We start from the raw sequence: 57,671 nt of genomic DNA, 5'->3' as shown, positions 1-57,671 counted from the left end.
CTGTTTGATTTCCGGCACCCAATAGCGAACAAATGCGCCATCAGAGTCAAATTTCTCACCCTGACTGATTGGATTAAAAATGCGGAAGTAAGGCTGCCCATCACATCCGGTAGACGCCGACCATTGCCAACCACCGTTGTTCGCAGCGAAGTCTCCATCCACCAGCTTGCTCATAAAGTACGCCTCACCCCAACGCCAGTCGATGTGTAGGTCTTTGGTTAAGAAGCTTGCCACTATCATGCGTAGGCGGTTGTGCATCCAACCCGTCGTGTTTAGTTGGCGCATCGCAGCATCGACAATTGGGTACCCTGTTGTTCCAGTTTTCCAACGCTCGAACGCCGCCTCATCATAAGACCATTCAATCTTATCTTCCCAAGGAATGAAGCCTTTACCTTTCACCAGTTTTGGTTCAAACACTAATAAGTGTTGGTAAAATTCGCGCCAGATGATTTCACTTAGCCACGTCGCTTTCCCGTCCGTAAGGTCAGTATGCGGGTTCTCTGCATAAAGACGAGCAATACACTGTCTTGGCGATAATGCGCCAATGGCAAGATATGGAGACAACTGACTCGTACCATCAAAAGAAGGAAGGTCTCTTTTCTCTTGATAAGCATCGCTGCGCTCTCGAGCGAATTCTCGCAAGTGATGCACAATATCACTTGTTGAAACGAACCATTGGTCACTGGATTCACGCGGGTAAGTGAAAGGTACGTCTGCATGGTAGCGATCGGCTTCAAGCGGCTGGATCAATTCTTGAGGAATCTCAGCTTGTGGTTTTGGTTTCGACACCATTGGCATTTGGAATTTCAACAACCAAGCGCGTTTGAATGGCGTGAATACCTTGAAATATTCACCTTGCTTGTTTAACACCGTGCTAGGCGCATGAACACATTTGTCGTGGAAAGCTTCAAACGTGACTTGGCTTTTAGCTAAAACATCCGCTACTTCCCTGTCTAACGCTTGTTCGTTGACCTCATAATGGATGTTTGCCATCACGCTTTTCGCGTTTAACGATAATGCCCAATCTTTGATGACCCCTGTGACGTCAGAAAATTTGGGCGCTTCTTTATACAGAAGCGGTATGTTGAGGTCTGCGAGTTCTTCATCGAGATGCACCAAGCGTCGCGCGATCAGGTCTGCCTGCATTGGCGACATATTATGCTCTTGCCATTGTTCCGGTGTCGAAACAAAAGCAGCCACAACAGGTTGCCCCGTATCCAAGGCAGCCTTTAACGCTGTGTGGTCTAACGTTCTCAGATCACGTCGAAACCAAACCAGAATCATGTCCTCTCCTTACCTATTATTGGGCTAGTTAGCGAAATGAAGTTTCTCGATGACTTCAGAAAATTGAACTTGCTCAGGTGCTCGAGTTTGCAATGCGGTTAAAGCTTCCACCTGTTTGATCGGCAGAGCTTTGTTCGAGAAGAAATGCACTTGCTGATAACGAGCAAGTACATCATGCCCAATCAAACCAGACACATCTTCGACCTTGTCGATTAAGGTGATGTGGTAGCCTTGTTCACACAGTTTTGCGGCTTGAATCCAGCTCTCTGAGTCACGGGCTTGCTCGAAGCTCACCAGCAGACATTTCCCTTTAGACGCGGCTTTATTCTCTGAGTCCACCACTAGGGCGAGGCGAGTGATTAGACACGTTTGGAACAAACCAAGTTGCAATGAACGCAGCGAGACTTTCACTAGATCTAATGCTTCAAACACCGGATTGATCAGCTGTTCAATCACAATATTAAGTGGGTATTCTTTTAATACGTTAGACAGGAGCGTTTCCGTTTTGCCACGATTAAGCTCCGACAACGCTTTCAACATCACTTCAACTTCCTCCAAACGCTGGTTGTCTGTTGACACATCAACGTCTGAGTCTTGTCCTAGCAGTCCCTTCACTTTGCCGATAGCAACGCCCTTAGCCAACCAACCTTGAATCTCTCGTATTGTGTCCAAATCTTGCTGACGATATAGGCGATGCCCTTTTTCAGTTCTTTGCGGTTGAATCAAGTTATAGCGTCTTTGCCAAGCCCTCAGGGTGACGGGTTTTACGCCCGTCAACTCTGATATATCTCTAATTGCGTATAGTTTTTCTTCTTGGCTACAATCCATAACGAAGTCTCATCTCCTGCGGGTATGGTTCTAGATATTTCTGTTTTTGTAAGTACGCATCTGGGTACGCGTTGAGATAGTGCTTAATTAACGTTAGCGGCGCAAGCAGTGGTAATAACCCTGTGCGGTAGTCACTAATCACGGTCGCAAGTTCTGCTTTCTCGTCAGAAGTTAATGAGCGTTTGAAGTAGCCTTGTAAGTGCATCAACACATTGGTGTTATTTTTACGGCTGGCACGGTTTTGTAGTGCTTGCATCAAACCCAAGCGGTATTGGCTGTAAAACTCATCGATTTCATAGTTCGCTACATCAGCCACCAATCGACCAAGAGAACGGTACGACTCTGGGTGGTGCGCCATTAGCGTCAGCTTGTAGCGCGAGTGAAACTCGACAATCTTACCGCGGGTTGGCTCTCCACCCATTGACTCATAAAAGTCATTCAAACAATAAATACGCGTAATGAAGTTCTCTTTTAATACCGGATCGTTCAGGCGACCGTCTTCTTCTACTGGTAACCACGGCATTTTTTCCATTAACGTTTTGGTGTACAAACCAACACCTTCTTTTGCCGCATTGTTTTTGCTGTACACCTTTACACGTTCCATACCGCAAGTCGGCGACTTAGCGCAAACGATGTAACCGCACAATTGCTCGCCTTGTAGTTCGTTCACTTTATTTTCGGAATAAGCGAGCATGTTGTCTGTGTGGTCGTTGTCAGGATTTTTTGTCTCGACCAATGCAATACGTTCTTCATTGCTGACTAGGCGGATAGTCGGACGCGGCACAGACATGCCTACACCAACTTCAGGGCAAACTGGCACAAAGCTGAAGTAGCCGTCTAATTCCTTCGTTACGAAGTTGCTGATTTTATGTCCCGAATCGAAACGTACTCGTTCTCCAAGTACACAAGAGCTGATACCGACTTTGATTGAAGATTCCATAACGAAGCATCCTATACAAAATTTTTTGCTGTATAACTTATAGCAAGTCAATTAACATTGTACAAGAAAATAAACTGTACAATTTAATCGTTCTACTCATTCATATAGGATTTAGATCAGACGATTTGAAGAAAAAAATTTGAGGGCGATATAGGGGTTTTGTGCACGCAATCGACAAACTGCTCAAAAGCAAATCGATTGCCTTTTTGATTTCAACAGATTTGGTTATCAACAGATTATTTAAACACTAGAACCGACCATTTTGTGACTTAACTCTCAAGTCCCCTTGCCCTGTACCGATACTATGGCCTCAACGAAAACGAACAAGTTCAACAGGATTGGTAATAGCATCTATAATTGATGCGTTTTACCTGAACAAAACTTTGGAGAGCACTTATGGCAACCCCACACATTAACGCACAACCAGGTGATTTCGCTGAAACAGTTCTAATGCCAGGCGACCCGTTGCGCGCTAAATACATCGCAGAAACGTTTCTAGAAGATGTGACACAAGTTTGTGACGTTCGCAACATGTTCGGCTTTACTGGCACTTACAAAGGCAAAAAAGTTTCTGTAATGGGCCACGGTATGGGTATCCCATCTTGCTGTATCTACGTACACGAACTAATCGCTGAATACGGCGTGAAAAACGTTATCCGTGTAGGTAGCTGTGGTGCAGTACGTGACGACGTGAAACTAATGGACGTTGTTATTGGCATGGGTGCATCTACAGACTCAAAAGTTAACCGTATCCGTTTCAACAACCACGACTTCGCAGCAATCGCTGACTACGGTCTTCTAGAAGAAGCGGTAAACCAAGCGCGAGCTCAAGAAGTTCCAGTAAAAGTTGGTAACGTATTCTCTGCAGACCTATTCTACACACCAGAAGCAGACATCTTCGAGAAGATGGAAAAACTAGGCATCCTAGGTGTAGACATGGAAGCGGCTGGTATCTACGGCGTAGCTGCAGACCTAGGCGCGAAAGCACTAACTATCCTAACGGTTTCTGACCACATCATCCGTGGTGAAAAACTAAGCTCAGAAGAGCGTCAAAAGTCGTTCAACGACATGATGAAAGTTGCACTAGAAACAGCAATCAAAATCTAAGAAACACCTAAGTAGTAAATTGCAGCCGGAGCCTGACCGGCTGCACGAATTATCCCGAGGGGGCGATTGTGTCTAACGGCGAACTGCCAAGGGACGCAGATGGGTTACAACTCAACTTTTGTAAAACATTGGCGTGTGACAACTTTGGATTGAGTGATGCGAAGCGGTACGTTTTGCAGCATGCTAACCCTAAACGTCCGGCGATGGTATGCCGTGAATGTGGAGCTTTCCCCCCCTTACTTAATAACCGCGATGTAGTGAACGAACTTCATCGTCTGCGTCACGTTCATAGTGACGGGTTACCTGCTTGTCGTAATGATGATTGCGACAACTTCGGACTTTCTGTCCACACGCACAAACACCTCTATCACGCTTTCGGTTACAGTGGCGATCGCCAACGTTACCGCTGTAAAGTGTGTCAAAGTACCTTTGTTGATAAATGGTCTGGTGCCAACAAAAAGTTTCAATTCCAAGAGAATTTGATGGGCTTATTGTTTACTGGTTATTCCGTTCGAGAAATCTGCCGTAAACTCAGCATCAACCCAAAAACCTTTTACGATCATGTTGATCATATCGCGAGCCGTTGCCGCCGTAAATTGGCGACGATAGATGCTCGTTGGGTTAACCATGCAAAGCATTATGAACTGGCATCAAACTACGTCGCTCTGCAACCAAACAGCAACAATGGCGTTTATTGGATTGCTTCGGGTGAAGCGCATTCAGGCTACATTCTGTGTCAGCATGTGAACTACTCTTCTGATGATGAGCCAATCGCTGCTCTGGATCATAACCCATACGATGAGGTGTCTCGTTTCGTTTCGCAAGAATACACTGCAGAAGCAAGCGAACCGCCACCAACGCCATCTAAGAAGCTGCGTGAACGCATCGATCAGAAGTACCAAACTATCTTGGCCCGTGGCAACGTAGAAGACCCACTGGGGAACCTTTCTGTCTTCCACTACCCATCAAAAGGCGCATTGATTCGTCCGCCTTACACCTCTTACGCACACTACCTCCATGTGTTGGATATGTGTTGCCCTGAAAAGCGTGTTTCTATCTACATGCCTCAAGATCCCCTGCTCCGCTCTGCTGCGTTGAGCGTTTGTTTATCTCGCATTAAAGAGAAAAGCGTCGATCTGATGTATGTCGAAGAAGACGCGATTTGGGACATGAACGCGCCATTTGGCAAAGTGGATATTGCCTACATGAGTTGGTGGCGTGACCGCTGGGCGATCTCCAGCCAATACGAGTGCAACAAGGGTATCTGTTATTTAGCTGGCGACAGAAATGAGCCGGAATCATGGTTCAATGTGGCCACAACTCGCCATATCCAATTCTATCAAAATCGTTTTCAACTGCTGTTTGAAAGCTTTATCAACGAGCCACGTCGCAAATTGCGTCCTGCAGGCATATTGCCTCTTTTAGATATATTCAGAGCTTGGCATAATTTGTGCTATCAGGATAAGCAAGGACTTACTGCTGCTCAAAGGCTCAAAGTCACCGACGCACCACTCACGATCAAACAATTGTTATCATGATTATTTAACAGTTTACTCATTTAGAAGTGGTAAATAAGCGCGGAGCGCGGTATACATTACGGAATCCGATACCTTATTGGTGTGGCTGTTTTCTACACCGCAATGATATACGCATCTAACCACTTGTTTTTAGGTGTAAATTCCAGTTCGATAGTCATGGATGTGAACGTTGGATAAAAGCCAAATTCAGCTCGAAGCCGAGCTCAACGCCCTTGAAGGCCAGATAAAATCTGATCCTGAGCGAGCATTTCGAATCGCGGAGCAATGCCGTATTCGTTCAGAGCAAATTCTATTTATAGATGGTGAGATTCGAGCGCTTATCGCGATGTCTAATGCTTGCTGGTGTAGCATGGATTATCGACATGGCTTAAAGCTGATCAAAGATGCTTACAACCTCCAAATTCAACTTGATACTGACGATCACCTTCCAAAGATCCTTCATTTATTTGCCTTGCAGTATTGGGGCCAAGCCAAATATTACTCTGCACAACAATACTGGATTAATGCCCTAGAGCAATCGGCTTTGGTCGACGATATCGAGATCCAAATCGAAGCATTAATTGGCTTAGGCAATGTTTGGCGAATCACCAACGAACACAAGCTTGCCGCTTCTACGCATGAACTCGCAGTGAAAGTGGCAAACAATGTCCGTATTGCTTGGCTAGAAGGCAAAGCCCGAATACTGCTCGCATGGGATTACTACTTGCTGAACAATTTCGTTGAGATGTTGAGTGTGCTTGATGGTGCGACAGAAGTACTCAGAGATCACGACGACAGCACTTGGCAAGCAGAGATCTGGGATTTCAAAGGCCTTGCCCTGCTGGGATTAGAGCGACTTGATGCGGCAGAAGAAGCCACACAAAAAGCTCACCAGCTTGCGATAGAACAAGACCTGACGTGGATGAAAGCGCATTCCTTCATCAGCCGTGCAAGACTGGAATTACTGCGTAAAAACACAGAGAGTGCAGCAAGGTTGCTGCAATTAGCCGAGCAATCAGCACTCGCGTTCGATAATGGCGAACTGCTCAGCCAAATTTGTTTCCAACAATCCCGTGTAGCCGAAGAGCAAGGCGATTACGAGCTTGCTTTTCAAGCGTTCCAAAAATACCGTCGACACGCACTTAAGATGCTTAAAGAGCAAACTCATCGTGTCAGTATGGACAAAGCGCGAGGATCTAAACGACAACTCGAACAACGCGCGCGAAAACTCATTAACCGTATTCGTGCCCAACATGAATACGATCCAGAGAAACAGTTCTCAAACGTGGTGTCAGAGACTTACTGGTGGGAGCAACTGGTTCTATTCAAGACCGAGCTAAAACACTCCAACCATGCTGTGATCATGATCCGTCACTCAGATCCGGCCTTCCTAGACATCTGTACTGAGTTGGTTCATTCGCTCACTACATCTAGCGATCTTATCTCTCGCTTAAGCAGCGACCGCTTGGCGATGTTGATTGCAGAAAAGGACCAAGCAGCCGAAGAGCTCTACCGCACCGTTTGCGCTATGTTAGACATCTATCCATGGAAACGCCGTGGTTTAACTGGCCCTAAGCCAACACTTTATCTACAGGACATCCTAACCTTCCCGTTCACCTTAGAGCAGTTGGAAGAGAGCCACATTGAGGTAATGAAGAATGGAACAACTGCTTAGTAAGGTGACGGATGCTGGCATGGATCCCTCTTCCGTTGCCGGTGAAGAAGCGCTAATCCTATGGGAACACATCCGTCTGCATATCGCCTCGACCAATCAAGAGAAGGCGCACTGCTACATCATCAGCGCGGAATATCGAAGTAAAATTAAACAGCTACAAGAGAGCATTGAAGAACTACGTCATGCACTCGATTTACTTAAACTGCCAGAAGACGTTGAGGATATCCTCTCTGTCAAATCCAGCTTGAGTGACCGTCTGGTAGAAAAAGGCGATTATAACTCTGCACTCACCGAATACATTGCTTCCACCAACATTGCCGTCGAATACGGTTATATCGATGAGTATGTTCTGGCAATCATCGGCATGGGCAACCTTTGTGACGCGTATGGCGACCACAACCGCGCTCTTCGTTACTACCAAAAAATCGATGCGATTGACCATGCCATTGGCAGCCGTTCATTGAGATTACGCTATAAGCTGTACATGCTAGCTTGTTATATCAGTTTGCAACGTATAGGCGCGGCGACGGACCTCTTAAGCGAGTGCGAAGAGCTCAGTATCCTCGTCAGCGATAAAAATCTGACAGGACAAATTCACTTATACCGAGCTAAGTTGCTTCGACTGCAAAAAGAGTGCAACAAAGCACTACTTGCTATCTCTCAGATTCAATACGCAACAGGCAAGCAACATACTGTTTGGCTCTCGACCATGGTAAAGATCGAGACGGCTTACTGTTTGAATGAAGTTGGTCATCAATCATTATCAAATCTATTGTTAGCTTCTACGGGGAAGCGCATCAACGAGCAAGCATCGCCTTTGATCGCGAATCGTTTTTATAACGCGATGAGCCAAGTGTGTGCTTCTCAAGGCTTGTTCAAAGAAGCACTTAACTACGAGAAAAAAGCTTTCCGAGTCGAATCTGATTTAGTGAAACATATTCCGATCAGTGAACTTGGCCCAGCTCAGCTGCGTCGCTTGGGTCGATTTGAATTACAGCTCAAGTTGATCCTTTCAGAGATTGAGAACAAAGAGCTCAAAGAAACCACTAAACAACACAAAAACACCGTTGCTCAGCTTCAACAAGATGTCTTTACCGACCCGTTAACGTCACTCCACAACCGTCGTTGGCTAGAAGTGAAGCTGAAAGACTTGTTGCTGCACGATACGCCATTTGCCCTAATGGTGATCGACATTGACCACTTTAAATCCATCAATGATGAGCTTAGCCACTTAGTGGGCGACAAAGCCATTGTGAACGTCTCCAAGGAGCTTTCTGGGTACTTCAAGTTCCGTGGTTCATCGTGTGTACGTTTCGGTGGTGAAGAGTTCTTGGTGATTCTAGAAAACACCGAGGTTGCAAAGGCAGAAATGCACGCCGAAAACTACCGCGAGCGCATTTACCAGTTTGGTTGGCATGAAATCTTAGGCGAGCGTGGCTTGACCGTCTCCATCGGCATTACCTTACATCGGGAGGGTGAGAATACTCAGCGCACCTTCTACCGTGCCGACAAAGCTCTATACCGCGCGAAAGCCAATGGTCGAAACCAAGTTTGTACTGAGCTATAAGCCAGATTTTCAATCTATAAAAAACGCCCCAGCTCAAACTGGGGCGTTTTTGTATATTGCTTCAACTAACTAAGAGAATGCTTTAAAGAAAGAACAGCGAAATGCCACCGAGCGCGACCAATGTTCCAATCACGCTCTTCGCTCCTACCTTTTCACCTTTCATAGCGTAAATCACCAAGATAAACAGCGGGCTAGTGGCGATTAAGGTTTGTGCTATCGCTGGGTTGGCGTATTTCAAAGCGATTTGTTGTAGCCAAAGCGCGAGGAAAGTACCGACGAAAATCGCTAATAACAGCCATCCCATCGCCTTATTACCCATCTCTTGAATGTGCTGTTTGATGCCTTTGAACGGCGCGGGCTCAACAACTTTAATGACCAAACAAACCGCAACCACACCAATGCTGAGTCTGATTAATGCCCCTAACAAAGGTGGAAGATCCCCTGCCACCAATGCATAGTGAGAAATCACCACACCCGTTGCTTGGCATACACTCGCCAACAGACCAAATCCGATACCACTCCAATTGGTTTCTTCACCTGTTGAAGAGGGCTGAAAGACAACAAAAGTGACTGCAGCGGTCGTCACTACCACACCAAGCCAACTTTGTAGCGTCAGCTCCGAGCCAAGAAACACCAACGCAAGCACGCCTGATAACGGTGGAGCAAGAGATTCCAACAATAACGTTTTATTTGGTCCGATACGTTTTAGCGCGGAAAAGTAAGCGCTATCACCAATGGCAATACCAATGACACCGGACACTGCTAATACAGCAAGGTGAATAGGTTCGATTTGGCTTGGCAGACCTTGGGGGAGAAAAGGAATCACGACCAACATCATCATCGAGGCGATCACCCCTTTGACAATGTTAAGTTGCATAGCAGAAAAACGATGGCTGAATTGACTGTATATCCAAGTCGCACATGCCCAAACAATTGCAGCGCTGATCGCGGCAATCTCACCAGAATATAGCACTGTTTACTCCTTCGTATTCCATGCCGTATCTCTCAATAACTGTGAATTGAGCTATAAATAACTTGATTCACTTATTGTTCTATCAAATACTTAAACAGTTAATTTACGTAAGTTTTTCTATTTAGCAACAAGCACAGGGAAGTAAGATGTTTCTAGACTATTTTGCACTTGGGTTACTCATTTTCGTTGCTTTGGTTATCTTCTACGGAATTATCGTGATTCACGATATTCCTTATGAAATAGCAAAAGAGCGCGAGCACCCTCACCAAGACGCAATACACTACGCAGGCTGGGTTAGCCTTTTCACACTTCATGCACTTTGGCCATTCCTATGGATCTGGGCAACGTTGTGGCGCAAAGAGCGAGGCTGGGGCTTCAAGCAACTCGAACAAGAAACACATGATATCCATCATCGCCTTGAAGAGCTAATTGATGAAGTCAATGAATTGAAAAAAGAAGTCTCTACGCTGAAAGGCGAAAAGGCAGCATCGAGCACTCCAGCACAAAAAGAACAAGGTAAGGAGGAACAATAATGGATTTACTACTGGTTCTGACTTACGCCGCGCTATGTATCGCGATTTTCAAAATCTTTAATATCCCACTGAACAAGTGGACAGTGCCAACAGCCGTACTCGGTGGTGTAGTGTTGGTCGGTACACTTATCTTATTGATGAACTACAACCACCCGTTTACTCAAATTGGTAACCAAGTGTTCTCAACCACCCCTGTTGTTTCAGGCGTTCGTGGTCGAGTCATTGAAGTTCCGGTTCAACCAAACCAACCGCTACAAAAAGGTGATGTACTCTTCCGTATCGATCCGATTCCATTCCAAGCGGAAGTAGACAAGCTAAGAGCGAAAGTAAAAGAAGCTAGCCAAGGCGCACTTGGTCTTGAGTCTAGCGTTCAAGAAGCAGAAGCAGCGGTCATCAAAGCGCTTGCAGAACGTGATAAAGCGCAACGCGAATTTGATCGTTACCAACGTGGTTTCGATCGTGGCGCCTTCACCGAGCAACAATTAGATACCCGTCGCCAAGCGTTCAAGGCCGCGCAAGCAGCACTAGAAGTGGCGCAATCAAAGCAAGAACAGGCGCAAATCGCACTCGACTCTGAAGTTGGTGGCGAAAATACTCAAGTGGCATCTTTACTCGCGGAGTTACGCCAAGCAGAGTTCAACCTAGAGCAAACCGTCGTAACCGCACCAACGGATGGCTATGTAACGCAATTGGCACTGCGTCCAGGTGTGATGGCGGTACCTTTACCGCTCGCACCAGTAATGACCTTCGTCCATACCGAAGACAAGCTTTATACGGCAGCGTTTCGTCAGAACTCATTGCAACGTCTAGAGCCTGGTTTTGAAGCAGAGTTTATGTTCCGTGCATTACCGGGCAAGGTGTTTAAAGGTCAAGTGGTCGACGTGCTGCCAGCCATTGGTGAGAGCCAATTCCAAGCGCGAGGCTCACTGCTTGGAACAGAAGCTCTGCGCACCAGCGGTCGCGTGTTCGTGACATTAAAAATCACGGATGACCTAGAAGAGTATCATCTGCCGATGGGTACAGCGGTTGAAGTCGCCGTTTACTCCGATAGCTTTACCCACGTATCTATCATGCGCAAAGTCCTTATTCGTATGAAGAGCTGGCAAAACTACCTATACCTAGACCATTAATTTATAGGTGAAAAAACCATCACAAGGTGTAATCAGGGGCTGACAGTCAGCCCCTGTTTTCATTCTAGCCATCCAGACAGATAGCATTCCCACTTTTATCAATATTCTGTATAATGCGCGCCTTATTTTTGATGCTTGCTGAAAAACTAAGCCAGTCAATGAGGTGCGTGAATTCAGTCACACATTTCTTGAAGAAAAATAGAGCAAACAATAAGCAGCTTGGTTGTTTCCAAACTTTGTTACACAATCAGCGCTGCAAAACAAAGCAAGTGAACGTTCTTTAAAATCGACAATTGAACTGAGGTTATCTATGAATCTTTCTGCTAAAACCGTGGTGGTTATTGCAATCGGTGCTGCACTATACGGCATCGGCGGTTTGCCAATGTTTGGCATCCCTGTGTTTGCAAACACGACGCTGAAACCAGCAATGGCGGTATTGGCATTGTTCTCAGTATTATTCGGCCCTCTGGTAGGCTTCTTGGTTGGCTTTATCGGCCACTGGGTTACCGACCTATTTGCAGGTTGGGGCGTATGGCTCACTTGGGTACTTGGTTCAGGTATTGTTGGTTTAATTATCGGTCTTTTCCCTTCTCTGACTCGCAACCGTTTAGAGAAAGGTGACTTCAATATGAAAGACTTCGCGTTGTTCGTGGTGCTTGCTCTGTTGGGCAACGTATTCGGTTATGGCTGTTCAGCCTTCCTAGACACCATTTTGTACGCAGAACCGTTCACTAAGATATTCACACAGCTGTCGATCATCGCGCTGGGTAACACTATTCTTATTGCTATTGTGGGCTTCTTCATTCTTAAGTCTGTCGCAAAACGTAACAAGCAAAGCCGCAACTTAACAGAGGCTTAATGTCGAATGACAATCGAATTTTCTAACTTCTCTTTTAGATATGAGTCGCTGGACAAACCGACGCTAAAAAATATCAATCTAAGGATAGAGAAAGGAGAGAAAATCGTCATTATCGGTCCAAGTGGTAGTGGTAAATCTACCCTTGGCCAATGCCTTAACGGACTGATCCCACACGCTATCAAAGGGGAAACCAGTGGCCAGCTGACCATCAATGGTCAAGACACCGCCCCTTTTGACATGCACCAATTCACCGAACAAGTTGGTACCGTACTGCAAGATACGGACAGCCAATTTGTTGGGTTGAGCATTGGTGAAGACATCGCATTCGCGTTGGAAAACCAATTGATGTCTAACATCGACATGTACCCTTTGGTCAAAGCTACAGCCAAAATGGTCGATTTGGAACAGATGTTAGATCGCTCTCCTCACGATTTATCAGGCGGTCAAAAGCAGCGCGTTTCTTTGGCGGGTATTTTAGTCGACGACGTCGACATCTTACTGTTTGACGAACCCCTTGCTGCCCTCGATCCAAAGACGGGCAAAAAGACCATCGAGATTATCGATGAGCTGCACCGTGAAACGGGTAAAACCATCATCATTATCGAGCACCGTCTTGAGGATGTTCTGCACCGCTCTGTTGACCGCATCATTCTAATGGAAAGCGGTGAAATCATCGCAGATACCACACCGGATGAGATATTGGCATCCCCTCTTCTCGAGGAATACGGTATTCGTGAGCCACTTTACCTTTCCGCGTTGAAAGAAGCAGGCTGCGCGATTGAAGGCGATGCAAAACCATCAAGCTTAAACACATTGCCATTGGCGCAATACCAAACCGCCGTCAGCACATGGTTTGAAGCCTCAAAAGCGACCAACGTTGAAAAGCAAGCCGAGACTCTTTTGGCTGTTCGTAACCTTACCTATTCCTACGATGGTGAGAAAAACGCGCTTGAAGACGTTAGCTTCGATGTAAAACGCGGCGAGTTCGTTTCGGTTTTGGGTAAAAACGGTTCCGGCAAATCCACCATCACTAAGCTTGTGATGGGTGTGATTGAACCAGACCAAGGTTCGATGATGTTGAACGGCCAAGACTTAAACGAGCTAACCATTTTCGAGCGCAGCCAAAAGGTTGGCGTGGTAATGCAAAACCCAAATCATATGATTTCGCATCACATGATTTTCGACGAAGTGGCTTTCGGTCTGCGTAACCGTGGCGTTGAAGAGAACCAAATCGAAGCGAAGGTATTGGAAGTCCTTGAGCTGTGTGGTTTGAGCAAGTACCGCCATTGGCCAATTGAGGCCTTAAGCTACGGTCAGAAAAAGCGTGTGACGATTGCATCGATTCTTGCCTTAGAGCCTGAGCTTTTGATTCTGGACGAGCCTACTGCTGGTCAGGATTATCGTAACTACACATCAATGCTGAGCTTTATCGAGAAGCTTAATCGTGAACTTGGCATTACGGTGATGATCATCTCTCATGACATGCACTTGGTCTTGGAGTACACCACTCGTTCCATCGTGATTGCCGACAGCAAGTTGATTGCTGACGCGCCAATGACTGAGGTGTTTAGTTCCCCAGCACTGTTAGACCAAGCGAACTTGGCGACAACTAGCTTGTATGAACTGGCTACTGAGTTAGGCATTGAGAACACGAACGACTTTATGCAGCACTTTATTGACGTTGAAAAAGCACGTCGAGAGCGTGAAAACAAAGCCGATGTACAAACTTCAGAAGCTCAAGATTCACAAAATAATGATGCTAAAAACATTGAGAAAGTAGTGGCATGAAAGACAACAAGATGAAGTTTGGTATCAACTACATCGATACCCAATCGCCACTGCACAAACTCAATGGCATCACCAAGTTTTTGATGTTCATTGCCTGGGTAACGGTGGTACTTACGACCTTTGATTTGCGCATCATTGCTCTATTGATCGTTGTAGGTCTTGGTTTGTTAAAAATGACCAAAGTACCTTTCCATGTATACAAGACTTTACTGATCGGTACAGGCAGCGTTTTGTTGATTAATGCGCTGTTTATGTTCGCATTAGCCCCGCAGCAAGGCAGTGAATACATGGGCTCGACAACAGTATTGTTGGCGTTACCGGGTAATTACTCACTCACCCAAGAGACCCTATTCTATCTGGTTACCGTGACATTGAAGTACTTCAGCATGTTCCCAATCGCTTTGGTGTTTGTGTTTACCACGCACCCTACTGAATTTGCAGCTAGTTTGAACCGTCTTGGTGTGCCTTACAAAATTGCTTATGCAGTCAGTTTAACCTTGCGTTACTTGCCAGAAGTGAAGAAAGACTTCGTAAACATCATGCATGCTCAACAAGCTCGCGGTGTCGAACTGAGTAAGAAAGCGCCGTTGTTTACCCGTATGAAGAACGTTTCTAAGATCTTAGGCCCTTTGATTTTCTCTAGCCTAGAGCGCGCCGACCAAATCTCTAACGCGATGACATTGCGTGGTTTTGGCCGTCACTCTTCTCGTACTTGGTACAGCCTAAAACCGCTGACCAAAGCCGATATGGTATGTATGGCTGGCATCGCCGTGATTGTTGCCGCAGCGATTAGCAAACGCGTTATAGACACTCAGCTGTTTTGGTATCCGTTCTAAGCGAACCGGTCTCACGTTGAAAACCGAATACAAAAATGGGATGCCTCTGCTTCCCATTTTTATAACCAGTTTTGGCGTTAAGTTATTGAGTAGTAAGTACTAACTTAGTTCCATCTCAACACACGTGTTTCGTTACCCTCTCCCGGCTTGGCTGGGATATTTAAAGACAGTAACAAGCTCACTGCGGCCAGAGCGGCGCCAATGTAAAACACGCTTGAAGGCGAAACCAACCAAATCACACCAAAGGTTACGGGAATCACGACAGCGGCAATGTGGTTGATGGTAAACGCCACACCCGCCGTTGATGCCATGTCCGCCGGATCGGCTATCTTCTGGAAGTAGGTTTTGATTGCAAGTGCCAAAGCGAAGAACAGATGATCGACCACGTACAGTGCTGCCGCCCACTCCGCGGTTTGTACTAAACCGTAACCGACGAAGACAAAAATCAGTCCCACATATTCAAACATCAAGGCTTTCCGCTCACCTACGACACCGATGAAACGTCCAATACGCTTAGCGAAAAGAAAGTTAAACAAGTAGTTGATTAAGAAGAGAAGCGTAATGTCTGCAGCCGAATAGCCAAACTTCTCAACCATCAAGAACCCAGCAAAAACCGTGAAGATTTGACGTCGTGCACCGCTCATAAAGGTCAACGCGTAGTAAAGCCAGTAACGCTTACGCAGAACAAGCTTCTTATTTTGTGGCACTTCGGTTTTGAATTCTGGGAACGCAAACGCCATGATCATAATCAACACAAAACCAATACCACCAGCCAATAAGTAGACGGTTTTGAATTCCAGTTTCAACTGCTCCAACAGCACCCAAATTGCACCGTATGTGAACAGTGAGGCTAAGGCTCCAACCGAAATGAACTTACCCAGCATTTCTGGCGCTTCTTCCTTAGAAAGCCATTGCAAAGACAAAGATTGCTTCAGTGTTTCGAAATAGTGGAAGCCAGTCGACATCAACAAGGTGGTAAAAAGAAGCCCAAACAAAGATGGGAAGTAACCTGTGATTGCCGTGCCGAGTGTCAGCATGGCGAGCGAGACCAACATAAAACGTTGCTCGCGGATAAACAGCAAAACAAACACAACTGTGAAAGCAAGAAAACCGGGAATCTCACGCACACTTTGCAGTAAACCGATATCGGCTCCATCAAAGTTGGCTTTTTCGATGACGAAGTTGTTCAGTAGCGCCATCCAAGTGGAGAAGGCAATAGGAACAATAATGGAAATCAGCAGAAGAAAGTTTTGTGGCGTTCTCCAGCTTTTCTGTGGCGTATTCATGACGAGTCCTTAGAATATGAAGCCGTCATCATACCGCCAAATGTAACAAATTCGCAATATCATTATAATTTAACCTTTCTTAGTACTTTCTTTTAATTTCATCAGGTTAGGTGAAAAAATGACACAGAAAAAATTCACTACCTCCCATTTTATTTGATGATAATTAAAACAATTTTTACAAGTTGAAAATTATGACCGCATTACTTCATGTGAATCGTAGCCTGACCGCTCACAGGCCAAGAAAAGATACGTGCTTCTTGTTCAACTCTCAGAAGGTTATACTGTTGCGTATCAATGGTCATTTTGACGCAAGCCTCTGAAATCCATAGTTTGATATGATGAAAAAACAAGTCCTGTTTCTTTGCACCGGTAACTCCGCTCGCTCACAACTTGCCGAAGCGATCTTCAACCATATGGCAGGTGAAATGTTCCATGCCGAAAGCGCAGGAGTCCACCCAAGTGACGTCGACACAAGAGTGTTTGATGTATTGAAAGCGCATCAAATAAGTCATGAAGAACTTCGTTCGAAAGACTACGCAGAAGTGGAAAAGAATCACTATGACTTCGTCATTACATTGTGTGATAACGCCAAAGATGAATGCGTAATCTTCGACCAAGACATTGACCAATTACATTGGAATCTCGTCGATCCAAAACCGCTTGAAGGTGTCGAACCTTTCCAGAATACGGCAAAAGAATTGATTGAGAGAATCAGTCTATTTCTACTGCTCAACAGTGAAGAAAACCGCACACAAGTGGATCCGAGCAATTTCTTTAAGCTGATGAGCGATCCGCTGCGACTCAAGATATTGATGCTGTTAGAAGATGAACAAGATCTAACCGTAACCGATTTGAAAAACGCTTTGAATGAAAGCCAGCCAAAAGTCTCTCGCCACCTGGCTTTACTAAGAGACACGACATTCTTGAAAGATACCCGACATGGTCTTTGGATTCATTATCGCTTATCCCCATCTTTGCCTATGTGGATTAAGCATTTACTCCAAACCGTTCGCATTGGGAATCCAGGCATAATTAACGCAGAGAAGTCACGTTTAAAAGCCGCGCAAAACAACGAGCAATAATCGCTTAGCTCTCTTTTATTTATCTCTCACCCCTCGAGGCACTGCGTAAAAATTTTTATTGGAAGCAGTGTCTCCTTGTCATGATCTCGTCAATTCTATGGTTTGGAATTAACCCAACACAACAGAAGAGGCAACTATTTGAAAAACAAAAACTAATTAAAGCAATTACGTTTAATTTGGGTACAACCCAAAGCGCTTCAATTAGAGTGAACAGATTGAGTGTTTTTATGTTTAGCATTGGCAAATTTAGCGTTATTTAGGATGCCTTTTTCACAGACAGCGAACGCGATATCGTTGAGAGGTTGCCACCACGTTCCCGACTCTAACTGGTGGCCACTTACTTGTAGCTCCACATAAGCCTTACCCACCTAATACTCATAGGTGGGATTTTTTTACCTGTCTCTCCCACCTGTAGGCATCCATGAATAACGAAATTTGGATGTGACCATTCAATTCGAAACCATTTCGATATTATCTAAGTCACCGCCGAATGATTGACAACGCAAACCCTATTCATTTCACAAGGAAAACCAGTGCAAAGAAGAAAAATTGTTAAGGCGTTTCTTTGGGTAGTACTTGGAAGTTCATTCTTGTTGAAGCAAATTATCAGTATGGAATATCTGGTTCACTAACAAGTATGAAAAAGTGGCTCGAGGTGCGCTTTCTAGACATCTACCCGAGTGACTATCTTGAAAATGCCTAAATCCTTTACAAGGCCGATGCTAAATTTAGCACCGAGTTGAGAGATTAGGATTCAAGAGATGAAATACGCATTTTCAGTGATGTTACTGTCACTGCTTCCTGTCATTGCAAACGCTGGCATTGTTGACCCGAAATGTAGCCCTAAAAAACTGGCTAACGGCGTGACAAAGGTGGTCGGAAACCGCTGTACGTTGGATGAAACGATCGCAGATACCACAAAAGAAGCACTAGGCGTCGACCATCGCGTTAACCCTAAGAAGCGACTAGAGAGAAAAGGTATCATTAAAGACGAAAAGTCGGACTAATTGCCGACTTTCAATCCCTTGCAAAAATGGCCAGTGGTTATCGACACAGGCCATTTGTTTTTAGTCGATGTTCTTCACGTTAAGCCGATTTTTAAATTCAAATACCTTCTCAGGACAAACATCTAGGCAGCGCCCACAACTCATACAAGTTTGATCCATCACACGTCGGTCGCCTTCTTTTAGTGGCTGACGCAGAATCTCCGGCTCCGGGCAAACATAAAAACAATCCATGCATTTTGTGCAGTCTTCTCGGCGAACAGCGGTCACGCGCAGCAAACTCTTGCTACCAATCACGCTGTACGTTGCGCCCAGTGGACACAAGTGACCACACCAGCCGTGCTCAACTAGCAATAAATCCAGAACAAACACCAATAAGATCAAAACCCAGCCAGCGCCCATACCAAACACTAAACCACGATGGAGCGCCGCAACAGGGTCAAGCCAAGTCCAAAGCACAGAACCTGAAATCGCACTGCCAAGCATCAGAGCTGGAATCAACCAGTAACGAATATTAGGTGACCACCGGTAGCTCGCTTTAAGGTTAAGCTTTCTGCGCAGCCACGCCGCAAAATCCGTCACAATATTCAAAGGACATACCCAAGCACAAAAAGCGCGAGGAGCAAGAATTGCGTAAAACACCAATACAATCGCAACGCCTAGCAAAGCGTTAAACTCCGGAACATGTCCTGTCGCCAGCGATTGAAGGACAATCAAGGGATCACTCAGCGGCATCGTATTAAGCAGCATACTGGAAGACAAATTGCCTTGTAGAATGCCCCATGTTGGCCCTGCCATAAACAGAACAATGATGGTCAGTTGGCATAATCGACGCAGAATCAGGAAGCGATGTGCGTGCCACCAACCCAGTTTTTCGATGGCTTCTTTGCCTGCATCTTGCGCTAAGTTCTTGGCCATTATTGACCTCCTTTAAGCGACTCAAGCGCACCACTCGGTACCGGCGTTTCTTCCGGTAAGACGTTCTCTAAAGGCTTGTCGATATCTTGCCAGCCAAAATTGTAGTGACTGCCCACTTTGCCTTTGGCTAAATCTGTCGGCACGACTTTAATTGCCGCAACATCTAATACGCAGGCTTGTTCGCATTTACCACAGCCAGTGCATACGTCGGAGTTAACTGTTGGAATAAGCTTCGCGTGATAACCAGTTCTGTCATTACGAATATTTTCTAATGTAATGGCTTCATCGATAAGCGGGCACACGCGGTAACAAACGTCGCAACGTAAACCTTGCCAGTTCAGGCAGGTTTCGTGGTCAATAAGCACAGCGGTTCCCATTCTCGCATCGTCGATGTCTGTTAAGTCATGGTCCAAAGCACCACTCGGGCAGGCGACGACACACGGAATGTCCTCGCACATTTCACATGGAATATCACGTGCAGTGAAGTAAGGGGAACCTGTTGCCACTGGGGATAATAAGCTGGCAAGTTTCAAGGTATCGTAAGGACATGCTTGGACGCACAACCCACATCGAATACAGGCGGACTCAAAATCACCTTCTGGCAAGGCGCCCGGGGGACGAATGGGCACACCTTTAGTTTCGCGTGCTTGGCTTTGCAATGATTGCAACCCAAGAACACACGCAGCTGCACCAACACCAGCTGCGGTGCGCGCAGTGTCCCGCAAGAATCGACGTCGACTTTGCGAGACTTTTGATTGAGAGGATTTCATTATTGTATTCCTCAAACACGCTCTAATTGCTCTTAAATAAGTTAAGCATAAATAGCGCTAAAAAGACGTGCTCCCCATACCCCATAAGAGGTAACTCCAACCTGTCTTGATTAAAATCAACTCGTTGCAGATACCAACTTCACACTTTGATAAAAATGGGTTTATTTTGATTAATACAACTTCACCATTATTCTCCATAAAGGTGAATTTCTTTAGCACAAAAATTCAACAAAAAATCACTCTCATTGGTATTTTCAATGATAATTCACTATAAAAAGTGAAAGTTAGAGATGCGTAACATACTAATTTAAAAGCCATTTGAAGCGTAAAGATAAAAAAAGACTATTCAAAGTAACTTTCTCTCGTTAGATTGAATTTAATTCCAAATAACTACAAAGGAGAGAAGCATGGAAATTATCGTTCGTCCAACCACTGTTGAAGACGCTGCTGCGCTAGTCGAAATTTATTCGCAACCAAAAGCACAACGTGAAACCCTGCAACTCCCGAAGCCATCCGTCACCATGTGGGTCGACCGGTTATCCAACATGCCAGCTGGTGTGTATAGCTATGTCGCAGAAATCGATGGCAAGGTAGTAGGAAACATTGGGTTTCACCACTCACAACGTCCAAGAACTTCGCACACCGCATCATTTGGTATTGGAGTTCATGATAAGTACCACGGTTTAGGGGTTGGCAGTGCGCTGATAAGCACAGTGACGGAACTAGCAGACAACTGGCTGAATGTAAGACGCATCCATATCGAAGTGAATGCCGATAACGACGCTGCAATAGGCCTGTACAAAAAGCACGGCTTTGAGATTGAAGGTGAGTTTGTTGATGCCTCTTTCCGAGACGGTGAGTTTATCAACACCTATAGCATGGCTCGCATTCGAAAACCGAAAAACTAATAGTTATCCACCATGATAAAACTCCCACTTTTTCACTATGAAATCCAGCGGGAGTTTTTATTTACTGCTTCAAGTCCAAATAGTCTAACGCTCGTTTCGTTAACGCTTCCGTATATGGGTTAATCTTCCAGTGACTAGGACTCCAGCCTTTCACAAAGCGCTGAAAATCCGCCCAAGCAACAGCGAACAATGGTCGCCATTCTTGCTCAACCACAGAAACGTCAAGCTCAGGTTGATAGTGTTTAAGTGCACTATCTAGGGCATCAAAGTAGGTGTTCAGCACCCAAGCTTCCATCTCAGCACACTGGCTAGGTTCAACAGCGCTGCTCATAAACAGTGCCACGTCTTTCATCGCACAGCCATGTCCCACATATTGGAAATCTACTGCGGCAACGGCTGAACCTTCATCGTCAAAGCAAAAATTGGCCAGTTTAGCATCACCATGAACCAGTGTTTGAAAACGCGCCTGACGCAAAGTGCGATCAATCAATTCAGCATTCTTCTTAAGCCTTTCATCCTTCAGTACCGATAGTTCATCAGGTCTTGTGGCTAAATACCAATAGGTGCCGGTTTGCCATAAGGTTTCATCACACACGCCAATATAGCGGGCATGAAAGTTTGCCAACCAAGTCAAGCAGGCTTTTAAGTGCCCTTTACTCGCGTCTTTTACCACGTTTGGATAACCAGCCTGAGCGAGATCTTCCATGACAATCAGCCATTCATTTTCATTCTGAAAACACTTTAACCCTTTAGGGATTCGACAGTGTTCATCAACCCGTTGACTAAAGTACTGATACCAACTCACTTCCACTTGGTAAGAATGCAGCTTACGTTGGTGCGAGCGATCGGTATTCCAGCCTCGAGGGTGTTCGGAGGGCTTAGGAAGTTGAACGTGTTTAACGATGATAGAGTGAGATGGGAAAGTCAGCCGAACGAGTTCACCATAACCACCCCATAGCGATTGAATGACATCAATGCGTTCAAGCGAACCAAGTTCGAGTTCATCACCGATGCTTTGATATAGTGGGTTAATCATTGGCTCCATTATGCGAGTAAATGTACCCATTCTGGGTGTCTTGCTATGTATTTAACCACGTAAGGACAAACAGGTACAACGCGATAACCTTGTGCCTCTATTTCTGGCAAGACGGCCTCCATCATCACTTTGCCGTAGCCTTTACCCCGTAACTCTTCAGGAATCAAAGTCGACGTAATGTGCATCGCCTGTCCATCCAGCTTATAAACCACCTTCGCTTTATGGTTACTCTCTAAATCAACCCAAAAAGTTTGGTTTATTGTGTCTTGTGTCACTTTCTGCATTATCGACGCCCCACTTTTCCCTTTCACTTTATTGAAACCAACTATATGACTGCCTAGAATGATACCCACGAATCATCTAGTCACTTCGTACTAATAATAGCGCGTAACACCTTCTCACATCAGGCACGACAATAATAATGAGAAACATGATCGCGAGCGCTGGAGATAAGAGAACATCTCCACAAAGCAGAAACGCTCCAGAACGTCAGGCAAGCACACTCAACAGCACCGATGCAATGGCAATGGTAGAACACGGCAGTGAAGTGACTCTCAACGTCACCACGCCCGTTGGTACCAAGTTCATCACCACCAGCACATTTATGGGCTGTCATTCTAATAATACCGCGCTGATTGAAATCCCAAATATCTCCGATGAGGATTTGAAGTTTTACTTTCAAGAAGGCTTTTGGATCAACGTAAAAGCTTACTCCCATCGTGGCGAAGGTGCCGTCATTCCTTTCCGAGCACAGCTCAAACACCGTTTAGGCGACCCCTACCCACTATTGGTACTAAACCTTCCTAATACCATGCAGGTATATCAGCTGAGAAAAGAAGTGCGATACGAAGTGAATCTGCGCTCTCGCCTTCAGTTTGAACAATACCGAGCAGAATGTGAGATACGTGACCTCTCTAAAAGCGGTTGTCGGTTCGTGACGTCACCGATGAGCAGAACATTGCAAGTTGGCGATCTGGTGACGCTCGACATTACCATGCCAGGTAATGGTCGTATGCTTGCGCCATTGAAGGGGAGAATTTGTAACTTGCAGAAATCGGTTCATTACGCCCGTTACGGCGTGGAGTTTGATGATTTCGGCAAAGCCAACGCTAAGAACCTGTTAAGCCACCTCAAATTTGATGGCACCAAGCTAAAGCTGAAAGGCTAACGCGACACGGCTTTTCTGTATTTTACCGCTGTAACGGAAAAACCCCTTACCATCTGGCAAGGGGTTTTAAATGACTAAGAATAAGGCAGTATATTTTCAGTCATTATCGACTTAGAAGTCGTAACGTAGACCTAGTGCTAGTTCGTCTTGCTCGTTAGAACCTTCGTTGTCCATTAGATCGAAGTTGTATGACGCGTAGCCACGGAAGTTAGGCTTGAAGTAGTAAGTTACGTCAACCGCTAGGTTTTCTACAGTTTCTTCGCTCTCTTCTTCACCCTTGTTGTAAGTAGAAGTGAACACTGTTTGGCCCATTGTGTATGCAGCTGCTAGTTCGTAGCCTTTGTAATCGTCAGAATCTTTCTCGATACCTGTGTAGTTACCAGCAACGTAGAAGTTACCTACAGTGTAAGAAGCCGCTAGCATGTACTGATCAAAGTCATTTTGGTTAGCAAAGCCAGCACCTAGCTCAAAGCCAGTGTCAGCGAATGCGTAAATACCAGATAGAGAGAAGCCATCTTGCTCGTTGTCGTCAAAACCGTTCACATCTGTTGTGCGATCAGCAAAACGGTAGCTTGCGCGTACTGCTAGTTGCTCGAACTGGCCAGAGTAAGAAACCATGTTATCTGTACGGTCAGCAACTGGCAGTTTTAGTGCTGCAGTGTTGCCGTGGTAAGCCATGATATCAGTGAAGTCAGTGATAACACCTAGTGCACCGTCGTTTTTACCGTAAGTGATTTCACCGTACTTACCGCCAAGACCTGCGTAAGCGTAACGAGTTTCAAGATCGCTGTTACCGTCTACACCGCCGTTTTCGAATGTTTCAAACTCACCTTCCCAGAAACCAACACCGTATAGGCTATCGCTGATTTCCTGTTTGCCTAGGAAGTTAAGACGGATGCGAGAACGGTCTTCTGCTTTGCCATCCATCATAGATAGACGAGCTTCAGCACGGCCGCCCATTTCTAGTGAAGTGCCATCTTGGTTGTACAGTTCTGAAGCGACAACTTGAGATCCAGATGCTAACAGTGCCACTGCTACAGCTAAAGTTTTCAATTTCATTTATAGTTTTCCATATCTTTGTTTTGTCATTATTTTCTCACCAGAAAACAGGACTTTTCTGTACCAACGAGAAAACGGGCGGCATAGTAGCAGCTGCGCTTTTTAGCGCAACAAGTTGAATACACAGCCTAAATTGAACAAAACACCATTAGTGGTGACGATATGAATATGTCAAAACCATCAAGTTGTCGGATAGTTAGAAAAATGTGTGCGCGTCAAAAAACATTTGACGCTAGAAAGTCTGGTTTAACATTTATAAATGTGACTTGAGTCACGCATTATTTTTGTTAACTGACTGTTTTAATTACTGTTAATTGAGTCATTACTTCACTTTTCATAAAAAAATCCCCAAGCCAAGGCTCAGGGATTCTGGTTATATTCCGTCAGTTTGTATTGCTTAAGGTTTCTACTTAATGTTTATAGCTTGAAGAAGCTCAACTGTTCTTTTTGTTTCTCTGCAAGGTGAGAAAGCTCCGTACTTGCACTCGCACTTTGGCTAATGCCCGCTACGTTTTGGTTCACAAGCTCAGACATATTAACGACGTTGCGGTTGATGTCTTGTGTTACTTGAGACTGCTCTTCCGCCGCAGTCGCCACTTGCGTGTTCGAGTCGTTGATATTCGCTACCGACTCTGTAATGCCGATCAGTGCGTCGTTCGCTTGTTGAGTCAACTCGTTGTTGCGGTTAAGCATCTCTAGGCTCACCTGCATGCTGTCGTTGGCTAGACCAGACTGCGCTTGAAGCTCTTCAATGATAGACGAGATTTCTTGCGTAGAGTCTTGTGTACGAGCAGCCAGCATACGCACTTCATCAGCTACCACGGCAAATCCGCGGCCAGATTCACCAGCACGCGCGGCTTCAATCGCGGCATTTAGCGCTAGAAGGTTCGTTTGCTCAGATACGCCACGAATCACTTCGATAACGTCGTTGATTTGAACGGATTGCTCTTTTAGACGCAGAACCACTTGCGCAGCATCGTTCAGTGCCTGAGACATTTGCTCGCTTGCTTGTGCACTCTCTTGGAAGATCGCTAGGCCAGATTGCGCTAGGCCGTCAGCTTCACGTGCTGTTGCATCTGCAGATGTCGCGTTATCACTTACGTTATTAGCCGTGCTCGCTAGCTCATTGACTGCCGACGCAACTTGCTCGATTTCCGCTAGCTCTTGCTGAGCATTTGCTTCTGCTTGCGTCATTACTGCAGCAAGCTCAGTTGAAGCAGAAGCCACTTCTTCACTGATGCGCATCAATTGATCAACCGTATCGTGAAGCTGTTTCGCTGTTTGGTTTACGTCTTTGCTTAGCTGAGAAATTTCGTTGTCGCCATCAATGTCTGCACGTACCGACAGGTCACCACCTGCTAGCTTACGCATCACTTCTTGCAGTTTTTGGATTGGCGTTACGATCATGCCAGATAGGAACCAAGCGCCTAGTAATGAGAATGCAAATACCGCAATCACTGACATCATGGCATTGTTTTGTACGCGAGTATGCTGGCGTGCGCTTGCTGCAGTTGCTTCCGTCGCAATCTCATTCACACGCTGTGATAGTGCGTTGATGGTTGCAACCATTTCGTTGCCCACACGGCGGTAACCTGAGATGAAGTTTGTGTATTCGTTATCCGACACTAAACCACGGTCATGGCGGTTAAATAAATCAACAGCACGAGTAGAGTAATCAATGTAAGCATCGATACTTTGACGAACCTTCTCCGCGTCTTTGCTGAACGTGCCGCGTGCATCGATAAGATCAAGGTCTGTATCAATGGCTTTTGCGCCCGCTTTCAGGTCAGCAAGGAACGCATCACGACGAGCTGCATCGTAGATCGCGTAAACCGCGCTTATGCGTAATGGGTAAACTTGGTCATCAATTTGAGCCAGCGTGTCTTTGTAAAACACGAGAGAATCGGAGTTAGAAGCAACCAATTCTTGCTCTGCTTCTAGGTTGTTTTGAGTGATCCACAATGTAATAAACAGAGTGATCGCGGTGAATAGAACTGGAACCAAAACTTGCGTTCGTACCGACAAGTTTTTCAGTGATAGCTGCATGAGTAACCTCAGGTATTTGAGTGTTGGCTTCCTTGCGATGGGATTATTCCCAGACGAATAGACAAGGAGGCAAATACTAGAGGTAGATCACATTTTTGTCCAGAGTAAAAAGCCATCAATTTCATGGCTTTAACGACAATATCCCGACATTACGTCAGGATATTGTCGTTGTGACAAGTTATGAAAGCTTGTACGTCTTTCTATAAACTTTTAAGTCAACGATCGCTTATTTTCTCAGCGCATTTAACTTAGCTTGTGCTAACCCAAAAATGGTGTCGATTGGGTAAGTTCCTTCGTCTGTTGCTTCGCCCGCCGCTTTACCAGTAAATAGCTCAACAGCCTCGGTTACGTGATCGATTGCCCAGATGTGGAAATCCCCCTTCTCTACTGCTTTCACAATGTCAGGACGAAGCATTAGGTTATGCACGTTGGAACGTGGGATGATCACCCCTTGTCCCGCATGACGCCCTTTGATTTCACACACATCGTAGAAGCCTTCGATCTTCTCGTTCACACCGCCAATAGGTTGCGCTTCACCGAATTGGTTCATCGAACCTGTGATCGCAATATCCTGACGGTTTGGCTGTTTCGAGAACGCAGATACCACAGCACAGAACTCAGCCATACTTGCGCTATCACCATCAACACCACCGTACGATTGCTCAAAGGTAATTGTGGTGGTCAGTGGCACACGTGCAGTCTTACCGAACACAGACGACAAGTAAGCAGACAGAATCATCACACCTTTAGAGTGGATGCTACCGCCAAGGTCGACACTTCGTTCGATATCAATCACGTCTCCATCGCCGTAACACGTCGTCGCAGTAATTCGGTTTGGCGCACCAAACATGTGATCACTGGTGCTCAGTACCGAAAGAGCATTGACTTGGCCAACAGCAGAACCATCAGTGTGAATCAAGGTTGTGCCATTGACGAATGTTTCCATCACGCTATCTTGCAAACGACTAACTCGCATTTCTTGGTTGCTCAAAGCCTCTTCCACGTGTCCGATACGGATCATGTTGGAATTCGCTTGGCGAGCAACGTAGTTAGACTCACGTAATAGGTTAGCGATATTGGCAGAATGCAACGAAAGCTTGGTTTGGTCACCAGACAAGCGTGAGCTGTACTCGATAATGCGCGCAATGGCTTTCTTATCGCAGTGCAGCATGTTGTTGTCGTTCACCACACTAGAGATAAAACGTGCGTATTGCAGCTCTGAATCCGGCGTACGTTTCATTTCATCTTCGAAATCCGCCGTTACTCGGAACAGCTCACCAAACTCCGGATCGTAATGTTGCAGCAATTGGTATGTACGGTAATCACCAAACAAGATGATCTTGATATCCAATGGAATCGGTTCAGGATCAAGAGAAACCGCGCCAGTCAGCGTTACTTCTTTCTCTAATGACGTGAAGCTCAACTGACGAGAGCGTAAAGCACGCTTCAATCCGTCCCACACGTAAGGCTGTTCTAGTACCTTTTGTGCATCCATCAATAGCACACCACCGTTCGCCTTGTGCAAGCTACCCGCTCGAATCAAAGAGAAATCGGTGAATACCGTACCTTTGAAGGTTGCGGTTTCAATCGAACCAAACAGCGAGTGGTAGTTCGGATTCTCTTCTACCACGATAGGGAACTCACTGTTTTTGCGATTCACCAGCACGTTGACTTTGTAACGACGTGGCAGTTTCTTATCCAGAGAAGCGGTCGCAATCTCACCTTGCTCACCACTCTGCTCTAAGAAGATCTCAGCGTTTTCAACAATGTCTTTTTGCAGATCGGTTAGGTAAGTTTTGATTTCTGGATACTCAGCGTAATCCACTTTCAACTGCTTGATGAAGTGAGTGATCACATCCAACGTCACATCATCGTTAAGCTTTTTGATCTTCTCACTGAACGAGTCTTCCCACTCGGTTAACTCACGTACCATGTTACGTAAGCTCACTTCCAGCTCATCAATGCTACTGCCGAAGTATTCCTGCTCTTTCTTGCTTAGCTCATCGAAAGACTCTTCGGTATGCAGTTCTTCACCATTCATAGCCACAAATTGATAATCACCTTGCGCAGTGATCGTTAGGCTAATGCCCTTCTCTTTGGCTTCTTTACTGATGGTATCCAATTCTGACTGTTGCTTGTTCGCCAATTGGTTTTTTAGGCGATCGGCACGGCTGTAGTACATCTCGTTATCGAAAGCGAGAGGCAGTGCATTCAGTAGCTTGCCCATCAGTTTTTCGATATCGACTTTAAGCTTGTTACCGATACCGCAAGGCAGTTTCAGTACTTTTGGTGTGCGCGTGTCTTCAAAGTTCGCGACATAACACCAATCAAACAGAGCCGCATCATCATGCTGATGGCGGTTTAAGTAGCGCAAAATCATGGTGCGCTTGCCCAGACCATTCTGACCAATGGCGTAGATGTTGTACCCTTTCTCCTTGATTGACATAGCGAACTCAACCGCTTTTTGTGCGCGTTCTTGCCCAACAATCTCGTCAATCGGAGGTAATTCCTTGGTCGACTTACATGGCATATTCTCTAACTCAGCTACAGAATACAGCTGTTTAGGTTCCAATCTTTGTACTGCCATACTCGCCTCCTTTTTCTTATTGTCTTTACCTCAGTGTAGAGATTATTTGTTTAAATTTAAGTGATTTATCTTCCACACCGGTTCGTTTGGACATTTTACGAACAGCTGTACGTCATTTAAAATGAAAACAAGTCGCACTTGCAATTGATAATTAATTTCATTTAATATCTATTCAAATCGAATTTTGTGGAGATGAAGATGAATATTGAGCAATGCTGGATGCGCTACTTAAAAGCAGAACAGCTGATGGAACAAGGCCATTGGCCAGAAGCTCATCGCTTGTATGAAGATGTTCTCAGCCATTTGCCAAATCACATTCACTCCGCACTCGAAAACGACCTTACCAAACCGTGCCAGTTTGTATGCCTCATCAGCGGTTTGCGCGATGCCAGCGTAGCCCAATCTGAAATTCTCAATAAACTTGGAATGCAGCAAGAGGCGTTTTCAGCCCTTAACCAATCGTACGCTCTGTTCCAGTTCTTACAACTCGAAAGCCATGATTTGATTGGCCGAGTTAGCCAGTTATTGAGTAAGCAAAGTGAAGATTTACTGGCGCACATGGCCGCATTTTGCTCGGCGCAGCGCAATGCTCAGTGGATGATCGAACTCGACCATGTTACTCGTGCTCATGAGCAATTCTTGTATCTGCAAGCAATGACTGCAGCAGAAGCGGGGGCGCCTCAGCTATATAACTAGGCAAGAATAGCCCAGTATAGGTTTCTGCCAACGTGAAAAGGCAGTAACAGTAATAACAACTCGATACACAAGGAAACGTGATGTCCACACAAACCATTCTTTCGGTGAACAACCTGTCTGTCAGCTTTACGACAAACGATGGTATCGTCGATGCAGTAAAGAATGTTAGCTTTGATCTACAAGCTGGTGAAACACTGTCTATCGTAGGCGAATCTGGTTCAGGAAAATCAGTCTCGACCAATGCGTTGATGAGATTGCTGCCGGATAACGCCATTTTGCACGCCGATTCCTCTATCGTCTTTGAAGGCGAATCAATCCTAGATAAATCCGAACGACAAATGCAGAGTATCCGCGGCGATCGTATTGGTATGATTTTCCAAGAACCCATGACTTCGCTAAATCCATACATGCGTGTGGGTATTCAAGTGGCCGAAGCCATCATGTGCCATCGTCCAGTGAGCAAAAAACAAGCGAAGAAAAAAGTTCTCGAGTTGTTCGATTTAGTGCACTTACCAAACCCACAACAAGCTTACGACAAGTATCCACATGAATTCTCTGGTGGTCAGTTGCAACGCATCATGATTGCCATGGCTTTGATTAACGAACCAGATATTCTGATCGCCGATGAACCAACAACGGCACTCGACGTGACTGTTCAAGCTGAAGTGCTTTATTTGATCAAAGAGATCCAAGCGAAAATGGGCATGGCGATTCTCTTCATTACTCATGACTTAGGTGTAGTGAAACACTTTGCCGACCGAGTCTTGGTGATGTGTAAAGGTAAAGTGGTCGAAGAAGGCATCACAGAAACACTCTTTTCTGATCCTCAGCATGATTACACTAAGATGCTGATTAACTCGATTCCAAAAGGCAGTAAAGATCCCATTAAAGAAGGGGCAACTGAACTGCTTAAAGCCGATGACATTCGCGTTAAATTCCTTGTTAAGCCGCATTTTATCGCCAGCAAGAACGAATACTTTGAGGCCGTAAAAGGTATCTCTTTAGAACTAAAACAGGGTGAAACGCTTGGTATCGTGGGTGAATCTGGTTCAGGCAAATCAACGCTTGGCCGAGCCTTGATCGGATTGTTGCCCTCAACCGGGAAAATTCAGTTTAAAGGGCAAGATCTAGCACTTCTGACGGACAAAGAACGCTTCGAGCTGAAGAAAGACGTACAAATGGTCTTCCAAGACCCATACGGTTCACTTTCACCAAGAATGACCGTTGGTGACATCATCACGGAAGCTCTCACCGTGCATCAACCTCAAATGAGTAAAGCAGAACGGATGCAAAAAGCACGTGATGTTCTGCGAGAGGTGCGCTTAGACCCAGCATCTATTAACCGTTACCCACACGAGTTTTCTGGCGGTCAACGCCAACGTATTGCGATTGCGCGCGCGTTGATTCTGGAACCCTCTTTCATTCTGCTTGATGAACCCACGTCGGCATTGGACCGCTCCGTTCAACTGACCGTCATTGATTTGCTTAAAGATTTGCAGAAGAAGCATAACATCGGCTACTTGTTTATCAGCCACGATCTCTCTGTTGTGAAAGCACTGTCTGATCGTGTGTTAGTCATGCAAAAGGGTGAAGTGATGGAACAAGGTACGGCGGAAGAGATCTTCCATAATCCAAAAAGCGATTACACGAGAAAGCTGATTGATGCCTCATTTGATCTTGAAAACAATGAAAATCAACATGATGCAGCCTAGATTCATCACAATTTCATATTCATAAACTAGGATTAAAGTATGGCGAATTTTTCGCCATAACTACGAAAATGGTATAGCTGCCATTCGGTTTGGCCGCCGAGACTGGTTGGTTCAACGTTAGGCTTAGTCACCCTAACGATCAAATTGAGTTCCCCCAACCATGAAAAATGCCGCGATGGATATCGCGGCATTTTTTATTGCGGTTCTGTTAACTGGCGTTTCGCTATCAGTAGCAGAATACGTTCATTAAATATCGAGCTTCTCGATACCCATGTTGTGCAGAGCAAATGCATAAACATCGGTAGTTAGGTCGATTTGTTTGCTCAGCGGCATCCCCGCACCGTGACCGGCATTGACATCAATACGGATCAGCACTGGATTGTCTCCCTGATGCTTGTCTTGCAACTCTGCGATGAACTTGTATGAGTGGGCAGGTACCACACGGTCATCATGGTCTGCTGTCGTGACAAGCGTAGCAGGGTACGAGACTCCCTCTCTCACGTTATGCACTGGTGAATACCCAAGTAGATATTGGAACATCGCCTCGGTTTGCTCAGAAGTACCAAAATCGTATTTCCAACCTTCACCAGAAGTAAAGGTGTGGTAGCGAAGCATATCCAATACACCAACCGCAGGAATCGCCACTTTAAACAGCTCTGGTCGTTGAGTCATACACGCACCGACCAACAAGCCGCCATTTGAGCCGCCACGAATCGCAAGACGCTCTGAGCTGGTGTAGTCGTGCTCAATCAAGTATTCCGCTGCGGCAATAAAGTCATCAAACACGTTTTGCTTTTGTTGTTGAGTACCCGCGTTGTGCCAAGCTTTACCATATTCGCCGCCGCCACGCATGTTAGCGACTGCGTAGATGCCACCAAGTTCTAACCAGTTCGCGACATTTCCTGAGAACATCGGCGTCAAACTGATATTGAAGCCACCATAGCCATAAAGCATGGTTGGTGCGCTGCCATCGAGTTTGGTGCCTTTTTTATATGAGATGATCATCGGAACCTTTGTACCGTCTTTCGAGGTATAGAACACTTGTTGAGATTCGTATTCTTTACGGTCGAACGGTGCTTTCGATTCTTGATAAAGCGTTGACTCACCGCTTTCTACATCAAAAGAGAAAATGGTTGGTGGCGTCACGTAGTTGGTAAAAGAGTAGTAAAGCGTCTTATCTTCTGCTTTGCCTTGCAAGCCATATACGGTGCCTTGGTCAGGTAAAGTCACTTCACGTACTAACTCGCTTTGATAAGTAAACTGCTGAACTTTAGACAAAACATCGACCATGTAAGTCGCGAACAAGTAACCACCACCTTTGCTAATATCCAGTGGTTGCTCCTGTTCAGCAATGATCTCTGTCCATTGTTGAGTTTGAATGTTGTAGCCAACCACTTTGCCGTTAGGCGCATCCAAGTTGGTGTAGAAGATTAAAGTGTCATCTTGGTTATCAATCAAATAAGTATCACCATCGGTTGTATCTCGAAGCGTGATAACGTCTTGCTCTTCTGAAGAGAGATCCACATAAAACAGTCGGTTTCCTGATGTAGATTCCGCACCTGTGATAATCAAGAAACGATCGTCTTTGGTGGTCACTCCCCCTACATAACGATGCTTTTGTGGCTCCAACGCACCAAAGACCACTTTGTCTTCACTTTGCGGAGTACCTAACTCATGGTAGTAAAGCTTGTGCTGCTCAGTACGAGCCGAAAGCTCACTGCCCTGTGGTTTATCATAGCTTGCGTAGTAAAAACCTTTGTTACCAACCCAAGAAATAGTGGTGAACTTGGCGTCGACAATTTCAGGCTCAAGCTGCTGTTTGGTTTCTACATCAATGACGAAGATCTTACGCCAATCGCTACCACCTTCAGAAATGGAATACGCGACAAGAGAGTCGTCTTTAGAGAACTTCACTTCGCCAAGCGATGTCGTTCCTTCTTCTGAAAAAGTATTCGGATCGAGAAAGATTTCCGCCTCCTCTTCTCCTTTGCGACGGTATAAAACGCTCTGGTTCTGCAAACCATCATTTTTATAGAAGTAGGTGTATTCACCATGAACAAAAGGTTGAGAATACTTTTCATAGTTCTGACTGTTCGCCACTAAGTCGCGAATTTGTCGGCGGAAAGGGATTTGACCTAAGTAATCGAAGGTCACTGAGTTTTGCCCCGAAACCCATTCTGCGGTTTCTTGGCTCATATCGTCTTCTAACCAGCGATATGGATCTGCGATGTCGTGACCAAAATAAGTGTCGACGACAGAATCTTTACGAGTTTTTGGGTAATGCATAACGTCCGTGTTACTCCGTTTGAAGTTGAGTGTTTTGTTTTATTATTTTGTTGAGATTTATTCTCAATACCTACCTTAGGGCTCAGGTATAGAATTTCAACCAATTGATTGAAACATTTCTTGTATTTATGAACTGCCTAAAAGTAATGCGAGATAGTTAGGTATCGTTCTCGAATGTGCTCAATCAAGAGCTTTACTTTGTTTGGAGGCTGACGAGTAAAAGGATAAACCGCGTAGATGCCGAGCTTTTTACCGACCAACTCCGGGAAAATATCCACCAGCTCACCGCTACGAATGTCGTGATAAACCAAGCAACGCGGTACGTAGGCGATACCATGCCCACCTAGGGCTGCTTTTCTTAATGCGGTAGCGTTATCCGTAGAGAAGCTGCCCGACACTTTGACGATGTAGTCACCCTGTTTGCCTTTGAACTGCCAGTCGGTCGCACCGGAAGTTTGGTAGGCGTATTGCAAACAGTTGTGCGTGGTTAAGTCGATGGGCTCAATCGGTTTGCCATTTTTGACAATATAAGAAGGCGAGGCACAAACCACCCATTGTGAATCAAGAATATGACGCGCAATCAAGCTGGAATCTTCTAGATAACCAGTTCGAATCACCAAGTCAAAGCCACCAGCAACCAAGTCAACAAAGCGATTATCAAGCGACATATCGACGGTTAAACCTGGATGCATATTACAAAACTCGGCAACGGCGTCCGCCAAGATCAAATCGCCCGAGATAGTCGGCACCGACATTTTGATATGACCGCTGACATTCTCACCAAAGCCTGAAACTGCATCCATAGCCTCCTGAGTGGCTTGCTTCACATTTTTAGCACTGTGTAACAAAACCTTCCCTGCTTCGGTCAGGGTCAATTTACGCGTTGTTCGATATAATAGCTGAGCACCTATCTCTTCTTCTAGCCGCGCAATTCTTTTACTAACTACTGAATTTGTAAGGTTATTTTCTTCAGCCACCTTACTAAAACTGCCCATTTCTATCACCTGTGAGAACAGGATTAGATCATCTGCACGCATTCTATTATGTCACTTTTGGAATAAATCAATTTCATTATTTCCCTATATCTATAAAAAATAAAGGGGTAAATTCACGCTAAATTAACAAAACCATTACAACAAAAATCATCTCAACAGCATAAAGCGGTTCGAGAAGTCAGCGTACGAGGATGTACCAATGAGTGAAACCCTACTTGCCCTTGTGGCGTTTTCGCCAATTGTTGTCGCCGCCATATTATTGGTTGGTCTCAACTGGCCTGCTAAAAAAGCCATGCCTGTTGCGTTCGGTCTAACCGTCGCTATCGCCCTAATGTTTTGGGATATGTCAGCTACTCGCGTACTGGCGTCTGTCTTTCAAGGATTAGGTATTACCGTCTCTGTTCTATGGATCGTGTTTGGTGCCATCTTCTTGCTTAACACTTTAAAACACACTGGCGCGATCACCACAATTCGCAATGGGTTTACTGATATTTCAGCCGACCGTCGCGTTCAAGCCATCATCATCGCTTGGTGTTTCGGTTCATTCATTGAGGGCGCATCTGGCTTTGGTACACCTGCTGCTATCGCCGCCCCTCTATTAGTTGCGATTGGCTTCCCTGCGCTTGCAGCGGTACTAATGGGCATGATGATCCAATCTACACCAGTATCCTTCGGCGCGGTTGGAACGCCAATCATCGTAGGTGTGAACAAAGGTTTAGATACGCACAACATTGGTGAAGCACTGGTTGCTCATGGCTCAACATGGGACGCATACCTACAGCAAATCACCGCAAGTGTTGCCATGATTCACGCAACGGTTGGCACTCTCATTCCGGTACTCATGGCAATGATGCTGACTCGCTTCTTTGGTAAGAACAAAAGCTGGAGCGAAGGTCTAGACATCCTACCTTTCGCGCTATTCGCAGGTGTTGCCTTCACCGTGCCTTACGCACTAACAGGTGTGTTCCTAGGTGCTGAGTTCCCATCATTAATAGGTGGTCTAGTTGGTCTGGCGATTGTAGTTACTGCGGCGAAGAAAGGTTTCCTCGTTCCAAAAACAAAATGGGACTTCGAAAGCGAAGATAAATGGCCAGCAGAATGGCTCGGTTCTCTAAAGATCAATCTTGATGACAACCCAGGCAAACCAATGAGCCTAACCAAGGCTTGGGCACCATACGTGATGCTAGCGGTTATCCTAGTGGCAAGCCGCGTAAGCCCTGAGTTCAAAGGTCTACTTAAGAGCGTAAGCCTATCGTTTGGTAATATTCTTGGTGAAACAGGTATCAGCACAGCGATTCAACCTCTATACCTTCCGGGTGGCATCTTAGTCTTCGTAGCGTTACTTGCGGTTCTTCTGCAAGGTGGCGGCGCTAAGTCACTAGGCAAAGCATTTGGCGAATCAAGCAAGACACTGATCGGTGCAGGTTTCGTTCTTGTGTTCACTATCCCTATGGTTCGTATCTTTATTAACTCAGGTGTCAACGGCGCCGAGCTAGCAAGTATGCCAGTCACTACGGCGAACTTTGCAGCAGACCTCGTTGGCTCAGCATTCCCGGCGTTGAGTGCTACTGTTGGTGCCCTTGGTGCATTCATCGCCGGCTCTAATACCGTGTCGAACATGATGTTCAGCCAGTTCCAGTTCGAAGTGGCGCAGACACTGACTATCTCAAGTGCCATTGTGGTTGCCCTTCAAGCGGTTGGCGCTGCTGCGGGTAACATGATTGCCATCCACAACGTTGTGGCTGCCTCTGCAACAGTTGGCCTGCTAGGACGAGAAGGCGCAACGCTTCGCAAGACCGTTATCCCAACGTTCTACTACTTGGTGGTCACAGGCATCATCGGTCTGATTCTGATTTACGGATTCCAAATCACCGACGCTTTAATGAAGTAACACTTACGCAGGGTCTCCCCCGCCCTGCACTTTCTCCGGCACAGCGGTCAGCACTACTACCCCGACTTTTGGTGTGGCTTGCTGCATCAATGCCCGACCGGTGTGCCAGTCTTTTTCAGTGCAGATAATTGATTGTTCCGTGTATGAAATGTCTCACAGCTCAATCACTTATCTATACTCTAATTCTGACGTCGACTGCCGAAAGGATGGCAGTCAGTGAAACACTGACAGAGCAGGTGCTCATTGACTCAGGACGCAATCTTAGAATAACAGCCAGGACACACGAATATGATTATCTCTGCTTCTACAGATTACCGCGCTGCTGCGAAAGCCAAGCTGCCTCCATTCCTTTTCCATTACATTGATGGCGGTTCATACGATGAGCGCACATTGAAGCGCAACACCGATGACCTAGGTGACGTTGCACTACGTCAACGTGTTCTGCGCGATATGAGCGAGCTAAGCTTAGAAACGGAAATCTTCGGTGAAAAGCTGGCGATGCCTATTGCTCTAGCGCCTGTTGGCTTAACAGGTATGTACGCACGACGTGGTGAGGTTCAAGCAGCAAAAGCGGCAGAAAAGAAAGGCATTCCTTTCACCATGTCGACCGTATCCGTTTGTCCAATTGAAGAAGTGGCCCCTGCGATTGAACGCCCAATGTGGTTCCAGCTGTATGTTCTGAAAGACCGTGGCTTTATGAAGAACGTACTTGAGCGCGCGAAAGCCGCTGGCGTAACAACGCTGGTCTTCACTGTGGATATGCCAGTGCCAGGCGCGCGTTACCGTGACATGCACTCCGGTATGAGTGGTCCAAATGCGGCGATGCGCCGTGTATTCCAATCTATGCTTCATCCTAGCTGGGCATTAGATGTGGGTGTATTAGGTAAACCTCACGACTTAGGTAATATCTCCACTTACCGTGGCGAGCCAACCAAGTTGGAAGACTACATTGGCTGGCTGGGCGCAAACTTCGATCCTTCAATCTCTTGGAAAGATCTAGAGTGGATTCGAGACTTTTGGGACGGCCCAATGGTCATCAAAGGTATTTTGGATGAAGAAGATGCAAAAGACGCAGTTCGCTTTGGTGCGGATGGTATTGTTGTCTCAAACCACGGTGGTCGCCAGCTAGACGGTGTGCTTTCTACAGCAAAAGCTTTGCCTAGCATCGCCGATGCCGTAAAAGGCGACCTGAAGATTTTCGTTGATTCAGGTATACGCACCGGCTTGGATGTCGTGCGTATGCTGGCACTTGGTGCAGATTGTACGCTACTTGGTCGCTCTTTTGTTTACGCACTCGCAGCGCAAGGCGGTGCCGGCGTAGAGAACTTGCTTGATTTGTATGACAAAGAGATGCGCGTAGCAATGACACTGACAGGGGCGAAAACCATCTCTGACCTATCGCGTGATTCACTGGTAAAAATGCCATAAGCTTAAAGAACTTCCTACTAGCAGCATGAAAACAAAAAAGCGAGCCTTCAAGCTCGCTTTTTTGTCTGTTCATTCGTATCAGCTTACGTGGTGCTCGTACTCAATCACAACCTGATTACCTTCAACAAACACGTTGCGGATCTCACCGTCGACAGTAATGCGGTTTTGCAAATATACCGAACCAGAACCGGAGATATCTCGTTCAGTCAAGGATGGAATAACTTGTCCAGGGCGAACGTGTAATTGCTCACATAGCTGTTTAACAAACCCCAGAGTTAGCGGAGCATTGCCGCGTAACAAAGAAGAGAACTCATGCAGACTAATACCTAGACGTTTTGCCATCTCCATTTGGGTAAGGTGCATTTTTGCTTTTTGCGACATCCAAATGTCGTAGAGCGCATTTCTATCTAGCTCTGTAAATTCCATGGTTCATCTCCGCATATCAAATTAACCTTACAGTCTCATAATTGAACTTGATAAATGTTAGCGATGAGTCAAAGAACCTACAATTGATGGTTCGAATGATAGCGCTTATCTTTCAAACTTCGAGTTTCATCACACGGGACTAACCGAGCGACACATAATTTGCATTTCACCTTTCCTGTCATTGACTTGTATTTACATAAAAATCATTAACGCCTAACTAAATACTCATCCTTTGATTTTCCGTACTTAAAAGATGAACGTTGATTTTTCGAATCACATCATTTTGCTAGGGCGAAAACTCAAACTCTGCTACCTTTCACCCATTGTTCTAAAAAATGAAACTTTACTTATGCCACAGTGGTTTACAGAACTTCAAACTTACGTCATGGCGAACCATCAAGATTGGAGCAGTAGCGTACTGTTCATAACAATCGCCAGCTTTTTTGCTTGGGTTGCTTGGCGCGTCCTCTATTCTCGTCTCGCGATTTTATTTGAGAAAACCCCTTTCCATTGGGATGACCTTTTACTCGAAGCACTCAAGACGCCCATCAGTACCTTAATCTGGTGTTGGCCAGCAACGGTCTCGCTTGGCATCGTACTGCAAAGTGAGTTAGGTAATGAGTTCAACTGGCTCAGCACCCTCAAGCTCATCCTCGTGATCAGCATCTTAGTTTGGATCGTGATGCGCCTCATCACAAACGTCGAAGATTACGTTCTCGAACAGAAAACCCGCGACGAGACCACAGTACAAGCCGTGGCGAAAGTTGCACGTCTGTTCTTTATCGTTATTGGCGTTCTTACGGTAATGCAGGCATTTGGCCTTAGCCTGTCTGGCTTACTGACCTTCGGTGGTGTCGGTGGTTTGATTGTCGGTTTGGCCGCAAAGGACCTACTTTCTAACTTCTTTGGTGGTTTGATGATTTACTTTGACCGCCCATTTAAAGTTGGAGATTGGATCCGCTCTCCTGACCGTCAAATTGAGGGCACGGTGGAGCGTATCGGCTGGCGTATGACCAGCATTCGCACCTTCGATAAGCGTCCTTTATACGTACCGAACTCTGTCTTCAGCAACATCGTAGTAGAGAACCCATCACGCATGTTGAACCGTCGAATCTTTGAAACGATTGGCCTGCGTTACGACGATTCGGACAAAGTGCCAGTGATCATTGATGAAGTGCGTGAAATGCTGAAGAATCACAAAGACATCGATACACGCCAGACCCTCATCGTGAACTTTGATGCGTTTGGAGCGTCATCTCTTAACTTCTTTATCTATACCTTCACCAAAACAGTGAACTGGGTTCGCTACCACGAGGTGAAGCAAGATGTACTGCTCGAAGTGATGGCGATCATTAAAAAGCACGAAGCGGATATCGCGTTCCCAACACAAACGCTCAAGCTCGACCCAATTCAAATGGCAAAAGCTCAAGCACAAGAAGACAATGGCTTCTAAACACAGCCAGAGAAATCACAAAGCCCGCTTTTTATAAGCGGGCTTTTTCGTTACTCGTTTTTCAAACTTACTGCTGCGCTAGGATCATACGCGCGTTCAGTGGTTGAATTGGTCGATTGTTGTGACCCATCGCTTTCGCAAAGGCTTTTACTTGTTCTGGAGAGATAGTTTGCGTCTCTTTGATCACCAACCAACGAACCCCTTCAGAACATGGCGGTGTCGTTAGAGAGCCATTAAAACGGTAGTACTCTTTATCACTCGGGATTAAGGCATCCGCATCAAATGGGACTTTAATCGCTACGTCCTGATCTTTATTTGGAACGTTAGCCAGCAGCTTCGCGAGGTCTGGGTTCGCGTCACCCAATTTAAAGAACACCGCCACAACCGCTAGGTGGCCCGCCTTATCCGCATGAACAAAGTGCGCTTCCAATGGGTACTCTTTACCATCAACGTGGTTTTCAGAAGGTGTGTGGAAGTGGAATTGCTTCAGTGTGAATTCTTTGCCGTCAACCGTTAGCGTATTGTTGCCTTCTAAACTGGTTTGCAGCGTGTGGCCATTATTGAGCAACGACATTACCTTGCCTTCATAATCGAAGTTCAACTTATCTAGCTTCGCTTCTGTCGTTGATTGAATGTCAATCGGGCTTTGGTTCTGACCTTTAGCACATTCAGAAGCAAACTCCCCCCAATTCGCTGGGCCGTGTTCTCCCTCATATCCCCAGTTTGCTGCGTTTGCTGAGCCTGCAAATACCAATGCTAAACCAAGTGCTGTCAGTGACTTTCTCATTTTCATTTCCTTTTGTATTCATGGTTAGGTAAATAAACACGTTCATCAGATCGTGTTTATTGCATGCAGTATTAACAAACGAATGACAGAATTGGATTAGCTCGCGCTATGCAATCTATGTTTACCTGCCAAATTTGGAAATGATCTCCACATTTTATGTAATTGATAAGTCAATGATTAGAGCGCATAAGGTTGCGGTTCGAACTCAAATCGTTTTGGTTCGCTACCCAAATGCCGTATTCCCCTCAATCCAACAATGTCTCTCACCCCGTAACTGGCTTAGACCTCATACCGAATATATACCCCCTTTAATAAAGTGAGGAATCATCGTTTATCTATTTATGGCAAATTATTTAAAACCACCAAGAAAAATGATTTATTTAAAATTATATTATTCACTTTCTTTAATAATGTAATTTTATTTTTATATTACTGACTCTTTTAAATTATTAGAAACTTGAATTATGTTTATTATCTGTTAATCAATTGTTAACTGCCAAGCGAGTCACGTTAATTTATAAATTACGCCTATATTATATTTTGGTGTTTCCATAACAATAATGTGAATTAAGGACCCCCAATGAAAGCATATGTATTTGACGGAAAAGACACCGCTAAATTAGTCGAGCGAGAAAAGCCTGAAATTATTAATCAAAGTGATGTCATCGTTAAAATCGAAAAGACAACCATTTGTGGGACTGACTTACATATTTTAAGAAATAATGTAGCAACGTTTAAACCTGGCACAATTATGGGTCATGAAGGCGTCGGAATTGTAGAGTCTTGTGGTGATCGCGTTAATAATTTTAGGCCAGGCGATCGCGTCATTGTTTCATGCATTACCTCTTGCGGCAGCTGCAAAATGTGCCAAGTGTCTAAATTTGGCCAGTGTTTAGATGGCGGCTGGTTGCTCGGCAATGAAATTGACGGATGCCAAGCTGAATACGTTCGCGTCCCTCATGGTGACACCAGCTTGCACCTTGTTCCTGATGACATCGATACCGATTGTTTGGTTCTGCTGAGTGACATCTTCCCAACGGGATATGAAGTGGGCGTCCTTGATGGCCAAGTCCAACCTGGCTGCTCTGTGGCGGTGATTGGCTGTGGTCCGGTTGGCCTTGCGGCATTAATGACTTCTAAGTTCTTCTCTCCAAGCGAAATCTACGCGATCGACAATAACCCTCACCGCCTTCAAGTCGCTAAAGAGCTAGGCGCCACACACGCAATTGATAACTCAGATGGCACAGCAGTACAGCAAATTTTGGACATGACCGATGATGTGGGCGTAGACGTCGTTATCGAAGCCATTGGTATTCCTGCTGGCTGGGATATGTCTCAAAAGCTGGTGTGCCCAGGAGGTAACATTGCAGTACTTGGTGTGCACGGTAAGCCAGCAATCATCAACCTTGAAGACATGTGGAAACGCAATTTCACCATGACGGCAGGCATGGTCCATACCCATACTATTCCGATGCTGATCAAACAAATTAGAGCGGGTTACTTAAAGCCTAAAGATCTGATTAGCCATCAATTTACCTTATCAGAAGCAGAGGAAGCGTATTCAACATTTACGCATGCCTCCGACCATAAATCATTAAAGGTCATTATTTCTAACGATTGTTCATAGTAAAAATATGTTGAGGCTAAATTGATTAATAAACCATTTAAAATTCTATTGATAGGTTTAATAGTTAACCTATCAATCGGTATCTTATACGTATGGGGTGTTTTCAGTGAACCTTTAGCTGAAGCGCTGGGTGTTGATGCAAAGCACGTAGATGGGCCATATCAGACGTCTGTTTTTACCTTCTCAGTCAGTCTATTTTTGGCCGGTGTATGGCAAGACAAAGTAGGACCAAGAATAGTAACAATCCTTGGTGTTTTTCTTGTCGGAGCAGGACTTTTGGCTTCGGGTTATGCCTCAACATTGATGGAACTGCAGGTTACATTTGGGTGCATGGTTGGCGCAGGTATGGGGTTTGCTTATGCCTGTATCGGCCCTTGCACCATGAAATGGTGGCCAGAGAATAGGAAGGGACTTGTCAGCGGCCTCACCGCTGGCGGTTTTGCGATGGCGGCGCTGTATTTGGCACCTCTATCAACCATCCTTATCGAGCACTTTGGCATTTTAGATACGTTTAAGATTCTCGGTATTGGCTTACTCTTCATGATTCCAATGGCATCACTGCTCGTTGATCCTCCGAAGGGTTATGTGGCCGATGAGCCAAAGGGAGAAACCACAGAATCTTGCGTCGATGTGAACATTCAGTGGCTAGACATGCTGAAAACGCCACAGTTTTATCAGATATGGTTGATGTTCATGGTCTCATCGGCAGCCGGTATCATGCTAATAGGCTCCATTGGTAACGTCAGTAAATCGATAGGATTAACGTCGGAAGAAATCGCGCTAAGTATCATTTTGCTTGCCATCTTCAACACCGCAGGTCGAGTCATTGGCGGGGTCGTTTTTGACAAGATAGGACGTGTTCACACCTTAGGTTTGATCTTCCTATTGCAAGCCGTAAACATGATCTTTTTCACAACGATAGAAACCACAATCCCACTGATGATTGGAATCTCAGTTGGCGCAATGTCTTACGGTGCTTTATTTGGTGTTTTCCCTCCGGTCACGGCAATTGACTATGGCTTGAAGTCATACGGCACTAACTTCGGCATACTCTACTCTGCATGGGGCGTATCAGGTTTTTTCGGAGGGATACTCGCTTCAATATCGGGGACGACTGAAACGACGTATTTGGCATTCGCGGTACTCTTGTTTTTCATTACCGCAATGAACTATTTAATGAAACCCGTTGATAAATCGGAAATAGTTAATAGAAATGCGGCAAAGCTTGAGTATTAAAATAGAGCAAAGCTCATCTATTTCAATAATTTATTGATTTTTCAAACAGCCAAATGAACGCTGTTACCAATCAACCAGTTTCGCCTAATAAACGATATTTTTAAAAGAAACCGTATCCACTTTTAAATAAGTTGTCATCGTTTATTAGGCGCTTTATCGAGGTTTAGATACCATATAGAGAAGACCATAAATGCTTCGTCGACGATCATTCCTCATAAAAGAGGAAGTTGTCTTTACCAGTGCATTTGACCTGATATAGCGCCTTATCTGATTTCGACATTACGTCATCGATATGCTGTTCTTCCACTTTGTGGCAAACCCCAATAGAAACAGTAACTCGAAGCTTAAGCTGCTCGTCGCCAAACGATGTCTGCCTTATTTCATTGAGTGTACTTTTTAAGAACTCTTCAACTCGCAGCTTAGACGCGTCCCCTTGCATAAACAAAGCAAACTCCTCGCCACCAAAACGGAACAGTTGGTCCGAGTCTCGACAATATGATTTCAAGAGCTGACACACTTGACTGATCACCATATCGCCATATTGGTGCCCATGGGTATCATTGATTTGCTTGAAGTCATCAATATCAAAAAGAAGAAAATAGCCCGAACCAAAAGTATGTTTGGTCTTCAGGTAATAGTTTTTGTTGAACGCACCAGAAAGCGCATCGATGTTCATTGCAGCATTAAGCTTTCGATTATATCTGCCGACCAAAATAGCCACTGGCACTCCAAACAATACGGCCAGACCAACGTATCTTAGCAAGAACCAGGTGATGTCAATTGAAGCGACCTTTAGCCCATAGATATCCCCAACTTTGTAATTGAAACCGTCGTCACGACCATACATCTCGATTTGTTCCGCCATCGCCGTGTCTACAGAACCATGGCACTGAACACATGATGGCTCTACGACGATCGGATCATAACGAGTAAGATAAACATTACTATTTTCAAGATATACACGATAGGCACTTGATATCTCATCGCTCTCTAAGACAGAAGTCTCCCGTTCATTCGCAAGGTTTTCACGGTTAGTTGGGTTGAGGCTCACTTCTTTATAATTTGCCATGTCTGAGAGTGCATTGAGCTCTTTAGTCATGTGCACTGTCACGTAGCTGGGAACGTTGAAAGGAAACTGTGTGGTAGAAGAATAGCTAGGCATCGACGTGAAATTTCTGATCGATTGAGAGAAATCAATAAGTGTATCAATTCGACTTACCGCTGAGATTTTGAAATCCATCCACATCAACAACGCTGTTGCAGCAACAATTAGCAATCGAATCATATGTTTCACGTTAGTCAGCCCACAAAATCGGAGAGTATATACCCTAGTGGCTGAAAGGTGCAGATTTCATCCCTATGTTAGTGACATAAGTTCAAGGAAGTCGCTCTGCATCATGGAGAGCGACTTCCTAGATTTTTAGCCAACAATCCTCTGTATTAAAAATTAAGCCACCCTTACATTAATATTTAGATATCTCGACTAAAGATTCTATCTCAGTAATCTGAGACCATATATCCATGAGAATCATCTGTTCAAACGGACGCCAGCGAATTTCGGGCAATGATAAAACGTGACTGAGTTGTTCATTTAGCTCTATCCAATATTGGTCTCCGAGATAGACATCCTCGGGCACCGACTGGGTCAAATAGTAGCGATGTGCCTCTCCCTGATATAGCGTCCAGTTAGAGGTAGCATTTTTCTCATCCGAATACGGTAAGGCTTGAGCCCAAGGCTGACGAGAGTAGTACATGTATGTTTTGTCTAAAAAAGCACTAAACAACACACCTTGAGGCTGAGAAGGCCAAATGGCTTGCTGCCACTGCAAAGGTAGGAAGTTGAGCGATTGATGTTGACGCTGTTCATATTGAAATCGAAATATAAAATCGCCAAGTTTCGTCCAAGCGGTTTGGATATCTTCTTTAAACATCCTATTTCTTATCAATTCAAACAAAAACGGTTTAGCCTGTTCCGCTGATGAGTGACTTGGGATCTTCTCTAAAATCTCAAACAACTCTGGCATGTCTTTTTTAATCACTTCCAATGAAGGGTTACCTTTATAAGGCAAAGCTGACAGACTTACATCTTCTCTATTTTGCCACTGTTGCCAGAGGTTTATATAAGGCTCATCAAGCTCAACGTTTGTCCATCCACGCCTAACACGCTCGTTGCTGTAACTGCTCAAATCGATGTTGTCCAAGGGCTCAGACAGCTTTTGTAAAAGTGGATCAGAGTCTTCATCAAAAAAGACTTCTCTGCCTTCATAAACCTGGCAAGAGTACAGTCCGCAGATCAGCTCTCCTGCCCCAACAAGAAATCGCCCTGTTCTCTGCTCTTCTTCGGTAGCACGTCGCTGTAAAATCGACAAAGAAAAGTTGTCTATCGCGATGCGGCGGGCATGCTGATATAAATACTGTCGATAAAGACGAATATTGTCATTATTGATTGTTTCTAGAACAAGCTTTTCAATACTACTGCTCTGAATTTCAAGTATTTTTCTTCGCCAGTCAAGAATATGTCTCTGTGCATTTTCAACGATATTTTGTTTATGCTCGAAAACCTCCTGACGCGTTTTCTCGATATGCGAGTACTTTCCAATACCATAAAGTTTTCCGAGATTTGCCACTAGCATTCGATAGCTACATGCTCTTAAATCGTCCAGAGCCCCACTAGAAGCAGTGCCTAAACGAACAAGCTCTTCTACGACCTCTTGCTTTTGATTCACGCAAGCTTGCTCTCCAAATTTTTGAATCACGTGAGGGGGAAAATTATAGAGCTCTAGCATTGTATTGGCGTATTCGAGGTCAATCGCAGAAAACATCTTATTGATGATTTCCTGCAGCTCCAATACTTTTGCACTGTAGGTTGCGTCGAAATGAAGCAACTGAATAGAAGAAAGCCTTTTGGTCAATTCAACGATATGCAGCTTTAACTGCTCGTGCTGCTGCTCAATAGCCTCTGCAGATGTCGTATTTAGCCGCTCAAGTACAGTCTCTTGCCCGTAACTGTAATGCCCATTTTGCTGCCATTGATTGAGTCGTTTCTCTGGGCTATCCAATGTGGAAAGGTAATCATAATAGCCGATAGCAAAACCGACGAAAGGGATTGGCTCAGTAGTAACACTCAGTTGGTGCAGAGCACTGGCAGAGTCATCCCACATGGTTCTTGTTAAATCTTCAATCCAAGGTGCGAAAAAAATAATATCCAACACGCTTGAAAAAGCCCTACCACCATTTTTAGCTAGCTGCCACAGAGCTTGACGCTCAGAAACACGCTCCAATTGGGCGATTCTTTTTGCACTGTTGGGCTGACTATTTTTACTGTCTATGGCCGCTGTAACGCCAGCCCAATGTTCAGCAAGCATGCCTTGCTCGCTTATGGGAAGCATTAGACTTGGAATTTTATCCAATGCTGCAACTTCTTTAACATCAGTCAGTTCACTCTCAAATTCATAGTCCAACCGAGCCAGCCACTCGTGCTCTTCTTCAAGTGTTTCAGAGCCAAGACGGCACATTTCCAATGCATTGACATTCAAGCTTACGCAAAGACCAATGAGCAATATTAAATTTTTGATCTTCATTATCGGCTCCAACACCTCTTTGACTTAGGTAATGCAGAGTTTGCCACTAACGTTACATTTTCTTTTTCTGCGAGCTTAGACCAGCGCAAACGGTTCGCGTATATCACACTCGGATTGGGTTGAGCTGATCTCACAATTCGATTGACTAATAGTTTTTGAGAGCTACCAGCAATATTTTCGGACATCGTCAACGCGGAAATATCGTCATTGGTCGAAATCAAGACCACTTGATCCACTTGAGTTAACCAATCTCTGCCCTCATTACTAATCTCATCAGCGTTTATTTGAATGACAGAAGATGGGGTATTGCCTTTTTTAATACTATCCGCGGCTTTTTCAATCGTTGCTACTGTGAGGCGCTTTTCTACCTCTGTTAACGATGAAAAATTATCACCTTCGAGAAGTATAACTTTGCGATCCGCTTTGATGGCTAATTCAAGAGCGGTACGCAACACTTTATCAAGTTTTGGGAAACCATTTTTTCGTTCAATTAAGCTTGTGCTTATTAGTAAAAGAGATTGAGGGCTGCTATGGAGTGCCTCACTTACTTTTGTTGTACTGAGTGCTGTTGAGCTCAATACTCCAGAGGTAGTTTGCTTTACGCTTTTCAACGTTATATCAGTCGGGGTTGATGCGTAATCAACCATAGAGCCAGGCCAATACATATCACGAGCTTGATTCCCAAACTCTTTAGATAAATGGTATTCAGATACTGGCACTTCAGATTTTAAACGTTGAATATTGGTTTTAACGCGAGCGTAATCAGCCCTAGGTACCGATTTATTCTTTAATGCTTCTTCCCAAACATTCATCACGCTTTCTCTTCTTTCGATAGACGATTGGCGCGAAGTCGTGAGTGTTTTTAACTTTGTACTCCCTTTTTGGTAGGAGAGTCCTGTCGCTTCTATCTCACGTTTCATTAAGTTAAATTCAACCACCTCTCCCTCTGTAAAATCTTCTCCATTATGAGTTGTACCGGCGACAGGAGCACGATAACGAATTCGTTGCGTCCCCGTTGGTAAACCTCCGGTTAAATAGTCACGAGCGTGTATAAGTTCATGTCCCAGAGCTATGGAAGGTTCAATAATGGTTGAATGACCGGGGATTAAAACTGCATTATCGATGTCAAAATAAATCACGGCAGGAACTCCAAGCCCATTTGATTGATAATTAACAAATTCAGGGGAGGCGATTAGAGGTTCTGTGACAAACTGCTTTCCGCCCCTAGGTGGCCTTATTACAACGTGAATCTTTTCTATCGTTCCATCAACTAGACCTTCAGTATGGAACGCTAAAGCGCGCTCTTTATTTGGCAGCGCAATCGGGACATAGTGAGAGGCTTGGTTAATGATGGCTTTCCCTGTGCGAGTCTGCTTCAAGTTTTCAAATAGAGTCGCGATTCCGAGAACGAATTCCTCCGAATGAGCTTGTACATAGATTCCATTTTCGACCTTAAATAGGTAGCCATCTTTACTACCTATATCAATAATATTCTCCCCATCAGGAGGGCCAAAATAAACCGATGCCTCAACGGACATTGATAAAAAGAGTGGAGCAATTGCGAATAATATTTTCATAGTGGTTTTCAAATAAAGGGTCACGTTATTTACGTTCTCCAAAAATACGTTCTGACACTCATGCATTTTGTTTCATGAGGGAATAGAAGATCCCTAGTAAGTCGTAGGGATCTATAAATTACGTAGTATGGAGAACCTTATAAGATGAAAAGCAGCGGTTAGACTCTGAATAAAAGGGAAATGATATTCCTCTCTTACCCACAGTCTCGATTTTTATATTCAGAAAAACCTAAAGTATCACTGAGAGTTTGTGCAAAACCTCAGATAATTAGCTCTAACTAAACTAGAAAAACTTTGGTAAAGAAATCACCAAAACATGCCTAACGCACACACATTAACAGGTTAAACATCAACCGTCATGATGAAAAAGCAACCACCAAACCAGAGAGATTGACAGGCAATGTAACTAAAAGAATATTCGTATCCGCTTAAATCTATCAATAACTATTTTTTAAGTCGGTAAAAAGTCGGATTGCGATACTTTGAAATACTTAATTTACACAAATTTAAACAAATTTAAACAATGTCATGTGCCGCTTGCTATTGAATAAGAGTAAGCTTGTAGTGATTTGATGAAACAGCAGTCAGTGTCAAAATGATGCGAGCTAACATCACTCTGTGCAAACTGCCGTTTTTATATTGAGTCGTGTTTTGAGTAGTTTTCAACGGTAAGTGAATACTGTGCTCTTAATCTGAGCGCCCACGCCCTTCGATTGTCCATTGACAGACCACTTTTCCGTCTTGCACGGCATACAAAGTATCGAAGTTATTCAATGTTGTATCACAGTGGCTTGGCAACAGAATAACTTGCTGTCCAAGTTCAAAAATCTCGCAACCTTCTTCATGATGAAGGATACCGTGTTCATCACCGCCAGTTTGATACCTTACTCCTTCACTACCTTCAACAATAGGCATGCCAAGATCAATAGAAAGACATTTCATCCCTGCATCAATCACGGTACGCGAAGGTGTTGGCTGACTGATCACAGTGCTTAGCACTTTAAGTGCAGGAGAAAACTGATGATTCTCGGTCGCATTAGTTTCGTCTCCAATAGCAAGGTAAGCCGCATCCATAAAAAGGTACGAACCCGCTTGAATCTCACTGTAGCCTAACCCCTGATAGGCTGCATATGTCCCTGTCCCTCCTCCGCTAATTATCTGAGGTGCCATACCTTGAGGCTCTAAAGTAGATGTAATGAAATCAAACAAAGGCACCACAACCGATCTCGCTTGCTCATTTCGCGAACAATAGTCCTTAACATGTTGTAAGTGTCCGCTATAAGCTTGGAGGCCGACATAGCTGACACCATCCGTAATTTGAATCGCGTGGATAAGCTGCACTAAATCATCACCAACCTGAACACCGCAGCGCTGTTGACCGCTTTCCACCTCAATCATCAACTCAACACAAAGATTTGCCGCTGATGCGGCTTTTGCAATTTCTACAACGTGATAATAATCGTCAATCACCTGAATAAAACGGGCGTCAGGATGATCTTGATGCAGAGTGATTAAACGCTGAATTTTCTTTTGTCCCGCAATAGGCGTGGTTATGAGAATATCCTTAATGCCACCTTGCGCCATCACTTCTGCTTCACCTAATTTGGCCACACAAATCCCCTGCGCTCCAGCGTCTAATTGCATTTGCGCAATCGCCGGAATTTTGTGTGCTTTAGTGTGGGGACGTAAAGTTAAACCCAAATCATTTATGCGTTGCTGCATTGCCTTAATATTTGTCTTCATCTTATCGATATCCACAAATAACGAAGGGGTTTCTAATTGATTGATATCCATATATGTCACCTAGCTACAGTTTTTTAGTTATTTTCTTAGAAAGCCATTGATTATAAGGCATGGAGAGTTTTGAGCAAGGCACGTAACTTAAAGCATTTAAGGGGCTGACTAAGACCCCTTAAATAAAAATTAAGCCGACGTTAATTAATAGTCTTTTATTTACCAAATGAATACCTAATCCAATAACAATTACACTTATTATTAAATTTGATTTAAACCATTCAAAAAAGCTTTATAGACACAATTAACATTAAAAATTAATTCATTGTGAGTTTTTTATTAGTAAAAGTTACTATTTAAACAGTTGGGTCATGAAATTTATAAAACCGCTGGTATTCTTTTATTTATTTTTTATCGGAATGCCTACATGCGATATCAATCAGCGCCTGTTAGTTCGGAAGAAACACAAGAAACCACAGCACAGCGAGCGGCACGACAGCGGCAAGAACGCAGGGCTGAATTAACCTATTCAACAGATGATTATAAGCGATGGAACAATAACAAAAATAAAACCATTGATGAGCGCAACAAAGAGAAGCAGGAAGCCAATATCACTGAAGCCGCGACAGAACAGAAAAACCATATTCACGTAGGCGAAGAACGTGAGTTTCCTGATGCCATTCTGTCACCGATGCCGACATCAAGAAAGGAAATGATCGATGCGACTGGAACACGTGTGCTGCCGTCCGACTTGCTAGGTTCTAGCTTTAACAACCAATGCGTCAGCGCAGAGATCGTTGCTCATCAGATGACATCTCTCAGCCCAGCGACAAAGAAAGAAGTAGAAGAAAGCGGTGAGCTTGTTTTCAGTGGCATGCAATACAAACACGCTCATGGAACAGTAGGCACTATCGAAGTCATTGATACCTTTGCAGGGCAACAACCCGACCAAAAAACATCACAGATGGCCTACTGGGTCGCGCAAGGCAAGTATCTCGATATACCTAAACACCCTGACCCTCATCGCGATCATTTGTATGTTTTCACACCAAACTTCAGCGGCTGCTCTTTTGTTGTTGATGATTGGAGTGACGATCTAATCAGGGTGTATCACGTGGAAGGCAGCAAAGAAGATAAGCAATACAATGACGTGAAGGACCATCGCAACGGTTTAATCAACTATATGAGTTTTCGCGACTACGGCTTCTACCAAAAAGGGAACACCACCATCAAGAGTGTGAATGGCTTTGCGTTTATGCGCTACAACACTCAAGCTCGTCATTGGGAAATCCATTATCAAAAGCAAGAGCATGCGCCTGCACTTGGGCGGCCAACGACTTCGGCGAAAACACTATTCTCTTCAGAAAAACACTCGGTAAAAGTCATGGTTTCGAAGGAATCTCGCGTAGTTGAAACCGGAACCATCGCGATAAAGCGCTAAGGCTGAATTAATAGTAAATAAGCAGTAGCGAGTTCTAGTTACAGGTTCAAACCAACTCGATAAAACAAAAACGCCCCAAGGTTCACTTGAGGCGTTTTTATTAATTGGTTCTCAGGAAGATTTTGTCTGCTTTATCGCGACCTTATTCCCAATCAAGAATAACCTTGCCTGACATACCGCTGCGCATAACTACTCAGTTTCAAGCTTGGAGAAAAACTGACCCAGCCTATTCATACGAAAAGCTGAGCCAAGGTTCAAAGCACAAACTTTGTGCTGTTAACTTACGGTGCCGTTAATCTATATCCCAAACTTCTTTATGCCTAAGACAGTCTGAAGATGCAGGGCAACCTAGACAGTTGGTGGATACATGCTCAACGCATTCTTTGATGATGCGTCTAACCTCTTCTTTTGAAGTTGCTGTCTCTAAAATAGGTTCAAACAATGATGTCTACCTTAACTACTGTTTAATCGACAAAAGTAACTTGTAAGTTCTCTTTCACATGATATGTGCTGCCACCTTTTGCTCCGTCCGAATTGACTTTGATCTGTTCAAAAACTTCTTCAGGTAAAGCAGCAAACAGTTTTTTATGAAGGCCACTTAAATTAGTTTGAATAAAACTTGTTGAGATCGGTTTCAATCCGTCCAATTCTCTAGTTGACCATGCAATATAGTCTTCTAGCCCGAACGTCGTATAAACACGAACGTCCCCACCAAGACTATTGAAAATCTCTAAATAGCGGATTGAATGTGACGTGCTTTTTATGAAGGCACTACCAACTTTCATCTTTCTATCTGGTTGTTCTAATATAAAAACATACATTGCCAACAACTTCGCACTCAGCTTTATATCAACCCCGAGAACATGAATTGAGCGAGACTTCATTGATACCTTAAGGTCTATCGCTTGAGTAGCTGCATTCATCCGTGCAACCGTCTTGGAGAAACTTGACTCCTTAACAACAGGTATCAAGTTTCTCTCCAGTTGCTTTCTCATGCGAACAAAAGGTATCTCAGCTAGAGTCACATTCGCAACTTTCGCGTTGAGCATAACACCTTCTTGCTTACCGCCAATAAACTCGTCTGATGGGGTTGGATAATAGAAGTCTGGAACAAACTCAAATTCATCATCAACAAAAACATGACTCAAGACATCCTGCTCTCGCCCATATAGGGACATCGCGTAGCCCATATAAAAAGCCATCGTCTTACGACCACCAGCTATGGACGCATGAATAGCAACATGCGGGTCATCTGTTAGCTCTGCAACCTTACGGGTAATAAAGTCCGCCATTACAGATTGGTCACTTTCACCTTTTGCATCCTCTAAAGCATGACCTTGGTCATCAGAGATGACCCAAATATGATCCGAGCTAAACTCGATGGTTGGCAAGTGATAATCTTTGATCAGCTTGTGCCAATGACCTTGTATAAATAACCCTTGCTCAAGCGTTTCCTTTGAACTTCTAGTAGTAATGACATATACCTCTGAAGGTATAGGTTTACCTTGTTTATGAAGAGCAAATACCGTCTCAGTTAAGACTTGAGGGCTTGCTCCAGTCACCGCAATCAGAATATTTTTCACAACGACCTCTTAGCTTCGGCCCAAATATTAAGCCAATTGATGACACATTCTCTATTAGATAATTATTCGCAGTTTGAATAGGAAAACTGACATTAATTATGTAAGTTATCATTAAAAATACATCTGCTTACATGCTTCGAACCACTCGTGAACTACCCTTCGCGTCTCTTCACTTGGTATGGAGTTCTTGTATCCGGCTATCTGTTGAACCTCATAGGGGAAAGCTTTTTTAGAGTTTATGCTTATACCAATGGTCATACGTTCGGGGGACTCCATACGAAATGCGGCATAATACCCGGCTGCGATTCGGTTGTGGTATACCGCAATACAATGAAGTTGCTCTTTAGCTTCTGCACATAAGTCTTCAAAATTGACGATTTGTGAAATACCATGACCATCAGCTAAGCACTTAGGGTATGGAACCTCCGTTCTCTCAGGCTTCATTGCTTCAAAGCGAAGATCTATTTGTCGAGCAACCCAAGCATCATGTAACTCAATCAAATCTTCTACGCTGCTCAGCCTCTCAACATGACGAACTGGATCGTTAATGCCGATTGCATTCCCTAGGCGCAAAGTATCACTCATATACGCCATCATATTTCTGTATACGCTCTGGCGCTGTTCTGCTATTGAACGCCCTAGATTCGTTCCGGTAAGAAATGGGTGGCTATGGTCGAGCAATAATGCGCTGTAGTTGACCACTTTGTAGTGGCTAAAAACCTTGAACCGGGAAAAGTTAGCGTCCAGCTGCTTGAGTACATGCTTCAACTCACTTGAATACTCAAAATCAAGTGCCAGCTTGTCGATGAACTTCAATGCTGCTTTAGATGAATCCAAGCCAAGCTGAGCTAAAATGTCTCGTTGCCCAAGCTTAGCAAGCTTAATAGCGGCATCATTATCAACACTGTACTTGGCGCATATCAATGCCAATAATATAGGGCGGCTCTCTAATAACTGTGCTGCTTCATAGCAGTTTGCCGCCAACCAAAGCATTTGATATTGATACTCAGCAAAAGCACTAGAGGCAATTAGATAGTGTTGAGGAATACTATCAAGCCAAGTTTCGTACTGTCTGTCCCCAAACAGTAAGTTCAGGCTTATTCCTAACCCTCCATCAAGCAGTACCTTTTTCCCATCAGAGAATACTCGGTAACCATGCAGGTTTTTCTGCCAATGTTCTAACTCAATATCATAATTGAATCCTAACATGGTCGTTGGTAGCGTAATCGTTGCGTTAGTCACTATAAAACCAAAGTGAAGTGTAAGAACAAACCTCATCTTAACTGTAGAGAGTGATACAGAGAGGTTTGTAAGCTTACGATTTAGAGCCTGGATATAGAATTAACCAGGCTCAAATCATTACTCAGAAAGGAAGGTCATCAATGCCTTGTCGTTGGTAAGGATTGCTAGTGTTCATTTCTTGAACCTGCTCTCCCCAAGATTTACCACAGCTTTTCACGTCTATCTGAGGCTCCAACATTGGGAATTGTTTCTTCATCGCTCGATGCATCGCTGCTTTTACTTGTGCGGTGTAATGATTCGTTTGATTTTCAGGCACCTCAAAAACAATCGCATCGTAATGAGGAACAAGGAGCTTGAATTGCTCGCCATGTAACTCGCGTGCTAGTTCCACAATAGATAACTTAAAAACAGCCGCTGCCGAAGCTTGTATCGGGAAGTTTTTAAACCAGTTTTGCTCCCAGTTGAGAATTGATGGGCTCTTTGTGGCGAGTCGATTAACACTACGTCGTAAGCCAGTACAGGAAGTCACATACCCTTGATCAATGCCTTGAGTAACAAGTTCATTTTGGTACTTTTTCACATCAGGGTAACGAGCAAAGAAACGGTTAATGTAAGTTTCCGCTATCACCTTAGTCACCCCAAGTTGAGTGGCGATTGTTGATGCACTCATACCATATATTAGCCCTAGCAAAACGACTTTCGCTTGCTCGCGAGAGACTGCTAACGCTGTTCCGAATCTCTCATACACATCACCAGTGTTAAAATCGGAGATAAGCTGTTGGTCACCACTTAGCGCAGCTAGAACACCGATTTCCATCTGTTTATAGTCACACTCAACAATGCTATTACCATGACCCGCTTTCAAAATATGACGACTCTCTTTGGGGAGATTCATCAAGTTAGGAGAGCGCGAGGTACAACGAGATGTCGATGTACCTACTATTTGGTAATGCGGCTTTACATTTCTAGACGAAGCTAAAAGCTTTTGCACAATACGGGCTGCACGCTCTGTTTTTTCAATACAGTGAAGATGCTCGAAGCTATAGTCACTATTACGCAGAGGCTTTGCACCATGCCTTTCTAGTTGGCGAATGAGTAACTCAGCCTCGTTCAGCGTAAACTTATCTGTTAGATAGTTGATTAGGCTTGGCTTATCAATATCAAAAACCTTAAGGGTACTTAACTTCTGAACGTGTTGGTTTCTCGAGCGCTCAAGCTTCGCTAACTCTTCTTTCAAATCGGACTCACTGAGGTTAAAACCTTGCTCGCTAAGAGCATGTAGCGCTGTTATAAACTTATGCTCTACATTGTTGTAATGTGACCACACATCCGTATCGTGAAGCGTTTTAAAATAACGTCGAACGTGGTCAAAAATTGCATTTTGATTTCTTTGAAAACTCCCTTCCGCAATGCTATCTTCGAACAGTTGCTCCAAGGGCGATTTTACTTTTTCAACCCCATATCGAGAGTGTTCAACACCTAGCAGCGCCAATTTTTCAATTACTTTTAAGTCATAAACTTCGTGATATTTAGACAACATTTGACGGGTGATTTTATTCGTCCTCAAACTCTCGTAAAGATCGTAAATATAAAGAGTCTGATTGTCCCATGGTGCGTCACCGACCAACCAATGCGCGTTATCTGTACTATCAACAACAACACCTGCCAAGTGCGATGACGATCTAGAAAATGACGGAATATGGATAAATACCCCGCCACTCTCTTTATGCTGCTGTAATGCTTGAAACGCAAAATGACCAATATTAGTTACTTCATTGCAATGTTTACATTTCGCTCGCGTTCTTCCTGTTTGATTAATGTCGTTAAACGCACCATCTTTCCCACAGTGAGGACAAATTCCCGCAAAACCATTATGTTTAGAACAACAGCTTCCGCAATCATTACAGATATAAAACTTCTTGTACGAACGAATCTCATAAGGCGTGCACGATTTTTTGTCATCACGACTATCAATATACTTTTGGCACCCTATGCAGTAAGAAATTTTTACGGACTCACCATAAGAGCCACAACGTTCAGAACCACAATGCCAATAAGTTGTTCCTACAGCCAAGTGACCGATTGAACCTTTGGCATGTTCTGCTATTTGCAATGGGTTGTCACACTGTCGACATATCAGCTTTTCAAGAATTTCATTCCAGCGATTAATGGCAGATAACATACGCACAAACGCATCATGTTGATGCAGATGCTCTGCTGTGATCCCAAACAACTGGTGAACCAGTGTATAAAACGGTAACCCTGTGAACGTAAATGCTCGCGGTAAACTTACATATTGTCGTTGATATGTTTTTCCTTTGAATGGATCGATATTCTCCATTCCATCAAATACACATTTGGTACAGTCGTTTCGACGGCACAAGGCTTTGGGCTCTTTTTCTCCAGTAACTGTGCCTTTTTCATCCTTTATATTCGCAAACCACAGCTTCCCTTCACACACGCTCCTTTTGCTGAATCTGTCTGCAGAGATTCCCTGTCCCTCTTTCAACCATTGGCAAACTGCCAGAGTCGAAAGTTCAATTTTGGTTCGAGACTTGGCATGGTGCTCAAACAGCCCTTTTTGAAAATTATCAAATAAAGCAGTAATGCTCTGAACAGACGCCCCTCCCTGTCTGAGCTTTTGTTCAAACAAGGCAATAAGAAGCTGTGATTCAAAATAGTTCTTTTCGATGGCACTTACTCGTAACAGAGATAGCGTTTCTAATGAACTTGCTTCCCCATGAACTTGCAAATATTCATTCAAACGTGACTCGGTTACGTATTTTGCATAGAGGGGCAAGTGTTCAAGAGGCAGTGTGTTACACAGTACTTCTTTCCCTTGTGCAAAGGTATCCAAGAACTCAGAGTAATTTTGACTAATCGCTTCACGAATGGAGTCATCTAGATACTTAACGGCGAGATCTGCACGCCAAGCGCTAAGAAAACACCGAGACGCCTCACTCTGAAAATTCATCAGAAGCGTTCGAATGGCTGATTTGAGTTGAGGCGCGAGATCACTGTAGTCAGACAACTTACAAAGTAACGTCGCCTTTACGTTATCTATATTTTTGAAGT

The 57,671-nt window shown here is 44.6% G+C and carries 44 protein-coding genes (1 of these 44 running past the window's edge); 21 read left to right on the top strand and 23 right to left on the bottom strand.

Features of this window, described 5'->3' with window-relative positions; all coding sequences use genetic code 11:
• The 3 genes in view from phrB to KIO97_RS08220 are tightly spaced (at most 24 nt apart) and all read right to left on the bottom strand, a layout consistent with a single transcriptional unit that may run on beyond the window.
• Positions 1-1,284, bottom strand: partial view of a deoxyribodipyrimidine photo-lyase gene (phrB, locus tag KIO97_RS08230; RefSeq protein ID WP_285381856.1) — the 5' portion only. Its footprint begins 132 nt before the window's first position; only the first 1,284 of its 1,416 coding nucleotides appear in the window; its start codon is at positions 1,282-1,284; its stop codon lies off the left edge, out of view.
• Positions 1,285-1,308: 24 nt separating this feature from the next.
• Positions 1,309-2,112: a MerR family transcriptional regulator gene (locus tag KIO97_RS08225; protein ID WP_005535330.1), complete on the bottom strand. Its 804-nt coding sequence runs from the start codon at positions 2,110-2,112 to the stop codon at positions 1,309-1,311.
• Entirely contained in the window at positions 2,102-3,052 is a 951-nt protein-coding gene (locus tag KIO97_RS08220; protein ID WP_005535333.1) for a DUF523 and DUF1722 domain-containing protein, read from the bottom strand. Before KIO97_RS08220 ends, KIO97_RS08225 begins: the two co-directional genes overlap by 11 nt.
• Positions 3,053-3,448: 396 nt before the next feature.
• Here KIO97_RS08220 and deoD point away from each other — a divergent pair, with 396 nt between their 5' ends.
• The 4 genes from deoD to KIO97_RS08200 all read left to right on the top strand — a co-directional run bounded on the left by deoD (position 3,449) and on the right by KIO97_RS08200 (position 8,918).
• Complete coding sequence (gene deoD, locus KIO97_RS08215; protein ID WP_285381853.1) at positions 3,449-4,159, top strand: purine-nucleoside phosphorylase; 711 nt, start codon at positions 3,449-3,451, stop codon at positions 4,157-4,159.
• Between the two features lie 68 nt (positions 4,160-4,227).
• Positions 4,228-5,697 (top strand): lactate dehydrogenase, encoded by a 1,470-nt coding sequence (locus KIO97_RS08210; protein ID WP_285381851.1) that lies wholly within the window; start codon positions 4,228-4,230, stop codon positions 5,695-5,697.
• Between the two features lie 169 nt (positions 5,698-5,866).
• Entirely contained in the window at positions 5,867-7,351 is a 1,485-nt protein-coding gene (locus tag KIO97_RS08205; protein ID WP_285381849.1) for a lipopolysaccharide assembly protein LapB, read from the top strand.
• Positions 7,335-8,918, top strand: a complete 1,584-nt coding sequence (locus tag KIO97_RS08200; protein ID WP_285381847.1) for a GGDEF domain-containing protein — start codon at positions 7,335-7,337, stop codon at positions 8,916-8,918. The genes KIO97_RS08205 and KIO97_RS08200 overlap by 17 nt, the downstream gene beginning before the upstream one ends.
• Before the next feature lie 82 nt (positions 8,919-9,000).
• On the opposite strand, the gene KIO97_RS08195 is transcribed toward KIO97_RS08200, so the two are convergent.
• On the bottom strand, positions 9,001-9,891 hold the full coding sequence (locus KIO97_RS08195) for a DMT family transporter (RefSeq protein ID WP_005432205.1): 891 nt from the start codon (positions 9,889-9,891) through the stop codon (positions 9,001-9,003).
• Positions 9,892-10,037: 146 nt separating this feature from the next.
• Here KIO97_RS08195 and KIO97_RS08190 point away from each other — a divergent pair, with 146 nt between their 5' ends.
• The 5 genes from KIO97_RS08190 (at position 10,038) to KIO97_RS08170 (ending at position 15,037) form a co-directional block, all read left to right on the top strand.
• Entirely contained in the window at positions 10,038-10,424 is a 387-nt protein-coding gene (locus KIO97_RS08190; RefSeq protein WP_005432206.1) for a DUF3302 domain-containing protein, read from the top strand.
• Positions 10,424-11,554 carry an HlyD family secretion protein gene (locus KIO97_RS08185; protein WP_038891523.1) on the top strand — a complete coding sequence of 377 codons (1,131 nt, stop codon included), beginning with the start codon at positions 10,424-10,426 and terminating at the stop codon, positions 11,552-11,554. Before KIO97_RS08190 ends, KIO97_RS08185 begins: the two co-directional genes overlap by 1 nt.
• Positions 11,555-11,864: 310 nt before the next feature.
• The gene (locus tag KIO97_RS08180) at positions 11,865-12,413 is read left to right on the top strand and encodes an ECF-type riboflavin transporter substrate-binding protein (RefSeq protein ID WP_285381845.1); all 549 of its coding nucleotides are present in this window, start codon (positions 11,865-11,867) and stop codon (positions 12,411-12,413) included.
• Positions 12,414-12,419: 6 nt separating this feature from the next.
• Complete coding sequence (locus KIO97_RS08175; RefSeq protein ID WP_285381844.1) at positions 12,420-14,201, top strand: ABC transporter ATP-binding protein; 1,782 nt, start codon at positions 12,420-12,422, stop codon at positions 14,199-14,201.
• Positions 14,198-15,037 carry an energy-coupling factor transporter transmembrane protein EcfT gene (locus KIO97_RS08170; RefSeq protein ID WP_285381843.1) on the top strand — a complete coding sequence of 280 codons (840 nt, stop codon included), beginning with the start codon at positions 14,198-14,200 and terminating at the stop codon, positions 15,035-15,037. The genes KIO97_RS08175 and KIO97_RS08170 overlap by 4 nt, the downstream gene beginning before the upstream one ends.
• Before the next feature lie 104 nt (positions 15,038-15,141).
• On the opposite strand, the gene KIO97_RS08165 is transcribed toward KIO97_RS08170, so the two are convergent.
• Positions 15,142-16,323: an MFS transporter gene (locus KIO97_RS08165; protein WP_285381841.1), complete on the bottom strand. Its 1,182-nt coding sequence runs from the start codon at positions 16,321-16,323 to the stop codon at positions 15,142-15,144.
• A gap of 335 nt (positions 16,324-16,658) precedes the next feature.
• Here KIO97_RS08165 and KIO97_RS08160 point away from each other — a divergent pair, with 335 nt between their 5' ends.
• Entirely contained in the window at positions 16,659-17,405 is a 747-nt protein-coding gene (locus KIO97_RS08160; RefSeq protein ID WP_045416859.1) for a metalloregulator ArsR/SmtB family transcription factor, read from the top strand.
• Positions 17,406-18,166: 761 nt separating this feature from the next.
• The gene (locus tag KIO97_RS08155; RefSeq protein WP_005432220.1) at positions 18,167-18,412 is read left to right on the top strand and encodes a hypothetical protein; all 246 of its coding nucleotides are present in this window, start codon (positions 18,167-18,169) and stop codon (positions 18,410-18,412) included.
• 60 nt (positions 18,413-18,472) lie between these two features.
• Here the strand turns inward: KIO97_RS08155 and napH are convergent, their stop codons facing one another.
• On the bottom strand, positions 18,473-19,327 hold the full coding sequence (gene napH / locus KIO97_RS08150; RefSeq protein WP_285381838.1) for a quinol dehydrogenase ferredoxin subunit NapH: 855 nt from the start codon (positions 19,325-19,327) through the stop codon (positions 18,473-18,475).
• Entirely contained in the window at positions 19,327-20,097 is a 771-nt protein-coding gene (napG, locus tag KIO97_RS08145; RefSeq protein ID WP_005432224.1) for a ferredoxin-type protein NapG, read from the bottom strand. Before napG ends, napH begins: the two co-directional genes overlap by 1 nt.
• A gap of 407 nt (positions 20,098-20,504) precedes the next feature.
• Here napG and KIO97_RS08140 point away from each other — a divergent pair, with 407 nt between their 5' ends.
• Positions 20,505-21,005, top strand: a complete 501-nt coding sequence (locus KIO97_RS08140; RefSeq protein ID WP_038891512.1) for a GNAT family N-acetyltransferase — start codon at positions 20,505-20,507, stop codon at positions 21,003-21,005.
• A gap of 61 nt (positions 21,006-21,066) precedes the next feature.
• On the opposite strand, the gene KIO97_RS08135 is transcribed toward KIO97_RS08140, so the two are convergent.
• Together KIO97_RS08135 and KIO97_RS08130 are read right to left on the bottom strand one after the other, a co-directional pair.
• Positions 21,067-22,050, bottom strand: a complete 984-nt coding sequence (locus KIO97_RS08135) for a phosphotransferase (protein ID WP_285381877.1) — start codon at positions 22,048-22,050, stop codon at positions 21,067-21,069.
• The gene (locus KIO97_RS08130; RefSeq protein ID WP_045370829.1) at positions 22,050-22,325 is read right to left on the bottom strand and encodes a GNAT family N-acetyltransferase; all 276 of its coding nucleotides are present in this window, start codon (positions 22,323-22,325) and stop codon (positions 22,050-22,052) included. The genes KIO97_RS08135 and KIO97_RS08130 overlap by 1 nt, the downstream gene beginning before the upstream one ends.
• Positions 22,326-22,471: 146 nt before the next feature.
• Between KIO97_RS08130 and KIO97_RS08125 the strand changes: the two genes are divergently transcribed.
• Positions 22,472-23,209, top strand: coding sequence for a flagellar brake protein (locus tag KIO97_RS08125; protein WP_170926985.1), 738 nt, complete (start codon positions 22,472-22,474; stop codon positions 23,207-23,209).
• Between the two features lie 111 nt (positions 23,210-23,320).
• Here the strand turns inward: KIO97_RS08125 and KIO97_RS08120 are convergent, their stop codons facing one another.
• From KIO97_RS08120 to KIO97_RS08110, 3 genes are all read right to left on the bottom strand, one after another.
• On the bottom strand, positions 23,321-24,268 hold the full coding sequence (locus KIO97_RS08120) for a porin (RefSeq protein WP_228174761.1): 948 nt from the start codon (positions 24,266-24,268) through the stop codon (positions 23,321-23,323).
• Positions 24,269-24,685: 417 nt separating this feature from the next.
• The gene (locus KIO97_RS08115; RefSeq protein WP_285381834.1) at positions 24,686-26,314 is read right to left on the bottom strand and encodes a methyl-accepting chemotaxis protein; all 1,629 of its coding nucleotides are present in this window, start codon (positions 26,312-26,314) and stop codon (positions 24,686-24,688) included.
• 226 nt (positions 26,315-26,540) lie between these two features.
• Positions 26,541-28,901: a Lon protease family protein gene (locus KIO97_RS08110; protein ID WP_005432237.1), complete on the bottom strand. Its 2,361-nt coding sequence runs from the start codon at positions 28,899-28,901 to the stop codon at positions 26,541-26,543.
• A gap of 198 nt (positions 28,902-29,099) precedes the next feature.
• On the opposite strand from KIO97_RS08110, the gene KIO97_RS08105 reads away from it, so the two are divergent.
• Complete coding sequence (locus tag KIO97_RS08105; RefSeq protein WP_045370723.1) at positions 29,100-29,597, top strand: hypothetical protein; 498 nt, start codon at positions 29,100-29,102, stop codon at positions 29,595-29,597.
• An 80-nt stretch (positions 29,598-29,677) separates the two neighbouring features.
• Positions 29,678-31,309 carry an ABC transporter ATP-binding protein gene (locus KIO97_RS08100; protein ID WP_285381829.1) on the top strand — a complete coding sequence of 544 codons (1,632 nt, stop codon included), beginning with the start codon at positions 29,678-29,680 and terminating at the stop codon, positions 31,307-31,309.
• Positions 31,310-31,555: 246 nt separating this feature from the next.
• Here KIO97_RS08100 and KIO97_RS08095 read toward each other — a convergent pair whose 3' ends face one another.
• Together KIO97_RS08095 and KIO97_RS08090 are read right to left on the bottom strand one after the other, a co-directional pair.
• Positions 31,556-33,595 (bottom strand): prolyl oligopeptidase family protein, encoded by a 2,040-nt coding sequence (locus tag KIO97_RS08095; protein WP_285381827.1) that lies wholly within the window; start codon positions 33,593-33,595, stop codon positions 31,556-31,558.
• A gap of 137 nt (positions 33,596-33,732) precedes the next feature.
• Positions 33,733-34,632, bottom strand: a complete 900-nt coding sequence (locus KIO97_RS08090) for a LysR family transcriptional regulator (protein ID WP_285381825.1) — start codon at positions 34,630-34,632, stop codon at positions 33,733-33,735.
• Positions 34,633-34,789: 157 nt separating this feature from the next.
• On the opposite strand from KIO97_RS08090, the gene KIO97_RS08085 reads away from it, so the two are divergent.
• Both KIO97_RS08085 and lldD read left to right on the top strand, forming a co-directional pair.
• Complete coding sequence (locus KIO97_RS08085; protein WP_122020832.1) at positions 34,790-36,481, top strand: L-lactate permease; 1,692 nt, start codon at positions 34,790-34,792, stop codon at positions 36,479-36,481.
• 288 nt (positions 36,482-36,769) lie between these two features.
• Positions 36,770-37,909, top strand: a complete 1,140-nt coding sequence (gene lldD / locus KIO97_RS08080; protein ID WP_045396395.1) for an FMN-dependent L-lactate dehydrogenase LldD — start codon at positions 36,770-36,772, stop codon at positions 37,907-37,909.
• Positions 37,910-37,987: 78 nt separating this feature from the next.
• On the opposite strand, the gene KIO97_RS08075 is transcribed toward lldD, so the two are convergent.
• A complete protein-coding gene (locus tag KIO97_RS08075) occupies positions 37,988-38,335 on the bottom strand; it encodes a helix-turn-helix transcriptional regulator (protein ID WP_005432247.1) in 348 nt (115 codons plus the stop codon).
• 349 nt (positions 38,336-38,684) lie between these two features.
• Between KIO97_RS08075 and KIO97_RS08070 the strand changes: the two genes are divergently transcribed.
• Complete coding sequence (locus KIO97_RS08070) at positions 38,685-39,788, top strand: mechanosensitive ion channel family protein (RefSeq protein WP_285381822.1); 1,104 nt, start codon at positions 38,685-38,687, stop codon at positions 39,786-39,788.
• 67 nt (positions 39,789-39,855) lie between these two features.
• Here KIO97_RS08070 and KIO97_RS08065 read toward each other — a convergent pair whose 3' ends face one another.
• Entirely contained in the window at positions 39,856-40,575 is a 720-nt protein-coding gene (locus KIO97_RS08065; RefSeq protein ID WP_038891499.1) for a carbonic anhydrase, read from the bottom strand.
• Between the two features lie 580 nt (positions 40,576-41,155).
• Between KIO97_RS08065 and KIO97_RS08060 the strand changes: the two genes are divergently transcribed.
• Together KIO97_RS08060 and KIO97_RS08055 are read left to right on the top strand one after the other, a co-directional pair.
• A complete protein-coding gene (locus KIO97_RS08060) occupies positions 41,156-42,202 on the top strand; it encodes an alcohol dehydrogenase catalytic domain-containing protein (protein WP_038891498.1) in 1,047 nt (348 codons plus the stop codon).
• Between the two features lie 21 nt (positions 42,203-42,223).
• Positions 42,224-43,438 (top strand): OFA family MFS transporter, encoded by a 1,215-nt coding sequence (locus KIO97_RS08055; RefSeq protein ID WP_050906182.1) that lies wholly within the window; start codon positions 42,224-42,226, stop codon positions 43,436-43,438.
• A 205-nt stretch (positions 43,439-43,643) separates the two neighbouring features.
• On the opposite strand, the gene KIO97_RS08050 is transcribed toward KIO97_RS08055, so the two are convergent.
• From KIO97_RS08050 to KIO97_RS08035, 4 genes are all read right to left on the bottom strand, one after another.
• Positions 43,644-44,723: a diguanylate cyclase domain-containing protein gene (locus tag KIO97_RS08050; RefSeq protein ID WP_230836397.1), complete on the bottom strand. Its 1,080-nt coding sequence runs from the start codon at positions 44,721-44,723 to the stop codon at positions 43,644-43,646.
• A gap of 178 nt (positions 44,724-44,901) precedes the next feature.
• Positions 44,902-47,019 (bottom strand): hypothetical protein, encoded by a 2,118-nt coding sequence (locus KIO97_RS08045; RefSeq protein ID WP_285381820.1) that lies wholly within the window; start codon positions 47,017-47,019, stop codon positions 44,902-44,904.
• Positions 47,019-48,596 carry a hypothetical protein gene (locus KIO97_RS08040; RefSeq protein ID WP_285381818.1) on the bottom strand — a complete coding sequence of 526 codons (1,578 nt, stop codon included), beginning with the start codon at positions 48,594-48,596 and terminating at the stop codon, positions 47,019-47,021. Before KIO97_RS08040 ends, KIO97_RS08045 begins: the two co-directional genes overlap by 1 nt.
• A gap of 687 nt (positions 48,597-49,283) precedes the next feature.
• Positions 49,284-50,390: a DSD1 family PLP-dependent enzyme gene (locus tag KIO97_RS08035; RefSeq protein ID WP_285381815.1), complete on the bottom strand. Its 1,107-nt coding sequence runs from the start codon at positions 50,388-50,390 to the stop codon at positions 49,284-49,286.
• Positions 50,391-50,757: 367 nt separating this feature from the next.
• Between KIO97_RS08035 and KIO97_RS08030 the strand changes: the two genes are divergently transcribed.
• Complete coding sequence (locus KIO97_RS08030; protein ID WP_038891495.1) at positions 50,758-51,771, top strand: hypothetical protein; 1,014 nt, start codon at positions 50,758-50,760, stop codon at positions 51,769-51,771.
• Between the two features lie 464 nt (positions 51,772-52,235).
• Here KIO97_RS08030 and csm6 read toward each other — a convergent pair whose 3' ends face one another.
• From csm6 to KIO97_RS08015, 3 genes are all read right to left on the bottom strand, one after another.
• Positions 52,236-53,354 (bottom strand): CRISPR-associated ring nuclease Csm6, encoded by a 1,119-nt coding sequence (gene csm6, locus KIO97_RS08025; RefSeq protein ID WP_285381813.1) that lies wholly within the window; start codon positions 53,352-53,354, stop codon positions 52,236-52,238.
• A 111-nt stretch (positions 53,355-53,465) separates the two neighbouring features.
• Positions 53,466-54,596 (bottom strand): PcfJ domain-containing protein, encoded by a 1,131-nt coding sequence (locus KIO97_RS27030; RefSeq protein WP_285381811.1) that lies wholly within the window; start codon positions 54,594-54,596, stop codon positions 53,466-53,468.
• Positions 54,597-54,717: 121 nt separating this feature from the next.
• Positions 54,718-57,570, bottom strand: a complete 2,853-nt coding sequence (locus KIO97_RS08015; RefSeq protein WP_285381809.1) for a DNA polymerase — start codon at positions 57,568-57,570, stop codon at positions 54,718-54,720.
• Between the last annotated feature and the right edge of the window lie 101 nt (positions 57,571-57,671).

It is taken from the genome of Vibrio sp. B181a, from assembly GCF_030248375.1.
Lineage (GTDB): Bacteria > Pseudomonadota > Gammaproteobacteria > Enterobacterales > Vibrionaceae > Vibrio > Vibrio campbellii.
This window is presented reverse-complemented; position numbering and strand designations above follow the sequence as displayed.

What these genes read in the sequence shown, in the direction of transcription:
- KIO97_RS08030 (WP_038891495.1), top strand. Translation starts at nt 50,758, where the DNA reads ATGCGATATCAATCAGCGCCTGTTAGTTCGGAAGAAACACAAGAAACC.
- KIO97_RS08040 (WP_285381818.1), bottom strand. Translation starts at nt 48,596, where the DNA reads ATGAAAATATTATTCGCAATTGCTCCACTCTTTTTATCAATGTCCGTT.
- KIO97_RS08200 (WP_285381847.1), top strand. Translation starts at nt 7,335, where the DNA reads ATGGAACAACTGCTTAGTAAGGTGACGGATGCTGGCATGGATCCCTCT.
- KIO97_RS08125 (WP_170926985.1), top strand. Translation starts at nt 22,472, where the DNA reads ATGATCGCGAGCGCTGGAGATAAGAGAACATCTCCACAAAGCAGAAAC.
- KIO97_RS08070 (WP_285381822.1), top strand. Translation starts at nt 38,685, where the DNA reads ATGCCACAGTGGTTTACAGAACTTCAAACTTACGTCATGGCGAACCAT.
- KIO97_RS08065 (WP_038891499.1), bottom strand. Translation starts at nt 40,575, where the DNA reads ATGAGAAAGTCACTGACAGCACTTGGTTTAGCATTGGTATTTGCAGGC.
- KIO97_RS08095 (WP_285381827.1), bottom strand. Translation starts at nt 33,595, where the DNA reads ATGCATTACCCAAAAACTCGTAAAGATTCTGTCGTCGACACTTATTTT.
- KIO97_RS08105 (WP_045370723.1), top strand. Translation starts at nt 29,100, where the DNA reads ATGAATATTGAGCAATGCTGGATGCGCTACTTAAAAGCAGAACAGCTG.
- KIO97_RS08115 (WP_285381834.1), bottom strand. Translation starts at nt 26,314, where the DNA reads ATGCAGCTATCACTGAAAAACTTGTCGGTACGAACGCAAGTTTTGGTT.
- KIO97_RS08015 (WP_285381809.1), bottom strand. Translation starts at nt 57,570, where the DNA reads ATGAATTTTCAGAGTGAGGCGTCTCGGTGTTTTCTTAGCGCTTGGCGT.
- deoD (WP_285381853.1), top strand. Translation starts at nt 3,449, where the DNA reads ATGGCAACCCCACACATTAACGCACAACCAGGTGATTTCGCTGAAACA.
- KIO97_RS08060 (WP_038891498.1), top strand. Translation starts at nt 41,156, where the DNA reads ATGAAAGCATATGTATTTGACGGAAAAGACACCGCTAAATTAGTCGAG.
- KIO97_RS08050 (WP_230836397.1), bottom strand. Translation starts at nt 44,723, where the DNA reads ATGATTCGATTGCTAATTGTTGCTGCAACAGCGTTGTTGATGTGGATG.
- KIO97_RS08220 (WP_005535333.1), bottom strand. Translation starts at nt 3,052, where the DNA reads ATGGAATCTTCAATCAAAGTCGGTATCAGCTCTTGTGTACTTGGAGAA.
- napH (WP_285381838.1), bottom strand. Translation starts at nt 19,327, where the DNA reads ATGGCCAAGAACTTAGCGCAAGATGCAGGCAAAGAAGCCATCGAAAAA.
- KIO97_RS08035 (WP_285381815.1), bottom strand. Translation starts at nt 50,390, where the DNA reads ATGGATATCAATCAATTAGAAACCCCTTCGTTATTTGTGGATATCGAT.
- KIO97_RS08130 (WP_045370829.1), bottom strand. Translation starts at nt 22,325, where the DNA reads ATGCAGAAAGTGACACAAGACACAATAAACCAAACTTTTTGGGTTGAT.
- KIO97_RS08110 (WP_005432237.1), bottom strand. Translation starts at nt 28,901, where the DNA reads ATGGCAGTACAAAGATTGGAACCTAAACAGCTGTATTCTGTAGCTGAG.
- KIO97_RS08100 (WP_285381829.1), top strand. Translation starts at nt 29,678, where the DNA reads ATGTCCACACAAACCATTCTTTCGGTGAACAACCTGTCTGTCAGCTTT.
- KIO97_RS08180 (WP_285381845.1), top strand. Translation starts at nt 11,865, where the DNA reads ATGAATCTTTCTGCTAAAACCGTGGTGGTTATTGCAATCGGTGCTGCA.
- KIO97_RS08120 (WP_228174761.1), bottom strand. Translation starts at nt 24,268, where the DNA reads ATGAAATTGAAAACTTTAGCTGTAGCAGTGGCACTGTTAGCATCTGGA.
- KIO97_RS08175 (WP_285381844.1), top strand. Translation starts at nt 12,420, where the DNA reads ATGACAATCGAATTTTCTAACTTCTCTTTTAGATATGAGTCGCTGGAC.
- KIO97_RS08160 (WP_045416859.1), top strand. Translation starts at nt 16,659, where the DNA reads ATGATGAAAAAACAAGTCCTGTTTCTTTGCACCGGTAACTCCGCTCGC.
- KIO97_RS08155 (WP_005432220.1), top strand. Translation starts at nt 18,167, where the DNA reads ATGAAATACGCATTTTCAGTGATGTTACTGTCACTGCTTCCTGTCATT.
- KIO97_RS08045 (WP_285381820.1), bottom strand. Translation starts at nt 47,019, where the DNA reads ATGAAGATCAAAAATTTAATATTGCTCATTGGTCTTTGCGTAAGCTTG.
- KIO97_RS08085 (WP_122020832.1), top strand. Translation starts at nt 34,790, where the DNA reads ATGAGTGAAACCCTACTTGCCCTTGTGGCGTTTTCGCCAATTGTTGTC.
- KIO97_RS08075 (WP_005432247.1), bottom strand. Translation starts at nt 38,335, where the DNA reads ATGGAATTTACAGAGCTAGATAGAAATGCGCTCTACGACATTTGGATG.
- KIO97_RS08190 (WP_005432206.1), top strand. Translation starts at nt 10,038, where the DNA reads ATGTTTCTAGACTATTTTGCACTTGGGTTACTCATTTTCGTTGCTTTG.
- lldD (WP_045396395.1), top strand. Translation starts at nt 36,770, where the DNA reads ATGATTATCTCTGCTTCTACAGATTACCGCGCTGCTGCGAAAGCCAAG.
- KIO97_RS08185 (WP_038891523.1), top strand. Translation starts at nt 10,424, where the DNA reads ATGGATTTACTACTGGTTCTGACTTACGCCGCGCTATGTATCGCGATT.
- KIO97_RS08165 (WP_285381841.1), bottom strand. Translation starts at nt 16,323, where the DNA reads ATGAATACGCCACAGAAAAGCTGGAGAACGCCACAAAACTTTCTTCTG.
- KIO97_RS08135 (WP_285381877.1), bottom strand. Translation starts at nt 22,050, where the DNA reads ATGGAGCCAATGATTAACCCACTATATCAAAGCATCGGTGATGAACTC.
- KIO97_RS08140 (WP_038891512.1), top strand. Translation starts at nt 20,505, where the DNA reads ATGGAAATTATCGTTCGTCCAACCACTGTTGAAGACGCTGCTGCGCTA.
- napG (WP_005432224.1), bottom strand. Translation starts at nt 20,097, where the DNA reads ATGAAATCCTCTCAATCAAAAGTCTCGCAAAGTCGACGTCGATTCTTG.
- KIO97_RS08090 (WP_285381825.1), bottom strand. Translation starts at nt 34,632, where the DNA reads ATGCGTGCAGATGATCTAATCCTGTTCTCACAGGTGATAGAAATGGGC.
- KIO97_RS08225 (WP_005535330.1), bottom strand. Translation starts at nt 2,112, where the DNA reads ATGGATTGTAGCCAAGAAGAAAAACTATACGCAATTAGAGATATATCA.
- KIO97_RS08170 (WP_285381843.1), top strand. Translation starts at nt 14,198, where the DNA reads ATGAAAGACAACAAGATGAAGTTTGGTATCAACTACATCGATACCCAA.